The organism is Flavobacterium sp. (assembly GCF_039595935.1).
Taxonomy (GTDB): Bacteria; Bacteroidota; Bacteroidia; order Flavobacteriales; family Flavobacteriaceae; genus Flavobacterium.
In genome coordinates this window covers 531,029-588,699 of the sequence record NZ_JBCNKR010000004.1, presented here as the reverse complement: position 1 = coordinate 588,699, position 57,671 = coordinate 531,029, and the positions used below count along the sequence as shown (strand labels likewise).

43 protein-coding genes (2 of these 43 running past the window's edge) are annotated in these 57,671 nt (G+C 34.6%); 24 read left to right on the top strand and 19 right to left on the bottom strand.

The annotated features are described in order from the left end of the window. The 6 genes from ABDW27_RS02685 to ABDW27_RS02660 form a co-directional block, all read right to left on the bottom strand. On the bottom strand, window positions 1-84 hold the 5' portion of the coding sequence (locus tag ABDW27_RS02685; RefSeq protein ID WP_343694514.1) for a TonB-dependent receptor. It extends 2,919 nt beyond the left edge of the window; 84 of the gene's 3,003 nt are visible here — the first part of the coding sequence; its start codon is at window positions 82-84; the stop codon falls past the left edge of the window. Window positions 85-297: 213 nt separating this feature from the next. Continuing rightward, entirely contained in the window at window positions 298-4,389 is a 4,092-nt protein-coding gene (locus tag ABDW27_RS02680; protein WP_343694513.1) for a two-component regulator propeller domain-containing protein, read from the bottom strand. A 203-nt stretch (window positions 4,390-4,592) separates the two neighbouring features. Then, complete coding sequence (locus ABDW27_RS02675; RefSeq protein WP_343694512.1) at window positions 4,593-6,221, bottom strand: DUF4955 domain-containing protein; 1,629 nt, start codon at window positions 6,219-6,221, stop codon at window positions 4,593-4,595. Window positions 6,222-6,542: 321 nt separating this feature from the next. After that, window positions 6,543-7,730, bottom strand: coding sequence for a mannonate dehydratase (gene uxuA / locus ABDW27_RS02670; RefSeq protein WP_343694511.1), 1,188 nt, complete (start codon window positions 7,728-7,730; stop codon window positions 6,543-6,545). Between the two features lie 30 nt (window positions 7,731-7,760). Then, window positions 7,761-8,573 (bottom strand): SDR family oxidoreductase, encoded by an 813-nt coding sequence (locus ABDW27_RS02665; RefSeq protein ID WP_343694510.1) that lies wholly within the window; start codon window positions 8,571-8,573, stop codon window positions 7,761-7,763. A 51-nt stretch (window positions 8,574-8,624) separates the two neighbouring features. Beyond that, complete coding sequence (locus ABDW27_RS02660; RefSeq protein WP_343694509.1) at window positions 8,625-9,074, bottom strand: YhcH/YjgK/YiaL family protein; 450 nt, start codon at window positions 9,072-9,074, stop codon at window positions 8,625-8,627. A 189-nt stretch (window positions 9,075-9,263) separates the two neighbouring features. Here ABDW27_RS02660 and ABDW27_RS02655 point away from each other — a divergent pair, with 189 nt between their 5' ends. Continuing rightward, window positions 9,264-10,295, top strand: a complete 1,032-nt coding sequence (locus ABDW27_RS02655) for a LacI family DNA-binding transcriptional regulator (RefSeq protein ID WP_343695269.1) — start codon at window positions 9,264-9,266, stop codon at window positions 10,293-10,295. Window positions 10,296-10,473: 178 nt separating this feature from the next. Here the strand turns inward: ABDW27_RS02655 and ABDW27_RS02650 are convergent, their stop codons facing one another. Next, entirely contained in the window at window positions 10,474-11,643 is a 1,170-nt protein-coding gene (locus ABDW27_RS02650; RefSeq protein ID WP_343694508.1) for a DUF4861 family protein, read from the bottom strand. 184 nt (window positions 11,644-11,827) lie between these two features. Here ABDW27_RS02650 and ABDW27_RS02645 point away from each other — a divergent pair, with 184 nt between their 5' ends. The 9 genes from ABDW27_RS02645 (at window position 11,828) to ABDW27_RS02605 (ending at window position 31,711) form a co-directional block, all read left to right on the top strand. Further along, window positions 11,828-12,745, top strand: coding sequence for a nuclear transport factor 2 family protein (locus ABDW27_RS02645; RefSeq protein ID WP_343694507.1), 918 nt, complete (start codon window positions 11,828-11,830; stop codon window positions 12,743-12,745). 48 nt (window positions 12,746-12,793) lie between these two features. Then, entirely contained in the window at window positions 12,794-13,258 is a 465-nt protein-coding gene (locus ABDW27_RS02640) for an NUDIX domain-containing protein (protein ID WP_343694506.1), read from the top strand. Between the two features lie 91 nt (window positions 13,259-13,349). After that, window positions 13,350-13,994: an HAD family hydrolase gene (locus tag ABDW27_RS02635; RefSeq protein WP_343694505.1), complete on the top strand. Its 645-nt coding sequence runs from the start codon at window positions 13,350-13,352 to the stop codon at window positions 13,992-13,994. Window positions 13,995-14,341: 347 nt separating this feature from the next. Then, a complete protein-coding gene (locus tag ABDW27_RS02630) occupies window positions 14,342-17,272 on the top strand; it encodes a triple tyrosine motif-containing protein (protein ID WP_343694504.1) in 2,931 nt (976 codons plus the stop codon). 207 nt (window positions 17,273-17,479) lie between these two features. Further along, a complete protein-coding gene (locus ABDW27_RS02625) occupies window positions 17,480-21,436 on the top strand; it encodes a family 16 glycosylhydrolase (protein WP_343694503.1) in 3,957 nt (1,318 codons plus the stop codon). A 168-nt stretch (window positions 21,437-21,604) separates the two neighbouring features. Beyond that, entirely contained in the window at window positions 21,605-24,256 is a 2,652-nt protein-coding gene (locus ABDW27_RS02620; RefSeq protein ID WP_343694502.1) for a beta-1,3-glucanase family protein, read from the top strand. A 234-nt stretch (window positions 24,257-24,490) separates the two neighbouring features. After that, a complete protein-coding gene (locus tag ABDW27_RS02615) occupies window positions 24,491-26,131 on the top strand; it encodes a glycosyl hydrolase family 18 protein (RefSeq protein WP_343694501.1) in 1,641 nt (546 codons plus the stop codon). Between the two features lie 244 nt (window positions 26,132-26,375). Further along, on the top strand, window positions 26,376-29,243 hold the full coding sequence (locus ABDW27_RS02610) for an RICIN domain-containing protein (protein ID WP_343694500.1): 2,868 nt from the start codon (window positions 26,376-26,378) through the stop codon (window positions 29,241-29,243). A gap of 545 nt (window positions 29,244-29,788) precedes the next feature. After that, entirely contained in the window at window positions 29,789-31,711 is a 1,923-nt protein-coding gene (locus ABDW27_RS02605; RefSeq protein WP_343694499.1) for a metallophosphoesterase, read from the top strand. A 297-nt stretch (window positions 31,712-32,008) separates the two neighbouring features. Here the strand turns inward: ABDW27_RS02605 and ABDW27_RS02600 are convergent, their stop codons facing one another. After that, on the bottom strand, window positions 32,009-33,064 hold the full coding sequence (locus ABDW27_RS02600; protein ID WP_343694498.1) for a phosphatidylinositol-specific phospholipase C1-like protein: 1,056 nt from the start codon (window positions 33,062-33,064) through the stop codon (window positions 32,009-32,011). Window positions 33,065-33,329: 265 nt separating this feature from the next. On the opposite strand from ABDW27_RS02600, the gene ABDW27_RS02595 reads away from it, so the two are divergent. The 5 genes from ABDW27_RS02595 (at window position 33,330) to ABDW27_RS02575 (ending at window position 40,720) form a co-directional block, all read left to right on the top strand. Beyond that, window positions 33,330-33,854 (top strand): RNA polymerase sigma-70 factor, encoded by a 525-nt coding sequence (locus ABDW27_RS02595; protein ID WP_343694497.1) that lies wholly within the window; start codon window positions 33,330-33,332, stop codon window positions 33,852-33,854. 83 nt (window positions 33,855-33,937) lie between these two features. Next, window positions 33,938-34,861, top strand: coding sequence for a FecR family protein (locus tag ABDW27_RS02590; protein WP_343694496.1), 924 nt, complete (start codon window positions 33,938-33,940; stop codon window positions 34,859-34,861). A gap of 73 nt (window positions 34,862-34,934) precedes the next feature. After that, entirely contained in the window at window positions 34,935-38,219 is a 3,285-nt protein-coding gene (locus tag ABDW27_RS02585) for a TonB-dependent receptor (RefSeq protein WP_343694495.1), read from the top strand. Between the two features lie 3 nt (window positions 38,220-38,222). Then, window positions 38,223-39,992 carry a RagB/SusD family nutrient uptake outer membrane protein gene (locus ABDW27_RS02580; RefSeq protein ID WP_343694494.1) on the top strand — a complete coding sequence of 590 codons (1,770 nt, stop codon included), beginning with the start codon at window positions 38,223-38,225 and terminating at the stop codon, window positions 39,990-39,992. Window positions 39,993-40,339: 347 nt separating this feature from the next. Then, the gene (locus tag ABDW27_RS02575) at window positions 40,340-40,720 is read left to right on the top strand and encodes an STAS/SEC14 domain-containing protein (RefSeq protein WP_053471925.1); all 381 of its coding nucleotides are present in this window, start codon (window positions 40,340-40,342) and stop codon (window positions 40,718-40,720) included. Between the two features lie 130 nt (window positions 40,721-40,850). Here the strand turns inward: ABDW27_RS02575 and ABDW27_RS02570 are convergent, their stop codons facing one another. From ABDW27_RS02570 to ABDW27_RS02555, 4 genes are all read right to left on the bottom strand, one after another. Further along, window positions 40,851-41,072: a PrgI family protein gene (locus ABDW27_RS02570; protein WP_343694493.1), complete on the bottom strand. Its 222-nt coding sequence runs from the start codon at window positions 41,070-41,072 to the stop codon at window positions 40,851-40,853. Window positions 41,073-41,101: 29 nt separating this feature from the next. Further along, window positions 41,102-41,503, bottom strand: a complete 402-nt coding sequence (locus tag ABDW27_RS02565) for a hypothetical protein (RefSeq protein ID WP_343694492.1) — start codon at window positions 41,501-41,503, stop codon at window positions 41,102-41,104. A gap of 26 nt (window positions 41,504-41,529) precedes the next feature. Then, entirely contained in the window at window positions 41,530-42,018 is a 489-nt protein-coding gene (locus ABDW27_RS02560; RefSeq protein ID WP_343694491.1) for a hypothetical protein, read from the bottom strand. Window positions 42,019-42,275: 257 nt separating this feature from the next. Continuing rightward, the gene (locus ABDW27_RS02555) at window positions 42,276-43,193 is read right to left on the bottom strand and encodes a DsbA family protein (protein ID WP_343694490.1); all 918 of its coding nucleotides are present in this window, start codon (window positions 43,191-43,193) and stop codon (window positions 42,276-42,278) included. 160 nt (window positions 43,194-43,353) lie between these two features. Here ABDW27_RS02555 and ABDW27_RS02550 point away from each other — a divergent pair, with 160 nt between their 5' ends. From ABDW27_RS02550 to ABDW27_RS02535, 4 genes are all read left to right on the top strand, one after another. Beyond that, window positions 43,354-43,671, top strand: coding sequence for a helix-turn-helix domain-containing protein (locus tag ABDW27_RS02550; RefSeq protein WP_343694489.1), 318 nt, complete (start codon window positions 43,354-43,356; stop codon window positions 43,669-43,671). Between the two features lie 37 nt (window positions 43,672-43,708). Next, window positions 43,709-44,107: a hypothetical protein gene (locus tag ABDW27_RS02545; RefSeq protein WP_343694488.1), complete on the top strand. Its 399-nt coding sequence runs from the start codon at window positions 43,709-43,711 to the stop codon at window positions 44,105-44,107. A 139-nt stretch (window positions 44,108-44,246) separates the two neighbouring features. After that, entirely contained in the window at window positions 44,247-44,723 is a 477-nt protein-coding gene (locus tag ABDW27_RS02540; protein ID WP_343694487.1) for a TlpA disulfide reductase family protein, read from the top strand. 3 nt (window positions 44,724-44,726) lie between these two features. Then, window positions 44,727-45,341 carry a thioredoxin family protein gene (locus ABDW27_RS02535; protein WP_343694486.1) on the top strand — a complete coding sequence of 205 codons (615 nt, stop codon included), beginning with the start codon at window positions 44,727-44,729 and terminating at the stop codon, window positions 45,339-45,341. Window positions 45,342-45,391: 50 nt separating this feature from the next. On the opposite strand, the gene ABDW27_RS02530 is transcribed toward ABDW27_RS02535, so the two are convergent. Further along, window positions 45,392-46,120: an ATP-binding protein gene (locus ABDW27_RS02530; RefSeq protein WP_343694485.1), complete on the bottom strand. Its 729-nt coding sequence runs from the start codon at window positions 46,118-46,120 to the stop codon at window positions 45,392-45,394. A gap of 31 nt (window positions 46,121-46,151) precedes the next feature. Further along, a complete protein-coding gene (locus tag ABDW27_RS02525) occupies window positions 46,152-46,883 on the bottom strand; it encodes a YggS family pyridoxal phosphate-dependent enzyme (RefSeq protein WP_343694484.1) in 732 nt (243 codons plus the stop codon). A 183-nt stretch (window positions 46,884-47,066) separates the two neighbouring features. On the opposite strand from ABDW27_RS02525, the gene ABDW27_RS02520 reads away from it, so the two are divergent. From ABDW27_RS02520 to ABDW27_RS02510, 3 genes are all read left to right on the top strand, one after another. Then, complete coding sequence (locus tag ABDW27_RS02520; RefSeq protein ID WP_343694483.1) at window positions 47,067-47,294, top strand: thioredoxin family protein; 228 nt, start codon at window positions 47,067-47,069, stop codon at window positions 47,292-47,294. Window positions 47,295-47,395: 101 nt separating this feature from the next. Further along, window positions 47,396-47,659: a DUF2024 family protein gene (locus ABDW27_RS02515; protein WP_343694482.1), complete on the top strand. Its 264-nt coding sequence runs from the start codon at window positions 47,396-47,398 to the stop codon at window positions 47,657-47,659. Window positions 47,660-47,732: 73 nt separating this feature from the next. Next, a complete protein-coding gene (locus ABDW27_RS02510) occupies window positions 47,733-48,338 on the top strand; it encodes a MarR family winged helix-turn-helix transcriptional regulator (protein WP_343694481.1) in 606 nt (201 codons plus the stop codon). On the opposite strand, the gene ABDW27_RS02505 is transcribed toward ABDW27_RS02510, so the two are convergent. The 5 genes from ABDW27_RS02505 to ABDW27_RS02485 form a co-directional block, all read right to left on the bottom strand. Next, complete coding sequence (locus ABDW27_RS02505) at window positions 48,333-49,745, bottom strand: PLP-dependent aminotransferase family protein (RefSeq protein ID WP_343694480.1); 1,413 nt, start codon at window positions 49,743-49,745, stop codon at window positions 48,333-48,335. The genes ABDW27_RS02510 and ABDW27_RS02505 overlap by 6 nt on opposite strands. 135 nt (window positions 49,746-49,880) lie before the next feature. Next, window positions 49,881-50,879 (bottom strand): pesticidal protein Cry7Aa, encoded by a 999-nt coding sequence (locus tag ABDW27_RS02500; protein WP_343694479.1) that lies wholly within the window; start codon window positions 50,877-50,879, stop codon window positions 49,881-49,883. Window positions 50,880-50,991: 112 nt separating this feature from the next. Next, window positions 50,992-51,285, bottom strand: a complete 294-nt coding sequence (locus ABDW27_RS02495; RefSeq protein WP_343694478.1) for a DUF3861 domain-containing protein — start codon at window positions 51,283-51,285, stop codon at window positions 50,992-50,994. Window positions 51,286-51,304: 19 nt separating this feature from the next. Further along, a complete protein-coding gene (locus ABDW27_RS02490) occupies window positions 51,305-52,039 on the bottom strand; it encodes a LytTR family DNA-binding domain-containing protein (RefSeq protein WP_343694477.1) in 735 nt (244 codons plus the stop codon). Next, window positions 52,039-53,079 (bottom strand): histidine kinase, encoded by a 1,041-nt coding sequence (locus ABDW27_RS02485; RefSeq protein WP_343694476.1) that lies wholly within the window; start codon window positions 53,077-53,079, stop codon window positions 52,039-52,041. Before ABDW27_RS02485 ends, ABDW27_RS02490 begins: the two co-directional genes overlap by 1 nt. A gap of 267 nt (window positions 53,080-53,346) precedes the next feature. Between ABDW27_RS02485 and ABDW27_RS02480 the strand changes: the two genes are divergently transcribed. Both ABDW27_RS02480 and ABDW27_RS02475 read left to right on the top strand, forming a co-directional pair. Next, window positions 53,347-54,501 carry an efflux RND transporter periplasmic adaptor subunit gene (locus ABDW27_RS02480; protein ID WP_343694475.1) on the top strand — a complete coding sequence of 385 codons (1,155 nt, stop codon included), beginning with the start codon at window positions 53,347-53,349 and terminating at the stop codon, window positions 54,499-54,501. A 6-nt stretch (window positions 54,502-54,507) separates the two neighbouring features. Next, window positions 54,508-57,671, top strand: the 5' portion of a protein-coding gene (locus tag ABDW27_RS02475; protein WP_343694474.1) for an efflux RND transporter permease subunit. It continues 4 nt past the right edge of the window; only the first 3,164 of its 3,168 coding nucleotides appear in the window; its start codon is at window positions 54,508-54,510; the stop codon falls past the right edge of the window.

The window sequence follows — 57,671 nt, the reverse complement described above, 5'->3', positions numbered from 1 at the left end:
CTGTGCATTCATCATGATAGCTGCTAGTAAAAAAAATACAAGCAAATACCATCTAAACGATTTAATTTGTTCGTCTGTAAACATTCATTTTTGGTTTAAAAGGTTAATGTTAGATAAAATAGAAAAGCAATAAACTCATTCCGATTATCACAATGACAAATAAAATTTGCAGTAATAAAAAGTTTGTTTTTCTGATTTTCATATCGCAAATGTAGAAGCCGAAAACGATATAGAAATACAAAAAAGGGTATCTAAAAATACAGATACCCTTTTTTAAGCCTTGAAAACAGTGGTTTTTTAAATTACAACCGAAGATTTGTAAAATTTATCAGAATATTGAGACGGAGTTTCGCCGTATCTTTTTTGAAAGCATTTGCTAAAATATTTTGGATTGTTGAAACCAACTTTATAACTAATTTCTGAAACATTTAATTTGTTTTGTTCCAATAATTGAGCGGCACGTTTTAATCGTATTTCATGAATGAATTCGTTTGGTGTAAAATTCGTCCAGGCTTTTACTTTCAAAAATAACATGGTACGGCTGACGCCCAGTTCTGAACAGAAAAACGGAATATCAAATTGTTCGTTTGAAATATTATCCTCTACAATTTTAAATGCTTTTTTCAATAACTCCTCGTCCAGAGAAGAAACTGTAATTTCAGACGGAATAAAACTGTCTTCGCTTGAAAATTTGAGTTTTAAACGTTCTGTTGTGTTTAAAAGGTTTTTTACACGAAGTTTAAATTCCATTAAATTGAATGGTTTACTGATATAATCATCGGCACCGCTTTCTAAACCTTCAAATTTATATACTAATGATGATCTCGAAGTCAGTAAAATAACCGGAATATGACTTGTTTTGATATTTTCCTTTATTTTAGAACAAAGTTCAGTTCCTACCATTTCGGGCATAATAACATCGCTGATAATCAAATTCGGAACAAATTTTAAAGCCTTTTCCAGCGCCATTTTTCCGTTTTCGGCTTCAATAATATTATAATCTTTTTTGAGCAGATTTTTCATGAATTTTCTCAGAACCTTGTGATCTTCGACAAGTAAGATAGTCTGCTTTTCTTCGTTTACGATTAAATCTTCAATGTCTTCATTTTCGATAGTTTCTGAAGGTTCAAGCTGTGCCGCATATTGTGCAATATCATCGCTTATTTTAAAATCAGGAATAATTTCGCTGTCTGAAAGATGTTCACGCCCAAGCGGAAGCGTCACTTTAAAAATAACCCCGCCCGTTGGTTTATTCGTTACATCGATCGAACCTTTGTGCAGTTTCACGATATTTTTTACAATTGAAAGTCCAATTCCGGTTCCTTTATTATAGTTTTTCTGAACCTGATTGTGCGTTGGAACTTCAAAAAACAAATCAAAAATTTTGTCGATATGTTCCTCCGAAATTCCAACTCCGGAATCTTCAACAGCAATAAAAAGATTTTCGGTGTCGTGGTTTATTTTAATATTGATGCTTCCGCCTTTTGGTGTATAGCGAAATGCATTTGAGATCAAATTATAAAATACACGTTCCAGTTTATAGCGGTCAAAATATACCAGAATTTCTTCGTCAGAAGTTTCAAAAGTATAATCGTAACCGCCGTCTTTGGCATATTCTATAAAAGATAAAAAGATTTCTTTAGTGAATTTTACGATATTTCCGTTTGCAGATTCCAGTGTAACCTGATCATTTTCAAGCTTTCTAAAATCCATTAAACGATTAATTAAACTCAAAAGATGATTGGCGCTTCCTTCAATCACCAAAAGCTTTTTGTACATTTCGTTTGTTCCGTTATAATCAGCCAGAATTTGTTGTAAAGGCCCTAAAATCAAAGTCAAAGGCGTTCTGAATTCGTGCGAGATATTGGTAAAGAAATCTAATTTTAGTTTATTGTTTTCTTCAATACGTTTCGTTTCCAGATATTCCAGTTCCAGTTTTTGTTTCAGTCTCGCTTTCGATTTCATAATCCAGATCAAGCCGTATAAGCCTAAACCAATAATAATTCCATATAGCATAAATGCCCAAATGCTGCGCCATGGAGCCGGATTTACTACAACGGTAAGCGTTGCCGGAGTTTTATTCCAAACGCCGTCGTTGTTTGCGCCGCGAACTTCAAAAACATAAGTTCCCGGATTTTGAATAGCAAAATTAGCTTCAGCATTTTTAGTTGTTGTCCAGTTATTTTCTAAACCAATTAAACGGTAACTGTATTGATTGTTTTTTGATCGAATGTAATTCGGAATCGCAAAGTTTATTGAGAAATTAGCCTTATCATAATCCAGTGTTATAGTTTGGGTAAAACCGATGCTTTTTTCCAGAATTCCGTCTTCGTCATTTGCGTGTACAGTTTCATTTTTGATTTTCAAATCGGTAATTAAAACCTGCGGAGCGTATTGATTTAAGGAAATTTTTGTGGCATCAAAATAAGTAGCGCCAGACGGACTTCCAAAATAAAACTGATTCGAATCTAATTTTAAAGCCGAATTATCGTTGAATTCGTTACTCGCCAATCCGTCTTTTTGGTCATAAATGACAATGCTTTTTTTAGTTGTATTGTATTTAATAATTCCCTGATTTGTACTGATCCACAGATTTTTATCGTCATCTTCTAAAATAGAATGAATAGAAGTTATAACTGTATTTCCTATTTTAAGATTGATATGGTTGAATTTTTTACCATCAAAATAATGAAGTCCTTTTGCTTTTGTTCCTACCCAGATTTTGTTTTGCGAATCCTGAAACAAAGTCAGAATATCATCGCCGGATAAAGCCGAATGATCGTAAAAGAAATGCTGAATAACATATTTCTGCGGATTGAAATTTCTAAGCGGAATTCGGTTCAAACCATTTTGAGTTCCGACCCAAACATAATTTTGTTTGTCAACTAAAATTGTTCGGACAATATTGTTGGTTAGAAAAACAGGTTTTGTATTGTCATTTCCAATAATTTGGAAAGTTTTATTTCCTATATTATAACGAATTAAACCTTTTCCAAAAGTTCCAATCCATAAAATAGAACCTTCCGTTTTTAGAGAATAAACACCGCTTTCTTTTAAAAGAGAAATCAAATCCGGAGCAATTCGATTGTCTTCAATTCTTTTTGAAATCGTATTGTAAGCCGATATACCTTTAGAAAAAGTCCCAATCCACAAAATATGATCGTCAGAAAGGCACATCGATTTGATGTCGTTTTTATTCGCCTGCCCGGTTTTGCTGTTAATATAACTTACGGCTTCGGTGTTTTTATTATAAACCGTGATGCCGCCGCCTTCTGTTCCAAAATAAATATTATGATTTTTATCGGCAATAATAGAACTAACCACATCAAAACTCATCGGAATTTTTTTCGAATTCTGATTGTAATTGGAGAAATTCACATTCGATACATCCCAAAGATTCACGCCTTTGTAATAACAGCCAATCCAGATCGAACCTTTTCGATCCATAAAAATCGATTTTACTTTGTCGATTCCGTTGCTGTTATTGCTGTTATTTATTTTCTGCACACTTTTATCCTGACCTAAAATATAAATTCCGTCGTAAGCGCCAATCCATAAAGAACCTTGTTTATCAATAACTAAAGATCTTATGTCAGTATTGATTTCGCGGTATTTTTCAGCATCCAAAAAAGAAACAAAAGCCTTTTGTTTTTGATCAAATTTTAAAAGTCCTTTATTTTTTGTTCCAACCCATAAAAATCCACTTTTGTCTTCAATAACCGATTGTACAGTTAATAAATCTGTGGCATTTAGCGGATAATTTTTAAACGAAAAATTACCATTTTTTCTATTCGTTAATTGGCACAAACCTTTTGTAGTTCCAATCCAGATTTCGCCTTTTTTGGTTTTTAAAATGCTCAAAATATTATTGCTTGGAAGAGTAGAAGGATCATCATCTGAATGAAAAACCGAGGTAAATAATCCAGTTTTTTTGTTATAAATTGTTAATCCTTTTGAAGTTCCAAACCACATTTCACCGTCAATTTCGCGAATGCTCCAAACAGCATTGTTGCTAATTGTATGATTGGTTTTAGTATGCAGATATCTCGTAAATTTATTCGAAACCGGATCGTAACAGTTTAATCCATTGTAAGTTCCCACCCAGATTTTTCCTGAATTGTCTTCTTCAATTGCCAAAATATCATTGTTGCTAATGGAAGATTTATCATTGACATCGTTCCTAAAAATAGTAAACCTGCTGCCATCGTATTTATTGAGTCCGTCGCGTGTACCAAACCACATCTGTCCAAACTTATCCTGATGAATGGCAATGACAGAACTCTGCGAAAGTCCGTCGGTTGTTGAAATATTTTTAAGGCGGTATTTATTTTGGGAAAATAGATTTCCGAAAACAAGTACAGTTACGAGAAAAGCTATTTTGTATTTCATAGCGTTTATTTTTTTAGGTTCAAAGTTGCAAAGGAGCAGAGGAGCAAAGTTTTTTCTCATTTTTGTCATTTCGACGAAGGAGAAATCTGCACAAGTAACTCTACAAAGATTGGACTCTCGTTGCCGAGCTACTTATGCAGATTTCTCCTTCGTCGAAATGACAAACTATACTTAATTAATGATTAAAATGAACAAATAAAACTTTACTTCAATCGCTTTTTTAATTGATAATCATACAAAGACGGAATCTTCTCTATCGGTGTGTTTAAAAATTCAATATAAGGATCGACGTCGTATTTGATTTCAAATTTTGCATTTCCGTGTACGCCAATTATTCTGGCAAAAGCACCGTCTTTCATTCCGTATAACAAAACCGGTTTTGATGTATCCGGAATTTCAACCTGAATATTTAAATTCCAAAATGTACTGAAAGGCCCATGAGAAGGTTTCCAATACTCTGCACCGCCGCCGCCAAATAAAAAGTAGCTGTTATTTTTATCCGGTGTAATATGAACCGTGATGTTATCAAACAAATTTTGATGATTGGCTCCCGAATGCTGATCTAAAAGTGCATCGGCAAAAATTTCACAATCCTGATATACGTTTTTTGTAGAAAAAGTATTGAAACTCAACGGATGAACTGCTTTATTGTAGATTTTAAGATTCTTGACCAAAACATTATGAACACCGCCAAGCGTTACCGTGTAATGTGATAAATGCGGTCCATCGGTAATAATATTCTGAACCGTAACATTTGAAATTTCTTCGCCTAAAATTCCGCTGTCGGCATTTGTGATTTTGACATCATTAACCCAGCTGTTAAAAAGACGTGTTAAGAAAATGCCATTATTTCCCGGTTCAACGTGATGCGCTACTCTCGGAATATCTGGAAAAGTAAAACGCAAATGTTCGATTCCAACTTCGCTTAAATATTTCCATTCGACCAATTGTGCCTGATAACTTGGTTTGATTGAAATAGTTAAAGGCGTTTTTATAGTAATTTTTGAATTTGAAATCTTCACAATTTCAACCTGTTGTCTCACAATCGGAAGTTTAGCAAACTGCCAGTGATGCGAGCCCGGTTTTACTTTTGCACCTTGATATAAATCTTTAATGATTTCTCCGTTTTCACCATCTTTATTAAACAATTGCAATTCTACAATATCACCAATTTTTAAGTTTTTTACTTCGGAAACATTGATCGTAAATTCGCCCATTTTTCCGGAACTGACTTTTGCCAAAACATTAGGTTCCGGTTCGTATTTATCCAAATAAGATTTTACACGTTCACCCGGAATCTGCGTCCAGATAAAACCACCAGACCACGCATATTGTGAGAAAGGCAAATCGATATTGTTTTCAGATTCTCTCTGTCTTTTATCAAAAGTGGTCAAATATTCACGAAGTTCTGCCAGAGATTCAGGATTTTTAAGATACATCATGGGTCTTGGGCAGTAAATTTCAGTTCCGTTTTCGCCAGAACCTGCACCGCGGAATACAAAATTACTTCTTTCGATATAGAGAATTTCACTCAGAATAATTCTTCCTTCGGGCAATTGTAAAATTACATTTCCGTCAACTGAATTCGCTGCTTTTAAAGCTTTTAGAAGTGCTTTTGAATCGTCTAAATTGTCATTTGCTTTTACACCAAAATCAATAGCATTTATAATTTGTCCGTTAACTTCAGGAATTTGGCTTTCGCCGAAATGATATCCCGCAAAACTAAAATCAGGCAGATAATTGGTTTTTGAAGTAATAATTTTGGGTATTTCCTGCGCCAGTACAGCGTTCATAAAAAGGCTGCAGGATATAAGGAAGGTTTGGCGAATCATGGTTTTGTGGTTTTTGTGGTTAGTTAGTTTTATTGTGGGTTGCCACGAAGGCACTAAGGCGCGAAGGTTTTTTTTCTCTCGCAGATCTCGCAGATTTTGCGGATTTTTTTTCTCATTTTTTTGTCATCCTGACGAAGGAAGGATCTTCGTAAGCAGCTCCGCAATGAAAATCGTCAATCTTTGTCGAGCTGCTTGCGAAGATTCCTCGTTCCTCGGAATGACAATTCTACCTTTAAAACTTTGCGTCTCTGCGACTTTGCGAGACTAAAAACATAAAGCTTAAAAAGAACTTCGCGCCTTAGTGCCTTCGTGGCAAATCCATTATAATATAGATCGCTTAATCCCTAATTCAAGTCCTCGTAATTCTGCCAGACCTCTTAAACGGCCAATTGCAGAATAACCCGGATTTGTTTTTTTCTTTAAATCATCCAGCATTTGGTGCCCATGATCCGGACGCATTGGCAATTTGCTGTTGTTTCTTTTTTCGACTTCCAAAATCGCTTTTACAACTTCGTACATATCAACATCGCCTTCAAGATGATTTGCTTCGTAGAAACTTCCTTCTTCGTCGCGCTGTGTACTTCTTAAGTGAATAAAATTCATTTTATCGCCGTGACGTCTTACGATTCCCGGTAAATCATTATCGGCACGAACACCGTATGAACCCGTACACATTGTAAACCCATTTGATTTTGAAGGCGCAGCGTTCATTAATTCAATTAAATCTTCTTCGGTACTTACAACTCTCGGTAAACCTAAAATCGGGTAGGGAGGATCGTCTGGGTGAATCGCCATCAAAACACCTTTACTTTCGGCAACCGGAATAATTTCTTTTAAAAAATGAAAAAGATTATTCTTTAAAGCCTGTCTGTCAATATGATTATATGCGCTTAATGTTACTAAGAAATCTTCGACTGTATACGCTTCTTCAGCACCCGGAAGTCCAGCCAGAATATTTTGCTGTAATTTGATTTTATCTTCTGGAGTCATGGCTTCAAAATAGCTTTTTGCTTTTTGTTTTTGTTCTGCCGAATATTCGTTTTCAGCACCTGGTCTTTTTAAAATAAACAATTCAAAAGCCGCAAAAGCGTTGATGTCAAAACGTAAAGCTTTTGAACCGTCTTCAACCGTAAACGACAAATCTGTTCTTGACCAGTCTAAAACCGGCATGAAATTATAACACACGCATTTAATGCCACATAAAGCCAGATTGCGAATGCTTTCTTTATAATTTTCAATGTATTGAAGATATTTTCCTGTTTGTTTTTTAATATCCTCATGAACCGGAATACTTTCCACAACCGACCAGGTCAAACCCGAAGCGCCTTTTTTTGGATCGCCGTTTTCGTGTTCGATTTCCACTTTTCGTTTGATGATTTCGTCGATACTCCAAACTTCTCCGTTCGGGATATGGTGTAGAGCTGTAACAATTCCGGTTGCTCCGGTTTGTTTAATATCTTGTAAAGAAACAGGATCATTTGGTCCGAACCATCTTAATGTTTGTTCCATTTTGTAGTATGTTGTTTTGTAAGTTAGTTTTTAAATACTTGTTGCCGCAAATCCGCCGTCAACTTTTAAAATTGTTCCTGTAACAAATTTTGACATATCGCTGCATAAAAATAAAAGTGCGCCGTCGATATCTTCCGGAGTTCCAAATCTTCCCATTGGTGTGTGATCGATGATTTTTTCACCACGCGGAGTTAATTTTCCGTCTGGAGTTAACAATAAAGCACGGTTTTGTTCTCCAATAAAAAATCCTGGTGAAATCGCATTTACACGAATTCCTTCGCCATATTTTTGAGCCAATTCAACCGCCATCCATTGTGTGAAATTGTCGATTGCCGCTTTTGAAGCAGAATAACCTACAACTCTCGTTAAAGGTCTTTGTGCCGATGCTGATGAAATATTAATGATATTTCCTGATTTTTGTTTGGCAAAAAGCTCTGCAAAAACCTGAGTTGGAAGCATTGTTCCGATGATATTTAAATCTACAACTTTTTGTAAATCATCGCTTTTCATATCATAAATGGCCTGATCCGGCTGAATCGTTGCGCCCGGCATATTTCCTCCGGCAGCATTAATTAAGATATCTAAACGACCGTATTTTTCAACGATAAAGTCTTTTGCTTTTTCTAATTCTTCTTTGCTTAAAACATTCGCCTGAATCGCAAATCCTTGTCCGCCATTTGCTTCTATATTTTGAACAGTTTTCTCTGCTTTTTCAAGAGATTGAGAAACGATTCCCACAATAACGCCTTGCTGAGCCAAAACATTTGCAAATCTACTTCCTAGTACTCCGGCGCCGCCTGTTATAAGTGCAATTTTTCCTTTTAGATTAAATACTGAATCCATTCTTATTTTTATATTTATAATTTTTGAACCTGAAACCTGAAAAACAGAAATTTATATTTTAACTTTAAATACCAGTTTTTTCAAAAAGCCTTCGCCAATCATTGCTGCGTGAACATCTTCCGGAAATAAAATCGCAAATTGCTTTTCCTGCAATTCAAAAAACATATCGGGTTTATCATGGAAAAAACGAACATCTCTTTCGTCGCTATAATCTCCGTTTGGGCTAACACATTTTTCTCTTGGTTTCCACGCAAAAGTTTCAGGACCTTGTATAGAAATCTGAATGTCGATGTTTTTGTCATGACATTCAAAACCTTTAATGCTTTCTTCTCTTGTATTTCCGTCGCCGTGAATTACTATTAGCTTTAAGCCTTCATTAATTTCTATAGTTCCCGCTTCAAGGCTGGCAATATCGGTTTGGCTTACATATTCAAAAGCTTTTTGAAAATTAGGATGCAGGCTGTAATATTTCGCTGCATTATGAACTGAATCTATTATCATTTGGTAAGATTTTGTTTTTTTTTTGAAATAAATAATATAAAAAAACTTGTCGTTTTTATATTATGTGTATTTTTACGTGTACGCACACGGTATTTTACAAATGTATGTAAATTGTAATGTAAAACAACTTATTTTTGCTAAAAAAAATAATTTTCACAAAAGAGCTTTTATTATTTTAACTAAAAAAGAATCAATATCATAACAATAAAAAAAATAGCGGAATTAGCCAATGTTTCGCCCGGAACTGTTGACAGGATTATTCATAATCGCGGTCAGGCTGCACAGGAAACTGTAGACAAAGTCAATGCTATAATTGAAGAATTTGGTTATAAACGAAATATTCTGGCAAGTAATCTGGCTTTGAATAAAAAGTTTCGTTTTGCAGTTTTCCTCCCTAAATATGAAAAATTGGAATATTGGCGCAGTCAGGTTGAAGGAATTGAAAAAGCGGCTTTAGAGTTTAGCAAATTCGGAATCGTTCTGGATTATTTCTTTTATGATTTTGATACGGCTTCTTTTAAAGAATCTGTCAAAAAAGTAATGGATTTTGACTGCGACGGATTGTTGTTTGCACCAATATTTTACGAAGATTCGGTTCAGTTTTTAAATGAATATAAAAAGAAAAATATTCCGGTTGTCATGATCGATTCGAATATTTCGAATGAAGATGATCACGCTTATGTTGGTCAGGATGCTTTTCAAAGCGGTTATCTGGCCGGAAGATTAATCAGTTTTGCGGTTAAAAACGAAAGACATGTTTTAATTTTTAAAATTACCCGCGAAATCGAAAGTACGTCGGTTTACTTACAGCGAATTGACGGTTTTTATTCTTATTTTAAAGATCACGATGAACTTACGAATTTCAAGTTTTCAGAAGTTACAATTAAAGATTCTGGAATTGATCAAATGAATTTGGAAATGTTTTCCGGAATCAACAGCATTTTTGTTCCTAATTCAAGAGCCTATATTGTTGCCCGATTTTTGGAACAAAACAATATAAAAGGTATCCGAATAATTGGTTACGATTTATTAAATGATAATATCGAATACTTAAATAAAGGTGTAATTGATTTTTTAATTAACCAAAGACCAGAAAGTCAAGGTTATATGGGAATTAATTATTTGTATAAAAAACTGGTTCTTCAGGAAGATGCAGAACGCACACATTATATTCCGCTGGAAATTATCTTAAAGGAGAATTATTTTCCTGCTAGGAGATGATTTTAATTGCCCACAGGTTTTACGGATTAAACACAATCTTGTCATTTCGAGGAACGAGAAATCTGCGCAAGTAACTCCGTAAAGAAAGGCGCCAATCTTTGTAGAGCTACTTGTGGAGATTTCTCGTTCCTCGAAATAACAAAAATGATAATATATCTTATTGTCTTCGTGGCCAATCTTATTTCTTAACCTTCACAATCAAAGGATTATTGATTTTCTCAGCAAAAGAGCTCAAATAAGTTTCCCATTCTTGTTTGGTTTGAAACGGACTTCCTTTTTTCCACCCAAAACCAACATAATAAATGGCTTTTCCGTTTTTAACAGAAATATCTCCATACAGATTACTTAAATCTTTTTCATCCGTAACATGATTGTCAAAACTCTTCAAAGTGCCTTTTGGAGCGACTAAACCTAAACCAATTTCAGAATCGTCAATTGGTTCCCAGTAACTTAACCAGCCTTGTTTTAAATTAGTTCCAATAGTTCCTTTTTTCTCGTGAAGCGTTATTCCGGCAGAAATGGTTTTAGTTCCCGTAATATTGATTTCAAAACGAGAAAACTGACTTCCATAATCTAAACTGATTAATTTAGATTCAGTTATTTTATTTCCTTTTGCATCCCAATCCGCATACGTTAAAATAAAACTTGTTCTGATTGGTCCGGTTGTAATGGTTTTCCAGCTTACGAAGTTTTTAGAAAAATAATATTTGCCATCAACATTTACAGCAATTCCGCCAATTCCACGGCTGTCACCAACGTGGAAATTATCTAAACCTTCGCCAGTATCTTTGTGATACGTTCCTGTTCCGTTTGTGGCTTTTTCATACCATTTATTAATGATTGGATAATCGACTCTTTTTAGCCAGGCATCAATTCCGCTGGTTAAAGTTCCGCCGGCAATATTGTCTTCGACCATTTTTTGAGCTACAGGGCCGTAAGTTCTAAAAGCTACTTTATTATTTTCCCACGCATAATCATCGGTTCTTTCGGGAACAAATCTGGAATAACAACTAACAATTTTCGAAGCAGAAGGATTTGTTCCAACAAAAACTTCAAAATCCTCTTTTGACGAAGCTTTGATTTTTGGCTGAAATAAAAGCACATCCGCAGTTCCGTCACCGTCGTTGTCTACGGTTTGTGTTTCTAAAAATGAATTATTGCTGAGATCTTTTACAGCATAATTTTCAAGTTTAGAATCTGCTGATAATCCGAGCGATTTTTTAGTTAATTCGACAGTTTCAAATTCTCTGTCAACCTTTAAATTATTGCTGATTGTTATAGTTTTATTTTGAGCCTGAATATTGAAACTTCCAGCCAGAATTGCGGTTAATAAAAGATGTTTTTTCAAAATGAGATAGTTTTTAATTTTTGCTTTTTGTTTCTTATAAAATTACAAATCTAAAAGTATTTATAAATACATAAATAGAGTAATAATGTACAAATGACTGATAATGAATTTTATATGAATATTTTTTTGAATTAGTTAAAAATCTTTTTCTACTTTTAATAAACCATTAAAATATTCTAAAACTATGAAAAAGAGATATTTATCAATAATATTGTTTTCAATTTTTGTGAATCTACAAGGACAAATCATTATAAATGCAGATCAGTTTAAAGAAAAACTAAAAGATATAAACAATCAAATTGCAGATTCTTTTCTCCATAATGACAGCAGCGTCATTATAAAATATTATGACGAAAAAGAACCAGTCTGCATGCCGGAATATCATAAAGCTTTATACACAAAAGAAAACATTAAATCCTATTATCAGCAATGGCTTTCTTCGTTTAAAATAAATGCTTATAAACGAGATATTTATGAAGTTCAGCTGTTGGATAATTATGCAATTGAAATTGGAACTTTCAATATTAATGCAGTTAATGAAAAGAGCCCATTAATGTATGATGGAAAATATTTAAATGTGTGGAAGATTGCAAAAGACGGAAAACCCACTTTAATTTCAGAAATATGGGGAGCCAATAAAGGAATTGACGGAACTAATTTTGCTTCTATAAAAACGAAAGAAAGCGATATCCCAAAACCTGCTGTAAAAAAATCTTTAGAGAACGAAATCAATAAACGAAATCAGCGCATTGCAGAACTTGTAACAAATAGGGAAGGCGAAAAACATGCTGATGAATTCTTTATTAAAGATGCCATTTATCTAACTTACGATTCTCCAATGTTTGTTGGATTAGAAAACATCAAACCTTATTTTGTAGAACACGAAAAGCCAAATGGCGTTTCGATCGATTCTATTTCGATTAAAGCCAGCAGAATGATTCCGATAAATAATTTTGTTATCGAATATGGCTATTATTATGTTGATGTTTCATGGGATAATAAAAAAGGAAAAGCAACTGTTACCGGAAAAAGCACGAATATCTGGAAAAGGGACGAAAACGGAATTTTAATGCTGTATCGTCAAATGGTAAATCATAATTAAATAGCTGTAATTCAAAAAGAATCACGATATTTATGTAAAATAAATTACATGAAGCAGAGCGCCGGAATATTAGCATATAAATTCGTAGACAAAACTATTTTTTTCTTTTTAGTTCATCCTGGCGGGCCGTTTTGGAAAAATAAAGATTTAGAAAGCTGGTCGATTCCAAAAGGAGAATTTACAGAAGATGAAGATCCGCTCGATGCCGCGATACGCGAGTTTAAGGAAGAAACCGGTTTTGAGGTCGACGGTGATTTTATAAAACTCGAATATGTAAAACTAAAATCAGGTAAAATTGTTCATGCCTGGGCTGTCGAGTTTGATGTTGATGAAACTTTGGTAAAAAGCAATGATTTTGAAATTGAATGGCCGCCAAAATCAGGAAAATTTCAAAAATTTCCAGAAATTGACAGAGCCGAATGGTTTCAAACAGCCGAAGCCTTAAAAAAAATAAATCCCGCACAAGCTGATTTTATTGTGCAGATGATTTCTAAAATTTCGGCTTCTTTATAGATAACAATCCGTTTCTGAATTAATTTTTGTAATTTACATTCTTGTCGTCTGATTCTTTTTATCAGATATTTTTAAAATGTAAATAAAGAATATGGAAGTTAAGTGTATTATTTTTGATTGTGATGGAGTTTTGGTTGATACAGAGAAAATTGGAAACGGAATTTTGCTTGAAATGGCAGCAGAACACGGTTTTGAAATGGAAATTGAAGATGCTTACCGTAATTTTAACGGCCGAAATTTAAAAGATTGTTTCCGACATATTGAAGAGGCAATCGATCAAAAACTTCCTGAAACTTTTGAAGCCGAATATCGCCAGAGAAGTTTTAATGCTTTTAGAACGGAAGTAAAACCAATGGAAGGTGTTGTTGAATTTATCGAAAAACTAAAAATTCCGTATTGTGTCGCTTCGAGCGGTCCGGTTGAGAAAATCCGCTTAAACCTTGAAGTTGCTGGTTTACTGGATAAATTCGAAAATAAAATATTCAGTTCCTATCAAATTAACAGTTGGAAACCTGATCCGGGAATTTTTCTGCATGCTGCCAAGGAAATGGGTTTTGAAGTAAAAGACTGCATTGTTCTTGAAGACAGTAAAGCGGGCGTAAAAGCAGGACGAAGCGGCGGTTTCAAAGTTTATGGCTTTGCTAATGGTTTTAATGATAATGATTTAGAAGAAGAAGGAGCAGTTCTTTTTCATAGTTATGAAGAACTGAGCGAGATACTGGATTTTAGATTTTAGAATTCAGATTTTAGATTTAAAGTTGTGTGTTAAACCCGACAGGTTTTAAAACCTGTCGGGTTTAGTTGTACGCAAAGTATATCCGCAAAGATTGTGTCGCAAAGTTTTTTGAAATTTAATCTTACAATTGCTAATTTATTTGATTAAAATGTAATTTGTTGCATTAAAATAAATTTTTATATATTTGAATTTCGACATTCTCTTTTTTGGTTTAACAATGATGAATAATTGTTATTGGTACATTTAAAAGAATGAATGTTTTTTACCTAGAAAATGTCTTTCCCAAAGAGTCATTTTTGAAATTGTGATTCACAAAAGTCACAAAGTAACCTACAGACAGAAACGAAATGACGAAATTTATATTTAGAATTTTATTTTTATCGATATTACTTTTATCTTCAATTTTAAAGGCTCAAATTAAAAAAATTGGAGTTCCTTTTATAACCAATTATAATCCGAAAACTTACAAAGCGGCTTCAGAAAACTGGGACGTGCTGCAGGATTCTAAAGGAATGATGTTTTTTGCCAATCATTTCGGGATCATGCAGTTTGATGGTGTTCGCTGGAGCATCGTAACACAGCCCGAAAACCGTAGTATGGTTCGCTCTCTGGCGATTGATAAAAAAGACAAAATGTATGTGGGCGCTCAGGGCGATTTTGGTTATGTAATTCAGCTGCCAAACGGACAATATCAATATACTTCTTTAGTAAAACTGCTTCCGAAATGGGCTTTGAATTTTGGGGATGTTGTACATACGATTATTAAAAATAATGAGGTGATTTTTTTCTCTTACGAAGAAATTTTTATCTATAAGAATAATAAAATCAAGGTTTTAAAAACGCCTTCAAAGTTTGATGATTTCTTTGAAGTTAATAATGAAATCTATGTTTCGAGTAATGCTAAAGGTTTATTGAAACTAAAAAATGATGTGTTGGTTTCGATTACAAATGCCGAAAAGTTTACCGGAATGAAAATTCGAAAAATCTTTGAAACCCAAAATGGACTTTTATTATTTACCCAAAAAAATGGACTTTTTACTTTTAAAAATAATGAACTAAAACCATTTGTAACAGAAGCAGATTATTTATTAAAGCAAAATCAAATCTCAGTTGCTGTTGAACTTTCTGATGGATATTTCGGAATTGGAACCCGACAATCCGGATTGATAGTTATAGATAGTGCGGGACATTTAATTCAGCATATCAACAAACAAATGGGTTTGCAAAATGATTATGTAACAAATTTAAAAGTTGATAAGGAAAGCAATTTATGGGTTACGCTGAAAGAAGGAATTTCGCTGATCCAGATTTCTTCGCCTTTGTCACGAATTTTGGATACTTCAAGTTCAGAAACAAAAATTTACTGCAGTCAGATTTATCAGAATAAATTATACATCGCTACAGATAATGGTTTGTTCTGGATGGATTGGGAATCTTATAAAAATGGCAAACATGAAAACGCCAACTTTCAGCACATAGCAGAAATGTATGAAAATGTCTGGAACATTGGTGTTTTTGGGAATTCGCTTCTAGCTTTTGAAAAAAACGGCATTTTTGAAGTTTCAGGAAATTCAGCTAAATTATTAGCAAAAGTTGATGGAGCCTGGAAAGGAATTTTAGTTCCTAATCATCCTGATTTATTGATTGTTGGCGGTTATAATGGAATGTATCTTCTTAAAAAAATAAATAACACATGGGTATTTCAAAACAAAATAAAAGGTTTTGAAGAAAGCAGCCGTGTAATTGAAACTGATCAAAATGGCGATTTTTGGATTGCACACGGTTACAAAGGGATTTATAAAATTAAATTTAATAAGACATTCGATGCCGTTTCTGACGTTCAGTTTTACAATCAAAAAAATGGTTTTCCGTCGAGTTTGTTCCTGAATACATTTAAAATCGATAACCAAATTCTTTTTGGAACAACAAAAGGCGTTTACAAACAAGATTCACATTCTAAGAAAATGATTCCCGAACCTGTTTTTAAAAAATATTTGGGTTTGGAAAGTCATATTCGTTTATTAAAATCAGATAATCAAAATAATATCTGGTACGTTTCTGGAGAAAACACCGGAAAAATGACTAAAAATTCAAAAGGAAGTTTTACGGTTGAAGAACTGCCTTTTAGAAAACTTCGCTATTTATATGTTCCGGGTTTTGAAAATATTCAAACCACAACAAGCGGAGATGTATTTTTTGGTACACAGGATGGCTTAATTCATTATAATGCTATTAAAAACAAAAAATATCAAACGAAATATAAAGCGTTAATTTCAGAAGTGAAATGTATTTTTCCGAAAGACAGTTTGATATTTTCAAGCCGTTATGATGTACTTCCTAACAAAACGAAAGAAGCCGGAGAAGAAATCTCCAGAGTTTTATCGTATTCAAATAACGCACTGCATTTTTCTTTTTCTTCTCTTTTTTATGATGAAGCCGATGCTACAAAATATGAATATTGGTTAGAAGGTTTTGAACCCAAATGGTCGGAGTACAGCCTTCAAACAGAAAAAGAATATACAAACCTTCCTGAAAATGAATATGTTTTTCACGTAAGAGCAAAAAATATTTATGATGTTGTAAGCGAAGAAGCTGTTTTTCGTTTTGAAATTCTTCCGCCTTGGTACAGAACTATTTGGGCTTATATTTTGTATTTTATCCTGTATAGTGTTGTGATTTATTTGATTATTAAATATCAGAAATCTGTGGCGGAACGTGATCGACAGCAATTGATTTTAAATCAGGAAAAAGAATTACTTCGCAGCCGTGCTGAACTAAACGAGCAAAGGCTGACTTTGGAACAGGAAAATATGGCAATTGTTCGTGAAAATCTTGAAACAACCATCAATCTCAAAAATGCTAAAGTGGCTTCGAGTACCGTAAACCTTATTCACTTAAATGAAATCCTGCTTTCTATAAAAGAATTGATTAGCCAGATTGATAAGAAAAATGATCCTAATGTGAACTTTAGTTTATTAACGAAAATAAACAAACTGATCGATCATGAATTGCAGGGCGACAAACAATGGAATGAGTTTGAAGAAATCTTTAATCAGCTTCATGATAATTTCATGCAAAGACTTAAACAAAGCTATCCGGAATTGACTCCGAGAGATATGCGTTTGTGTGCTTATCTGCGAATGAACTTTAATACAAAAGAAATTGCGCCGCTTTTAGGAATTTCTGTTCGGGGAGTTGAAGATACCCGATACAGAATTCGAAAAAAATTACAGCTTCCTTCTGACGCAAATATTACAGAATTCATTCTAAATTTTTAATTTTTTATTGTGACGTAAAATCCTAAGTAGTTTTACGTCTTTTTTATGCATTTTTTTACGACCACCGTAGTCAAACCGTACCCAAAAATGTAAGTCTAGCCTGATTTATTTGTTAATATTGTCGGATTATTATTAAAATAATGACCTGTTTACTGCAGAACAGGTTTTATTGTGGTAATAAACTTTACTAACAAAAAACTAAAAAAAATGAATCAAAATGACTCTTTTTTCGGCCGACCACCGAAAGACAATTTCTATTATTTTAAACAATTTTTGGCTGTAGCAATATTTCTTTTGCTGCCATTTATGAAAGTCCAGTCACAATGCAAAACATTGGTTTGGTCTGATGAATTTAATGGTACTACAGTCGACCTAACCAAATGGCAGAGTATTTCAGGAAATGGCTGTCCTTCACTTTGCGGATTCGGAAATGCTGAGGCTCAGCGTTACGATCCAAATCAGGCAACAATTGTAAAAGAAGGAACAAACAGTTACTTAAACATTGAGGCAAAATATCAGCCAAGCGGTTCTTTTCCGGATCAGCCTTATGCTTCTTCAAAATTAACTACAGAAGGAAAGTATTCACTTAAGTATGGTAGAGTAGAAGCCCGTATGAAATTATCAAACGGACAAGGCGCATGGCCGGCTTTCTGGATGCTTCCGGTTAACGGAAACTGGCCGTATACAGGTGAAATTGATATCATGGAAGCCAAACACAGAAACCCACAATCTGTAGACGGAACGATCCATTATGACGGTAACGGATATCATTTTACAGGCAGAAGTTATAGCTCTCCAACCGATTTATCTTCTGATTTTCACGTTTACGCGGTAGAATGGGGACCAAATTTCATTAAATGGTATGTTGATGATCTTTTATTTCACACCGCAACTCCAAATACTACAGTAAACGGCGGATGGCCTTTTAATGATAGTCAGTTTTATATTATTTTAAATTTGGCTGTTGGTAGTGCAGGAACGCCTTATACGAGTGTAAATGGAGCAGGAGTAGCACCAGTTCCGGGAGATTTTCCGGCTAAATTACAGGTAGATTACGTTCGTGTTTATGACGGAAGTTATAAATATGCCGTTGCAGGCGATGCAAAAGTGTACCAAAACGAAACAGGTAAAACTTATTCTATAAGCGCAATTGCAGGAGCGACTTATAACTGGACAGTTCCTTCGGGAGCGACAATTACGGCTGGACAAGGAACAAATGCTGTAACAGTAAATTGGGGAACTACAGGCGGAGATGTTTCGGTAACGGCAACAACTTCTGGCTGTACGGCAAATACTTATAAATTGGCTGTAGCGACAGAAGCTGCAATTCCTGTTGAGAAAATTCAGGAAGATTTTCAAACAAACAGAAATGTTGTTTACGGAAATAAAACAGGAGTTTTAACAGAAGCGATTGCAAATCCATCTGCAACTGGAATTAATACTTCGGCTTTGGTTGGAAGATACGTTCGTAATTCTTCTGAATTATATGATGTTTTCAATATCAAAAATATCGTAATCAGTAATGCAAATGATTATGTGTCAGGAAGAAAAAGAATCTCTTTTGATTTGTATACTTCGGCACCGGTTGGAACAAAAATTTCTATGCAGTTAGAAAATAGCAATGTTACAACGGCAACTAATTATCCGTCAGGAAGACATAGTGGTTACAAAGCGACTACAACAGTTCAAAATAAATGGGAAACGATTGAATTTGAATTTGAGAAAATAATCGATCCAAACACAAGTGCTTTGACAATCAATAATGTGGTTTTACTTTTTGAATCAAATTCAAATTCGGGAGCAACATATTATTATGATAATTTGTTAACAAGAGCTACACCAGAAAAACCAATTGTTGCCACAGATGTATTGCAGAACTACGATGGCATCAATAAAATTATAAAAGGAACTACAACTGGAACTTATACAGTTGTAGCAAATCCGGGTTCAAATTCCGTTAACTCGTCTGCAAATGTGGCGAGATACGTTAGAAATGTAACCGAACAATACGACGTACTTTTCTTTAACACACAAACTTCAATCGAAGATGCAGGTTTATTCAAAAACCAAACTAATAAAATTATGATTGATGTTTATACAACGGCGCCTGTTGGAACGGTTGTAAGTATGAATTTTGAAAATAGTGCGACTTCGCTTCCTGCAAATTATCCAACGGGAAGAAATAGTAATTATGTAGCGATTACAACGAAACAAAATCAATGGGAAACGCTGACATTTTACTATAATTCAAGTCCAGATGCCGGAACTTCAAACCTGGCAATTAACCAAATGGTTCTTTTGTTTAATTCTGGTTCTTACACAAGTGATACGTATTATATTGATAACATCAGAATTGGTGCAACTAAACTTCCGGATACTTACACACCTGGAGTAGTTTACGAAGATTATCAAAACACACATAATATTACATTTAGAGACGCTATCGGAACTTATACAGCAAACGTAGCCAATCCAAGTGCGACAGGAATTAACACATCTTCAAACGTTGGAAGATACGTTCGTAAGTCAACAGAATTGTATGATAATTTCTCATTCAATACAACTTTAACAAACATTGGAGATTTTAAAGCGGGAACTAAAAAATTCGCTATGGATGTGTATACATCAGCTCCGGTTGGATCAATTATTTCATGGCAGGCAGAAAGCAGTGCTTCGGTTCCGTCAAACTACCCAGTTGGAAGACACAGTATTTATCAGGGAGTTGTAAAACAAACGAATACCTGGCATACGGTAACATTTACATACGTAAGTACGCCAGATGCATCTACTGCAGATAATGAAGTAAATCGTTTTGTTTTCTTATACGAGCCGGGAACAAATTCTGGAAACACATATTATTTTGATAATTTAAGAGCTTTAAATTTAGTTTCTACAGAAACTCCGGCAGGATTACCTTCGCCATGGGTTAGTACAGATTTAGGAGCGGTAACGCCAGCAGGAGAAGCTGCACATTCTAGCGGAACTTTTACTATTAAAGGTTCAGGAACTGATATTTGGGAAACAAGTGATCAGTTTCAATTTGTAAATCAATCCATTACTGGCGATGCTGAAATTATTGCTAAAGTAAATTCGCTTACAAATACCAATACGTACGCAAAAGCGGGAGTTATGTTTAGAGAAACGCTTACGCCAACTTCGAAACACGCTATGACAGATGTTACGCCAGCTGCAGGAGTTGAATTTTTATCAAGAAATACTACTTCGGGAGTAACGGTTGCAGATGTTGCTGCGGGAACTGCACCAAAATGGGTTCGTGTAGTACGTTCTGGAAATGTATTTACTTCTTATATATCTGATAATGGTACAACGTGGACACAGCTTGGAACTCCAAAAACAATTACAATGGCCAATACCATTTATGTTGGAATGGCAGTTACATCTCACGCAAACGGAACTTTAGGAACGGGAGTTTTCAGCGATGTTATTGTTAGAAATATTACACCAAATCCGAATGTGAATTTAGCTTTATCGAAAACAGCAACAGCTTCTACAGAAGAAAATGCAACGCTTTCTGCTAATAAAGCAACAGATGGAGACGGAACAGTTTCAAGATGGGCAAGTTCTTTTGCAAATGCTACAGAATGGATTTATGTTGATTTAGGAAGTAATTACAACTTAAACCGTGTCGTACTGAAATGGGAAGCAGCTTATGCAACGCAATATAAAGTACAGCTTTCTACAGATAATGTTTTCACAGAAAGTGAAACAATCAATACACAAACAGCCAGCGACGGAGGAACAGATGATTTAACCGTAAGCGGAACAGGTAGATATCTTAGAATCTTGTGTACAGCAAAAGCTTTGGCTCCTTACGGATATTCATTGTATGAAATCGAAGCTTATGGATCTGCATCAGCAGCTAAAAAAGCCAATGTTATAGTGGAAGAAAGTAAACCGGAAACTGCTGTTTTTGCAATCTATCCAAATCCGGCAAGCGACTATATTCAAGTTTCAATTCCAGAAAATTTAGACAACAAGATCATTACGATTTATGACAATTCTGGATCGTTGATTCTTCAGAATAATTTGGAAAAAGAAGCTAATGAAAGTGTGATTGATTTGAGCAGACTGAGAAAAGGAATTTATATTCTGAATTTTAAATCAGATCAAAAAAGCTGGACTAAAAAGTTAATTAAGAAATAATTAAAAATCCGTTGGGTGTAATTCGTTTTAAAAATAACCCCCTTATCAAAAGCCGGAATTAAATTTAATAGGATAGCACCGAGAATTACGCCTGACGGATAATAAAACCATTGTTTGAAAATGACTTTGGTTTAGAATCTATTTATGTAACCCCACAATTATTTAAATATGAAAAGCAATAAACTTCAAAGATTTTCAATTTTGACAACACTTTTTCTGGTGTTTTCAACTTTAATGTATGGGCAGGGACCTGTTCCTTTTACCATTAGTAATAATTCAACTTTTGCCGACAGCGATTTATATGTTGCCATTGTTGGTATCGATTATACAACTGGAAACCATGTTTGGGTAAATGCCAAAACGAGTCAGGTTTTACCAATGAGTGCTTCTTACAACACGGTTACAGGACCAACTTATGGTGGAAATACAGGACCGGGACAAAACTCAAAATATGCGGCGTGTTTTACAAAGCTGAGTGAAATTCCAAATAAAACTTTCACTTTGCCATTAATTGCAGGCTGTCGAGTTTTTATTTCTAAAGGTTCGCAGTTGTATTTTTACTTTTTTGGCGCAAGCGGAGCACCGTCAGGATATGCTTCTCCAAATCCGCAAAACGCAACAGATCCGAATCAGGGAATTTTATATGAAATGATCGAATTGACTAATAATCAATATGGTTTCTTCGGAAATCCAACACGTGTAGATTCATATAAATATCCAATGGGATTGGAATTATTTGGAGCAAATGGTTACCAAAAAAGAGTTGGAGATTTAAAAAAACATGCTGATATCGTTGCGGCTTTTAAAGCGAATGTTCCGGCAGAATTTCAAGGTTGTGTAAACGATGCAACGGGCGAAATTACAGCTCCGTCTAAAACTCCCGCTTATGCAGCAGGAGGACCATACGAAAACTACTTAAAATCATATATCGATGCGATTTGGAATAAATACAAAAACGAAGATTTAATATTTTATGCTGGAGATGCCGGAGTTTTTAAAGGAAGAGTTATTGGAGAGCAACTAGAAATGGTAGGACAATCTGGAGGATTTGTTGGCCGTACTGGAAGAGTTCAAAACAGACCAAGTACTCAGGAAGCTCTTGAAGGAAAAGGCGTTCTGGACAGAAGATTAGTCGATGGAGATTTAGATCTTGTAATTCAGGCGCAATTGACAGCGGCAATTAACCGACATGTTGTAAATGTTACAACAGCCAATCCTGGACAGCAAAACTGGTACGACGCATCAAAATATTATCAGGTAAACCCAACTAACCATTATTCTAAATTCTGGCATTTACCGGGAATTAACGTTGATAATCTGGCTTATGGATTTGCTTATGATGATGTTGCAGATCAGTCGCCATCTTTACATTCGCCTCAGCCAACTAAAGTTATAGCTACTTTTGGAGGTTATGCAGGATTAGTTCCTTCAGTTCCGGCTTCAACAGATGTAATTACGGTTTATAAAGATTGTAACTACACAGGTTTCTCTGGCGGATTAACAATTGGAGATTACAATTTAGCACGTTTAAATTCTTTAGGAGTTCTTAATGATGATATTTCTTCATTAAAAGTTGCGCAAGGTTATAAAGCAATTTTATACATGGATGATAATTTTACAGGAACTTCAACCGTAATTACTTCAGATACTTCTTGTTTAAATGCAACGTGGAATGACAAAGTAACTTCTATAAAAATTCTTCCTAACGGTGTTACCACTTTAGGTAACCAGACTTTCTTCCTCCAAAACAGAAACAGTAATTTGTACATGGATGTTTGGACTGCAAGTATGGCAAACGGTGCCGGAATTAATCAAGGTGCTTTAACTTCTGGAAACAACCAGAAATTTACTTTCACGCATTTAGGTGACGGAATGTACAAAATCATAGTCAACCACAGTGGTATGTCTATGGATATTAATAATTTCAATAAAGCAAATGGTGCACGTGTAGAGCAATATCCGTACAATGCGACAACCAATCAGCAGTTTATTTTGGTAGATGCAGGAAGCGGATTTTATAAAATTGTTGCCCGTCACAGCGGAAGAATTGTTGAGGTAGCAGGAGCAAGTACAGCTTCGGGAGCAATTGTGCAGCAATGGGATAACAATAATCAAACTTGCGGACAATGGAAATTAGTTCCGGCAACAACTTCTCAAACTTCAGTTTTAATTCAGGCAGAAGATTATTCAGCAATGAGCGGCATTCAGGTTGAAGCAACTACAGATACTGGCGGAGGATCAAACGTAGGTTACACAGAAACTGGTGACTGGTTAGCATACAACAGTATCAATTTCCCAACAACAGGTTCTTATTTAATTGAATACAGAGTGGCAAGTGCAGTTACCGGAGGAAGATTATCTTCTGATTTAAATGCAGGAGCTATTGTTTTAGGAAATGTTGATATTCCAAATACCGGAGGCTGGCAAAACTGGCAGACCGTTTCTCAGACTGTAAATGTAAATGCCGGAACATACAATTTCGGAATCTACATTCAAAATACAGGAATGAATATCAACTGGATTAAAATTACTAAAGTTGGTGCGGGTGCTGCTGCAAAAACGGCTTCAGTTCAGCCAGCAGAAGAACCAGCAGAAATTGCTTTAAATGTTTATCCAAGTCCGGTTGAAAACACACTTTATGTAACTACAGATCTTTCTGGCGGAAGCGTAAAAATTGTCGATTCACAAACGGGATCTACTGTAGCCTCTCAAAAAATCAGCAATAATAGTTTTGATGTTTCGCATTTGAGACAAGGAATCTATTTTATTGTTTTTGAAAAAGATGGCAAACAAACGATCAAGCGTTTCATAAAGAAATAATTTTAGATTTCAGATTTTAGAGTTTAGATTAAAATGAACCATAACTTCAAGTAAATCTGCAATTTCAGGCTTTAGATTTTAGATAATAATTTAGGCAGTGTTAGTTCTGCAAAATTAGATTGCATAGACAGTCAAATCTAAAATCTAAAGTCTGAAATCTAAAGTCAAAAAAAAATATAACTCAAGAACCGTCCCCAATATTTACGAGTTTATTAATCTATTAAAACAATTATTATGAAAAACAATTACCGAAGAATGCTGCAGAAATGCATGATTATTTTAGTGTTGGGTCTTTTTAATTTTGCTGCAGCTCAGCAGAAAAAAGTGATAGCCTACATTCCAAACTGGATAGACTTGAATGCTTTTTCGAGTACCATTCAGTACAGTAAATTAACGCACATCAATATTGCGTTCGAAAATCCTGATGCCAACGGATATTTGAGTTTTAATTCCGGAAGCAATTCTATTATCAATGCTGCACACGCTCAAAACATTAAAGTTTTTGTTTCCCTTGGTGGAGGTGCGATTTCAGAAGGCGGAGCCATTCGCGACAATTATTTTAATTTAATTACACCTGCAAACAGAACAGCTTTTATTCAAAAACTTTACGACTACGTTGTGGCGCACAACTTTGACGGAATCGACGTAGATTTAGAAGGACCTGCAATCAATGGCGATTACGGAGGATTTGTTATCGCTCTGGCTAATAAATTACATGCCAATGGTAAACTGATCTCAGCAGCGCTTTCAGAAGGATATGGTGGTGCAAATGTACCTGCATCTACTTTTGCGGCTTACGACTGGATCAATATCATGGCATACGATGCAACTGGACCATGGCAGCCAAATAACCCTGGACAACATTCTCCATACAGCATGGCTGTAAATCAATTTAATTACTGGACAGGAAGAGGTTTACCGGCAAGCAAAGCCATTATCGGATTACCATTTTACGGATACGGTTTTGGAGCTTCTGCTAATCAGGGAATTTCTTATGCTAATATTGTAGCGCAATATCCGGGAGCAGAAAATCAGGATCAGGTTGGAAACACAATTTATTATAACGGAATTCCAACCATCAAAGCAAAAACAACTTTTGCGATTCAAAACGCAGGCGGAGTTATGATTTGGGAATTATCTCAGGATGCAACAGGTTCTAAATCTTTACTTACAGCCATTAATCAGGTTATTACAGGAAGCAATCCTCCGGGAACGGGAACTTTAATTCAGGCTGAAAGTTACAACACAATGAGCGGTGTTCAGACAGAAGCGACTACTGATACAGGCGGAGGATTAAATGTTGGATATTGTGATACAGGAGACTGGATGGCCTATTACAACGTAAATTTTCCAACTTCAGGAAATTATGTTATTGAATACAGAGTAGCAAGTGCTGTGAACGGAGCAAGAATTTCTTCTGATTTAAATGCAGGAAGCATCCAGCTTGGAGCGATTAATGTACCGAATACAGGAGGTTGGCAAAACTGGCAGACTATTTCTCAAACCGTAAATGTAAATGCAGGAACGTATAACTTCGGAATTTACATTCAGGCTTCAGGACCAAACATTAACTGGTTTAGAATCACTAAATCGGCTTCAGGTTTAGCAGCAAAATCAGCAGCTCCGGCGGCAGAAACCCCTGCAGATATTGCAAGTGTTACTATTTATCCAAACCCAACAGAAGAAACGCTTTTCTTTAGTTCAGAAGTTTCTGGAGCAAATGTAAGCGTTATCAATTCTGAAGGCGGCGCAACAGTTTCTTCTCAAACTGTAAACAACAACAGCATCGACGTTTCTAGTCTGAAAAAAGGAATTTACCTAATTTCATTAGAAAAAGATGGAATCAAAACGGTAAGACGTTTTATTAAAAAATAAGATCTTAAAAGCACTGTTTCTTCTTTGTTACGACAGAGAAGAAAGTGCTTTTATTTTTAAACACATAGAAACATAGTTCATCTTACTGAAAGAAGACGTTTCACTTGCATGAGTAAACATAGCAAGTGATGCTTTGCTATGTTTAAAAACGAGTTTTCTGAATAATCTTTTTTAGAAATTAAATCTATGTTTCTATGTGTTAAAAAAAACATTTTCAATTTGTAACCCCCTTTAACCCCAAAATATGAAAAATAATTACAGATTTCGGTTAAGTTTACTCTTGATTTTAGCTTTTGGATATTTTGCCACGGCGCAGACTTCTTTAGGTTCAAGTAAAACATTTTTAAATAAAATAAAAAATGAATTAACTTCTTCCGCCACAGCAAAAGGAACAGAAAAAACAATTTTACTTCAGGCAGCCAATTCCAAAAGTTTTAACGGAAAAATTAATTACAAGGAATCAAATGCATCAAGCGAATTTTTGATTGGAGAAATTAAAAATATTGCAGAATCATCTTTTTATATAAAAGTAAAAGACCAATCTCTTGAAGGTCATATTATTTTAAAGAAAACCAGAGAAGCCTATAAATATTATTCTGATGCAAAAGGAAATGCTTTTGTTTCAAAAGTTGATATTAACAGCTTGGTTTGTATTGATTATAAAAACGTTCCTTCAAACACAAATACTGCTGGAAAAACAGCTGCTGCGGCAGAAATTGCTCCGGCATTATTGAATCTGCAAAGTTTGCCGGGCGCTGCTGGCTGTGTTTTATTAGATTTTGACGGATATTATATGCCGGCAGGAAATCTTTGGAACAACGGAAATGCCATTAATGCAGCTCCTTCAGGAATGAGCGATGCAGCCGTACAACAACATTGGGAAGTAGTTTCAGAAGATTATCGTCCGTTTAATTTGAATGTAACCACAAGCGAATCCGTTTTTAATTCTTATCCAAAAAACAGAAGAATGCGTGTTGTAGTTACGCCAACAAATACTGCAGCTCCAGGCGCAGGAGGTGTTGCGTATATTGGTTCTTTTAACTGGGATAATGACGTTCCTTGCTGGGTATTTATCACTTCTGGAAAATCGGGTGGAGATGCTTCTTCTCACGAAGTTGGACATACTTTTGATTTGGGTCACGACGGACGTACAAATCCTGCTGAAGATTATTTCTTAGGATTAGACGGAACTTCGTATGCGCCAATTATGGGGGCGGGTTATTACAGACCTGTTGTTCAATGGAGTAAAGGAGAATATAATTATGCTAATAATTTACAAGATGATGTTGCGATAATTGCAAGTTCTAAATTTGGAGTTGGATATCGTGGAGACGATTATGGAAATAACATTGCTTCTGCAGCAACTTTAGATTATAATGGAAGTGGTCAGATCAATCAAAAAAATGGAATTATTTCTAGTGAAGCCGATTATGATTTCTTCAGTTTTACAACCGGAGGCGGAAATGTGGTTATTAATGCGAATACGGTTTCAAGAGATGGAAACCTGCATCTTTTAATGAGATTGTACAATTCATCAGGAACAGAAATAGGAACATTTTGGAACTCTGATCCGTTTGCTTTAAATGCTACCTTAAATGCAAATCTTTCAGCAGGAAGATATTATGTAGGTGTTGACGGAACCGGAGCAGGAAATGTAGGAAGCGGCGGTTATTCGGCTTATGGTTCTATCGGAAGTTATTCGATTACAGGAACAATTCCGCCGGGAGGAAACATTAGTCCATCTACAGATGTAATTACAGTTTACAAAGATTGTAACTATACAGGTTTCTCTGGCGGATTAACAATTGGAGATTATAACTTAGCGCGTTTAAATTCTTTAGGAGTTTTAAATGATGATATTTCTTCGCTTCGAATTACTCAGGGATATCAGGCAATTTTATATCAGGATGATAATTTTACAGGAGCTTCAACAGTAATTAATTCTGATAATTCATGTTTAAATACAACATGGAATGATAAAGTAAGTTCAATCAGAGTTATTGCAAACGGTGTTACAACTTTAGGAAATCAGACTTTCTTTTTGCAAAACAGAAACAGCGGTTTATATATGGATGTTTGGAATGCAAGCATGACAAACGGAGCAGGAATTAATCAAGGCGCTCTTAATTCAGGAAACAATCAGAAATTTACATTGACTCACTTAGGAGACGGAATGTATAAGATTATTGCCAACCATAGCGGACAGTCTATGGATGTTAATAATTTTAATAAAGCGAATGGTGCGCGTGTAGAACAATATCCGTATAATGGTACTACAAATCAACAGTTTATCTTGGTTTCTACAGGAGACGGATTCTATAAAATTGTGGCCCGTCACAGCGGAAGAATTGTTGAAGTTGCCGGAGCAAGCACAGCTACCGGAGCTATTGTACAGCAATGGGACAATAACAACCAAACTTGCGGACAATGGAAATTAATTGCAACAACAACTTCACAAACATCTACTTTAATTCAGGCAGAAGATTACTCAGCAATGAGCGGAATTCAGGTTGAAGCAACAACAGATACAGGTGGAGGTTCAAACGTGGGTTACACAGAAACTGGAGATTGGCTAGCATACAATAATATTAATTTCCCAACAACAGGTTCTTATTTAATTGAATATAGAGTTGCAAGTGCCGTTACTGGCGGAAAATTATCTTCTGATTTAAACGCGGGAGCTATTTTGTTAGGAAATGTTGATATTCCAAATACGGGAGGCTGGCAAAACTGGCAGACGGTTACACAAACGGTAAACGTAAACGCAGGAACGTATAACTTCGGAATTTATATTCAAAATACAGGAATGAACATCAACTGGATTCGTATTACAAAAGTTGGAGCAGGAGCGCCAGCTGCAGTAATTGCCGAAGAAAAAATAGAAGATTCTGTTTTAAATGTATATCCAAATCCGGTTTCAGAAACGTTGTTTTTTACAAATGATGTTTCGGGAGGAAATATAAAAGTTGTAGATTCTCAAACAGGTAATGTAGTTTCATCACAAAAAATCAATGATAATAGTTTAAATGTTTCGCAATTGAGACAAGGAATTTATTTTGTTGTTTTTGAAAAAGATGGAAAACAAACAATCAAACGTTTTATAAAAAAATAACCCATTTGCCATAATGGTTTTAAATACATTAAATTTTAGGTTTTAATGTAATGGAAGGCTGTCAGAAATGACAGCCTTTTTGATATAAATTGGTTTTTGAGATTTGATTCCATTTATTATGTGTAGTCCCTACGGGACAATTATATTTGGTGATCATATTTTTTTCTACCGATATTTAACTCCTAACGGAGTTTTTAACCTTCGTTATTTAATGTTTCAGAATAACCTCGTTAGAGGTTAAATATCGGTAGAAAATAATATTCACACGACCAACAAATTGTCCCGTAGGGACTATACATTTTTTTAATCAATCAAAAAACACCGCAAAGCACGCAAAGCTTTGTGAACTTTAGTTTTATTTAAAACTCACTTAAAAAACTTAGCGCGCTTTGCGAAAAACCTTTGCGAACTCTGCGGTTAAAAATAACCTCAATAAAAATATTATCATTCCATAACAATAACATAAACACATTTCATCATTAAATCAATAAAATTGCGGTTAATTACTTTTAATAAATTCCCCATTTTGCAAAGCTTCAAAACCTATGAATTTAAAATTTACTTCCCCAATAATTATACTCTTTATAATCCTTTTCAATCATACAATTTTACCCCAGAATTCAAAGAATTTAAACGGAGTTCAGGTCGCTTTTTTATCAGATGTTCACCTTCAGGATTTGTTTGGTACGTTTTCTGATAATGATTTTAAAGGTGTTTTGAATACCAAAACAGGAAAATATACGTTAATAAGAACGATGGCCTCGCAGTTACATTCGACGAGAATTTTCAATGAAAATTATTTTGCCTTCATCGCCGCTCTTGAAGATATTGCAAAAAGAAAGATAAAATACGTAGCACTTCCGGGTGATTACACCGATGACGGACAGCCGATACACGTACGCGGATTGAAGAAAATTTTAGATCAGTACCAAAAAAAATATGGTATTGAATTTTTTATAACCACCGGAAATCATGATCCGGTTGGACCATTTGCTCAGGAATCGGGAAAAGAAGATTTTTTAGGAAAAGAAGGAAAAAGCCAACCCATTTTTAGCAAAGACGGCATGTATAAGCCAAACATGAATATCGAACAGCCAGTTGTCATAACAGCCGATATTGCTAAAATGGGTTATTTAGGCATTACAAATAATCTGCAAAACTTCGGGTTTTATCCGAACAAAAAATACAAATTCTGGGCAACACCTTTTTCGACTTATAATTCTCAGAACTACAATTATAAAAAAGCAGTCGAAGCTTCTCAATTAAATAAAAGAGTTTATAATGTTGCACCCGGATTTGAAGTTCCGGATGTGAGTTATGTCGTAGAGCCAATCGACGGACTTTGGCTTATGGCAATTGACGGAAATGTTTATATTCCGAAGAAAATTGATGGCGATCCAAAAGATCCTAAAAATTATTCGGAAGCAAGCACAGGTTATAATAATGTACTTTCAAATAAAAAGCATCTCATTAAATGGGTTCAGGATATTTCGGCAGAAGCCAAACTTCGCGGAAAAACTTTAGTTGCTTTCAGCCATTTTCCAATGATCGATTTTAATGATGACGCTTCTGCAGAAATAAAAGAATTATTAGGTCCGAATAAATGGCAGTTAAACAGAGTTCCGGTTGAAGAAGTAGCGCAGGTTTTTGCCGATGCGGGTTTGAAAATTCATTTTGGAGGACACATGCACATTAATGATACAGGATTACGCACGACAGCAAAAGGCAATACTTTGGTTAATATTCAAACGCCGTCGCTTGCGGCTTATATTCCGGCTTATAAATTATTGACGATTAAAAAAGATAATCTGGTAGATATTCAAACTATTACAATTGATGAGGTTAAAGGATTTGATGAACTTTTTGATTTGTATAAAATGGAATATCAGTTTTTACAAAGTCAAAATGCAAAAGACATTTGGAATATCGATATTCTTAAAACCAAAAATTACCACGATTTTACCGATTTCCATTTGAAAGAATTAGTCCGTTTGAGATTTTTATCAGACGATTGGCCTTCTGCTTTTAAGGATTTTATTCTGAATGTTTCTGCTCAGGATTTATTGGTTTTAGCTAATATTCAATCGGATAAAGATTTTGATTTTATTCTGAAAAACAAATCTCAATTTCAAAAAGAATGGAACGAAGCCGAAACGAAATCGGAGCAAACTTTAACCCAAAATAATCTCAAAAAAGAAGATTTTAACTGGACAGGAAATGATCTTTTAATTGACTTTTACCGTTTTAGAAGTGCTGATGAACTGGCTCTTGCCGATGTTGGAGAAAAGCGTGTTGCGGCTTATAAAATTGTATCAAAACTATTTTTAGATTCTAAAGAAGAAGCTTCAAAACCTTTGCAAAATCAGATGAAGTTATTTGTTACAATCTTTAATAAATTCATGCATGAAGTTCCCGCAGATCATTTTACTGTTGATTTGAAAACGGGTGCAGTTAAGAGTTTAAAGTAATTTTTAACCGTAAAGTTAAACCCGACAGGTTTTAAAAACCTGTCGGGTTTGCTATTGTGTGTGTATTTTTTTTACGCAAAGGACGCAAAGTTTTTTTCGCAAAGTTTGCCAAGGTTTTTGTTAGCATTTATTAATAAACGTAAAGTTCACAAAGCTTTATCAATACAGCTTTGTGAACTTTGATTTTTATAAAATCTTCTTTAAAAACTTCGCATTCTTTGCGAAAAACCTTTGCGCCCTTTGCGTTAAAAAAATCACAGCCACAACAAAATTGTGACTGTGACTGTAAACTAAAATTTAATTACCATTAACTGGATCAACTCTCACATAAGTTCCGTCATCATATTTAATTTGATAAGGAGAATTAAAGAAAGTACTCGGAAGATAATAATCTGTAGTGATGATTTGTGCTCCAGAAGTTTTGGCTGCGTTGAAATGCGTATAATCATTAGCTCTCGCTTCTTTAGTATCAGCATCGGCTCTGGTTCTTATGATGTAGCCTTTTTTAACTAAATCAGTAATAGAAGCATCTTCAGGATTATTTCTAAAAATCGTTGAAGCTTCCGGTTTTCCAGGTTCGGCGTTGATGAAAACGGCACGTCCTTTTAAAGATGGATGGTTTAAGGCATATAAATCTCTTTTTGCACCATTATTATCCAGAATAAACAAGAATTTTCCTTTTGCTTTTTTCAGCGTTGGCCAGTTGTTGTTTAGCACAGCTTCTTCAAGCGTTTTGTATTTGCCGCGAACCATGTCTGGCGTAATTAGTTTATTTCCTAAACCTTTACGAAGTTCTTTGTCTAAAGCATCAAAAAGTTCAGTTGTAAATTTCTCAGCTTTTGTACCTAAAAAACTATCATCGTCTTTTGGCTCTAATGTAATAAAAACCGGAACGTGGTCAGCATTTGCGTCAGACCATTTTTTTAGTTCTGCAAGACAGTTTTGGAGTGTGTAACAAGAAGTTCTAAAATCAATATCAATCATATGAAAAACTTTAAATCCCGGTTTTTTCATTTCTCCATTCGGGTCGTAAGCTTCCTGCGGTTTTACAAGATCAAGCCCTTTTGGATGTGTAAATTTTCCACCTTTTACATCGCCCTGAACATCAATTTCTAATTGGCGCAAACCCATATTTAATTGATCTGTAATAGAAATGTGTGTGTATTGTAAACCTTTTAAAGAACGCGTAGTATCTTTTGCCTGAATAAAATTGTATAAATCCGGCTCGATATTGTGACGGTAACTGTTATGCGAGCCAATAACTTGAATTTGGTTGATTTTTAAGTCGTCATTTTGCGCCTGACTCAATTGTATTGTCCCCGCAAAAAGCAATGCAAACAAAATTTGTTTCATGATTTTTAGATGAAATTAAGATTAAAAAGTATGGAGACGCAGCAATAGAGAATTGCATTTTAGAGAATACTAAAGTAGACTTGGAATTTAATTTTTGTGTTAGCTAAACGAAAAGAAATCGCAAACCAACTGTCATTTTTGCCTGAAAATAGTAGTATTATTAAAACAAAAACATTTGAAATTTAATTTAAAGATAACTTTCAGGCAAAAAGTATTGGTATAACATTTCCTTATTTTACATCAATTAATGTTACCAAAATTACCAATGAAGAATCCTGAAATTTTTGAAAAAACGTATACTGATTACTGGCAGAAACTCAATGCCTTTTCTTATGCAATGACTCAGGATAAAGATTTGGCACAGAACATTGTTCAGGATGTTTTTATTGATTTATGGGAACGAAAAGACGATTTAAATATCAATGCAATTGAACCTTATTTATTTCGTGCTGTAAAAAATCAGATTTTTAAACATTACCAAAATAATCGTTTTGATAAGACGATTATGGAAGACAAATTTGAGGACTACATTATCGACAATTTTCAGTCGATCGATCCTGAAGTAATGGATTTACTTTATTCCTTATTAGACAAACTTCCGGAAAAAAGAAAAGAAGTTTTATTAATGTATAAATTTCAGGATATGTCAATTGAGCAAATTGCAGATGAACTTGGAATTTCAAAACAAACGGTGAAAAACCAAATTTCATCGGCATTAAAACAATTGCGTGAAGGCTTGAAAGACTTGGCCTGGCTGGCTCCAATCATCTTTTTTAAACAAAATTTTTAAGATAACTTTCTGTTAATGGTTTCATAATATTTCCGGATAGTACGATTTTAAACTTTCGGTACTTATAGGTAACAATAAGTATTATGATAAAAAGAATCAAGCATAGTTTAGAATATCTAATAGATAAAAGTTCTCGAAATAAAACTTCAGAAGCAGAAGAAAATCTGCTGACTAATTTCGCTTTAAGCGAATATCAAAAATCAAATTGGGATGAAACTTCAATGGGAAATTCTGATGAAGTTTCTAAAAATATATACGATGGAATTCAGCTTCGAATGGTAAAGAAGAAAACCATCAATCCTTATATAAAATATATGGCCGCTGCCAGTATTCTTTTTCTTGCTGGTTTAGGTTTTTTCTTTAAAACTGAAATTACTGCAGAAAAACAATTAGCATTTAAAACGTCATCGATTCCCAAATCTATCCAATTAAGTGACGGCTCGAAAATTTATCTGGCAGCAAACTCATCATTTCAGTATCCTGAAAAATTCGAAGGCAGCGAAAGAAAAGTGACTTTATTAAAAGGGAATGCTTTTTTTGAAGTTGCCAAAGACAAAAAACATCCTTTTATCATTACATCGGGCGAAGTAAAAACAAGAGTTGTAGGAACTTCTTTCCACATCCAAATGTCAAAATCTAAATGCGAAGTAATTGTCGTTACCGGAAAAGTAAATGTTACTTCAAAAGGACAGAGCGTTGATTTGGTTCCGAATGAAGAAGCCGTTTTTGAATCACAAAAACTGATAAAACAAATGGCAGATAAATCATTTTTGGTCAATTGGTACAATACCGATATAACGCTGGATCAAACGACATTGAAAAATGTTATCACGATTTTACAATATAAATACGGAGTTTCATTTCAGTACGATAATGAGCAGGTATTAGCAACGCCGTTAACGGTTTTCATTAAAAAAGACGCAGCATTAGAGAATGTTTTAGATCAAATAAATTATATCACAAACCTAAAATTTAAAGTTTATGGCGAAATAGTAAAAGTGGATTAAAAACAAAAAAGCAGCTGCTGAGAACAACTGCCATTAATAATTAAGTATCGTAAAAAAACCAATAACTTAAATCATGTATTTTAAACCTTCTTATTTAAATCTAAAGAGTTTTATCTTTTTAGTACTAGCGTTACTGACCATTGAGAGTGGTTTTAGTAAAACTATTTTAAAAAAATCAAAAGTAGAAAATAAAATAGAAAAAGCAACTCTGGTTTCTATTTTTTCAAAATTAAGCCAGCAGACAGATTATAAATTCAGCTACGGACAAGCTGTAATTGCTGATAATACGACATATACCGTAAATTATTCGGGAGAATCAGTTACTTCAATTTTAAGTGACCTTTCTAAAAAAGCTAGTTTCAATTATAATATTAATGGAAAATTAGTTTTAATTCAAAAAACAGCTGCGCCAAAAGCTGTAAATACTAAAGCAGTTGAAAGAATTAAAGTTAAAGGAAAAATTGTTGACGAAAACAAAGTGCCAATTCCGGGAGCAACTGTAATGGAATCAGGAAGTTCTAACGCAACAGTTACAAATTTTGATGGAGAATTTGAGCTTACAGTTGGAGAAGGAAAAAACATCGAGGTTTCGTACATGGGGTATAAAACTAAAACTATTGCAGCGCAAAGTGGTTTTATGACAATCCAATTAGAACCAAATGCAGCAGAATTAAATGAGGTTTTGGTTGTAGGTTATGGAAAACAATCAAAAAAAGACGTTACCGGAGCAGTTACACAATTAGAAGCTGCCAATTTCAAACAAGGTGTAAACGTTTCTGTAGATAATTTAATTCAGGGTAAAGTTGCCGGTGTACGTGTGGTAAACACAAGTGGAGAGCCTGGAGCTGGAGTAAACGTAACCATTCGTGGAGTTGGATCTATCAGAAGTGGTAGTACACCTTTATTTGTTGTAGACGGAATGCCATTGACAAATGATGACGTAAGCCCTTCAGGAAGTAATGTTGGATTTGGAAATTCAACAGCAAAAAATCCATTAAACTTTTTAAATACAAGTGATATCGAATCGATCACAGTTCTTAAAGATGCTTCGGCTGCAGCGATTTACGGTGCAAGAGGATCAAACGGAGTGGTTTTGGTTACAACTAAAAAAGGTTCAAAAGGTGAAGGAACATTAACTGTTGATTCTTATATGGGAGTTTCTTCTGTTGCACATAAATTAGATGTTTTAAATGCAAGCCAATATAGAAGTGCTATTAAAGATCCGGCTTTTGATCATGGAGGAAACACAGACTGGCAAGATGTAATTTACAGAAGTGCCGTTACTACAAACAATGCGATTTCTTTTGCAAAACAAACAGAATCAGGAAATTATTATGCATCTGTTGCACAAATGGATCAGGAAGGAATTATTCGTAACAGTAATTTCAAACGTCTTTCGGGTAGAATTAATGCTGCTGAATCGTTTTTAGACAACAAACGTTTAAAATTAAAAATGAACCTTACGGCGAGCCAGACTACAGATGATGGAATTCCTACAAGTGACGACGGAGGATCAAACGGTCAGCTTATCGTTCATACTTTAATGGCAAACCCAACAAGATCAGTTTTTGATGCTAACGGAAACTATACAAACTTTAACATGAATGCGCATTATAACCCAGCTTATTTATTGAGTATTTATGAAGATCAAACACGTACGTTGAGAGTTTTAGGAAATTTTGAAGCGTCTTTAAGAATCATCGACGGTTTAGAATATAAATTAAACGTGGGTATTGACCGTTCTGCAGCTGAGCGTAATAGTACGATTTATCCAAACTTAACAGATTTAAATCCAAAAGGAAAATATGTACAGCAGAATTTAGATTCTAAAAACTCTTTAGTTGAGCACTATTTGACTTACAATGTAGCACTTGACAAACATAAAATCGAAGCTCTTGGAGGTTTCTCTTATCAAAAATTTGAAAGATCAGGAACAAGTTTCAGTATCGACGGAATCTCTGCTCAGGGAGTTGGTGTAAAACCATCAATTAATCCAGGTTTTGCAGGAACACAATCAGGAACAACTGGTTATGCTCAGGAAAATGAATTACAATCTTATTTTGGAAGATTAAATTATTCTTTTAATGAAAAATATCTTTTAACAGCTTCGATGAGAGCCGATGGTTCTACACGTTTTGGTGAAAACAATAAATACGGTTACTTTCCTTCATTTGCTTTAGGATGGAATATTTCTAAAGAAAATTTCTTAGAAAATGCCACTGCAATCAATAACTTAAAACTTAGAGCGAGCTGGGGACAAACTGGAAATCAGGAAGTTCAAAATAAATTGACTAAAGCAAGTTATTCTTTATCTGGACCAGACGGATATTATTTATATGATGATTTGAATTTGGTTAACGGAGTTTCTGTAACCAGAACTGCAAATCCTGATTTAAAATGGGAGGTTGTTACGCAATATAATTTTGGTTTAGATTTCAATTTATGGAATGATAAATTGTACGGAACTCTTGATTATTTCAACAAAACAACTACAGATGCAATCTTAAACATTCCGTCTCAGCCATTAAGCCAAACAACAACAATCTGGACAAATATTGATCAGGGAAAAATTATCAACAAGGGTATTGAGATCATGTTAGGTTCAAAAATTGTTGACACTAAAGATTTTAGCTGGAATGTAGATGTGAACGGAGCAACATTAAACAATAAAATTGAAGATTTACCGGTTTCAGAAATTTTAACAGGAACAATTTCAGGACCTGGACAATCTGGAGTAAATGCTAATATTTACAAAAGCGGTTATGCTGCTGGTTCATTTTATTTGTTAGAGCATACCGGATTTGACAGTAAAGGCGGAAATATCTTTAAAGATCAAAATGGAGACGGAAAAATTGATAACAGCGACAGAATTATTATCGAAGGAGCTTTACCAACTTTTTACTACGGACTTAACAGTGACATGAGATACAAAAACATTAGTTTTTCATTCTCAATCATTGGACAAACAGGTGGTTATTTGTTGAATAATACTGGATTAAATGCCTTAAATATCAACAACCTTGCATCAGACAGAAACGTTGCTACAGGATATTATGAGTCTGGTGCAAACCCAACAAACTCACCAATTTTATCTACACTTTTCTTAGAAAAGTCTGATTTTATCAGATTGAATACGGCACGTATTGGTTACAATTTTGATTTAAAAGGTCTAAACTGGATCAACGGATTAACACTTTATGTAACGGGTAATAACTTAATTACAATTACAAATTATACAGGATATGATCCGTTAGTTAATACTCCTAAATCAAACGCAGGAAACCAATCTATCGGTATTGATTATGCGGCTTACCCAACTTCGAGAACGTTCAGTTTTGGAGCAACTTTAAAATTATAAATCATGAAGACAAAGACATTTTTTAGCATAAAAACTTTAACATTATTCTCTTTCATTTTTCTTCTAAACAGCTGTACAGATTTAGATGAAGTTTTTTTGGATGAAATACCAGGAAATAGCGTTTCAGACCCTGCAGGTTCTCTTGCAGCTGCTTACGACAGACTTGGAGACGGAACTTTTACAGATCACGGAGCAGTTTTTGCCATGCAGGAATATACTACAGATGAAGCTATTTTACCAACTCGCGGAAGTGACTGGGGAGACGGTGGAAAATGGAGAGATATGCATGAATTTACATGGAGTTCAAGCAATGCTATCATAGTAAGCAACTGGGATTTATTAACAAACGGTATTACACGTAGTTTAACAGCTATTCAGTCAGCAGAGCAAAGTACGATTCCTGAAAAACAATTGTTTCTTGCAGAAGCAAAAGCGCTTTTAGCTTATTATACGTACACAACTTTAGATTTATACGGACAAGCTCCTTACAGAGATCCAATGGATTCTAAAGCTCCTTTGCAAATTTTAAAAGCAGATACTCAAATTGATCAGTTAATTAAAGATGTGGAAGCTATATTGCCTGATTTGGCTGATATTGGTTCTCAAAGAACGTATCACGGAAGATTCACTAAACAAGCAGGTTATGCTTTTTTAGCTACCATGTATTTGAATCGTGCGACATTTAAAGACCGTTACAATGCTTCATCAAATTTCAATTTTAATGAACCAGCGGTATCAGGCACAGGAACAGATATGGATCGCGTTATCTATTATACTTCATTATTGATTGATTCCGGGAAATTTAGTTTAGAAAGCGATTTCTTTAAAAACTTTGCAAGAGATAATAACAACGGAAAAGAATTAATTTTCGCCATTTCTCAAAAAATAGATTACATCAGAAACGGATCTAACAGTTTTGCTTATGTATGTATGGAGCGTAACCAGAGAACTTCTGCTTTAAACAGAGGGACAAATGCAGCATGTACAACTCCTGAATTTTACGCAAGCTGGGACGGAAACCACGATGATCCAAGATTTGAACAGCATTATCAATATGCTGATGGTACATGGTTTATGAATGATGGTACAGACGTAAGTGTTCCTGCAACAGATATCGTTCCTAAAAGCAGCCCGGCACAACCATGGTTCCATTTTAACAGAGGAATTCAGGCTGGACTTCAGTACGGACCTATATTGTTACCGTCTGGATCTCTTGAAATGGTAGGAAACCGTATTAAAGTTTCTCCATTATATATGGAAAAAAGTACAGCAACAAGAATGAATTTCACACCATCATTAACGTTTGCAGATCCTACAAAATCTGTTTTTGCTCAAAACGAAATCAATCAGGGAGCTCGTGTATTTAAATATGAGTTTGATCCGGAAGGAGGAAATGGAAACAGTAATGTTGATATTCCATTATTCCGTTTAGGAGGAATGTACGCTATGAGAGCAGAGGCACTTTTCAGAAAAGGAAACGTAGGTCCGGCAATGGATGATTTAAATAAATTACGTACCAGCAGAAAAAGAGAATCTTTATATGGAAATGCTCCGGGAAAAGCACTTACTTCATTAGATGCAGCGCAATTATATAAAGAATTAGGTTTCGAATTATATTGGGAATTACAAAGAAGACCAGAAAGCATTCGTTTCGGAAAATTTGATTTAGCCGGAACTGCAAAAGCAGCCACTCTGCCGTTCAGAAGATATTTTCCAATTCCACAAACCGTAATCGACCAAAAATTCTTTAAACAAAACCAAGGATACAACTAAGAATTTGTGTTAGTTTATTTTTTATTTTTTTTTGAAAAAAGCCTGTTTCGGAAGAAGCAGGTTTTTTCTTTTTAAGGGACTAAGAGTCTAAGATGCTAAGGTTCTAAGGCTTTTTTATATAGGCTTACTCAGGGCGTTTTTCTTTGTAGATTTTGTTATTATCATCTAATAGAAAAAAAGCTCAGAACCTTAGCATCTTAGAGCCTTAGAATCTTAAAAAAATATAATAAACATTTAAGAAAAATGTAAGATTTAACTATCATAAAATCAGTAAATTTGAGTAACATTTGATATTCTACATCAAAATGAAACAATCTATTTAAATAACTCAAAAAGTGTAAAAAATCATGATACATCAAATTGACACTACCGATAATATTGTTGCCTTTAGAGCATTGGCAGAAGTAACAAAAGAAGACTTTTTAACCGCTGTAGTTCCGGCTGTTGAGCATCTGGTAAAACAAACTAACGAAATCAATTTTTTATTGGTTCTGGATACTGATATTAAAAACTTTACCGCCGGCGCATGGCTGCAAGATGCACTTTTAGGATTGAAACATTTAGGAAAATGGAACAGAGCCGCCATAGTAACTGATTCTGAAGATATTATTTCTTTTACAAATGGATTTAGTTATGTCGTTCCGGGAGAATTTCACGGTTTCAAAAAAGAAGCATTTAATAAAGCTTTGAATTGGGTAGAAGGAAATATTAACCTTCCCGCCAATTAACAATTATAAATTATCAATTATCAATTGTAAATTATCAATTGTAAATTATAAAACATGACATTAATAGAAAATGCCCGTTAGGTTTAAAACCATAACGGGCATTTTCGCAATTAGCAAACGTTACTTTTAATTACTTTGCTAGTTTTTTATAAACGGCTGCTGATAATAAAGGCAGTGCAAGCCCTCCAACAACAGCGGCAGCTTTATTATGTCCTGTTCTCTTTAAAACGGCACCAACTAAAAGAGAGCCAATTCCGGCCATAGTCAGTTGTTTTACAGAAAGATTATTAGTACTGTTTTCGAGAGGCTTGATTCCGTGCAAAAGTGGGTCTATGAATTGTAAATTTTCCATGATTGTTATTTATTTAGTTAAACGTATTTTTATTTGTTGATCGTTTTTTCATTATCAGTTTCGTTTTCGATTTTTTCAATCTCTACTTTTTCTTTCTTTATTGCCTGTCTTAAAAGAGCAAAAAGACTCATGTAAACATTCGCCATAAACACCAGCGAAAATCCGGCCAAAATATAACCGCGCCAGTCGTTTAACAAAAGTTTATAATCTGTAAAAATCAAAAAAGCAATTGTGACATAATGACTAAAGCAATATTCACAAGTAAGCAGATAAAAGAACTTTCTTGACAAAATATATCTGTCATTTTGTGAACGTTTTACACACCATTCGTGAGGTTCTCTAAAAATCTCTTCATGCGTAACAGTCCAGCTTATACAGGCTATTGGAACTGCTAATACAAAAAGCCAGATAATTTGAGTTGCTATAGTCATAAACTAATTTTGTTTGAACTTTTTAATTATTCTCTCGGATGATTTTCAGGATAATGTTCGGCGTCAAAATCATCTAATTCCTCATCATTATCAAGATCACCGTCTTTTTCAAGATCATTTTCATAATCCAGTTGAGGGTCATAATCTTCATCAAAATCATCTTTTTCGCCATCATTTGTAATGGCATCATCTTCGTTGATAATTCTTTCCTCATTCGGAATATTCTCTGATCTCACATTCGTGTTTTTTTCGAAATCCTGTTCAGGATGTTTCAAGTCCTCAATAAATTCTTCCTGATATTGATACGGATCTTCATCTCTGGCGTAATTGTCATTATCAACCAGCGTGTTTTGTTCGTTATAGTCAGGATCGCTTTCGCCAAATTCCTGATTATTTTCTTTCTTTAAATCCTTTTTGTATTGATCTTCATTAGAATACGTTCCGTCTACAAGCGTATTTTGATCTATAAAATCAGGGTCTGTGTGTCCATATTCGAAGTTGCTTTGCTTTTCCATAACGTTGTTCTTTAGATAGATTAATAATTACTTTCTGTCGATTCGTTTCTTTTGGCTTTTAAATATTTTTATGGCTTATAATTTATTTGTTTTACAAATTTAATATCCAGACAGTCGGAATATCTTACAGGAAAATAAATTATAGTTCTATAATTAACAGTTACTTATAATGTGAAAATTGCATGATTGCGTGGAAAACAGCCAGAAAATAAGTCAATCAAATGTCTCTGCAGTACAAATCTTAAATAATATTTTTTCTATTGAACATAATAGATAGAACCATTTTTTATCGTCACTTTTTTTAATTTTCCCTGACCGAACAATTCTTCCAAAATAATTTTTGCATCATCAACGGAAATATTATGAATAACAGCATATTCCTTTGTTGTCAATGTTGGATAAATTTGAAAAATGGATAATGTATTTTCGTTTAAAAATGGTTTCTTTTTAGCTTCGGGATACAAAGCCAGTAAAGCATTTTCATAATTCGAATAAGGTTTAGAACCATAAACGGTTAATTGATTATTGTTTTCATCAGAAAAAAAGAAAGTCGGAAAACCTCTTACGCCAAGTTTTTTAGCAAGACTCAAATCATCCTGAAACAATTTTTTAGCATCACCTTCATAATCAGTTTTTAATTTCTCAATATTGAGATTTGCCAGTTTTGCCGCCTCGGCAATGTTTTCCCATTTTGCAATGTTTTTCTTTTCCAGATATAATTTCTCACGAAGAATGCGCATAAATAGTATCGCTTTTTCTTTGTTCTGAATTTGAGCCGCTTTCATAGCAATACATGAAGGATAAGAAGAATCCAGCGGATCTTCAAGCCAGACATTTCCATCAATTGGCATTTCATAATATAAACTAGCTTCATCCCAATGATGTGCAACGTCAGATGGTTTACTAATTCCGCCGCTGTTATAACTCCAGTCTGGCAGTAAACCGCCCATACGATAATCAATTTCGAAATACTCACCATATTCCAGTTTTAATTTTCTTAATTGAGGCTCAATTCCCCAGCAGGAAGAACAAATAGGATCTGTATAATAAATAATTTTCAAAGGTTTGTTTTTAGCAGCTATAGAAATTTTTTCATTTGATTTTTCGCGGAAAGGCATTTCGCATGTTCCGCTTACAGGATCGCACAATAACGGATTTGTTTTATTTTCGTTCATTTTAGAATTTGTTTGTGATCGACAGCATGTACTGAAAATCAGGGTTAACAACAGTAATAGTATTTTCATATAACTGTTTTAGTTTACGCTTTAGGTTAAAATTTATACTTTTACACAAAGTTCGTTTGTAATTAATCACAAGTCAATTAGTCTAAAAAACATGACTACCGAAAACCAATCAGAAAAAGAAAATGAATGTCCGGCAGAAGGACTTTTAAAACTGCTTTCGGGCAAATGGAAACCTCAAATTTTTTTATTGGCTGTTGAAGGCCCAATTCGCTTCAACGGACTTTTACGAGATTTAAAAGGTTCTAATAAACAATCTGTTTCTGTGGCACTTCGCGAACTGGAAGATTTTAAACTTTTAGATAAAAATGTCATTAAGTTAAAACCACTTCACATTGAATATACTCTATCTGAAAAAGGAAAATCTTTGATTCCTGTTTTCAGGCAATTGGAGTTTTTCTCTGAGAAATAAGATTAAAATTTATAAATCTAATTTTAAAATTAAAAATATGAAAAAGCTACTTTTAATTTTACTTTTATTAATAAAAGCACCGGCAGTTTTTGCACAAAACCAGACTGAAGAACCTTCATCAAAAAAAATTATTGGTGCCTGGTATTCTGATGCTAACCGAAGTATAAAATGGGTATTTAATCCAGACGGAAAAGTATATAATTATAACAATGATGCTTTTAAAGTAATGTATCGATATACAATTTCACACAGCTGCCAGAATAATTCAGATGATGATGCTGAATTTATAACCTTAATGGACAAAGACGGAGATGAATTTTGTTTTAAAATAAATGCAGTAAACGAAAATAAAAGCGGAATTTTATCTTTAATAAACATGAACACCATGCAGCCTCTGCTGTTTGTAAACAACCTAAACATACAGATTCTGAAGTAGGAAGCTATAAAACCTCTGTACCTTTGTTACTCTGCATCTTTGCACCTAAAAATAAACCATTAAACTTTCATTAACAAAAAGTAAGATTTCATTCCTTTATATTTGTAAGGCACAAACTAATCCTAAAGCGTTGTACCTTATGAAAATTAAGCCTTTTTTCTATTTATTTCTATTTGGTTTTTTCTCGTTTTCGGCTTACAGTCAGAATGTAAAGCTGTTAAATATTAATCAGCTTAATGAAAGAATCAAAAATGGAAAAGACAGTACTTATGTAGTTAATTTTTGGGCAACCTGGTGCGCACCATGCATAAAAGAATTACCTCATTTTGAAAAACTTAGTGCTGAACATAAATCAGAGAAACTGGCTGTTTTATTGGTAAGTCTTGATTTTAAGTCAAAACTGACTTCTAATGTAGTTCCGTTTGTAAAAAGAAAAAACCTGAAAAACGAAGTATTTCTTTTAAACGAAAGCAGTCCGCAGGAATTTATCGACCGAATCGATCCAAACTGGTCAGGAAGTATTCCCGCAACGCTTTTTATAAAAGACGATAAACGAAAGTTTGTCGAAAGCGAATTTACCTATGAACAATTATTAACTGAATATAAAAAACTGTAAACCATGAAAAAAATAATCTTATTACTGATGCTGGCATTTTCTGCCTTTTTATCTCAGGCACAATCAGGCGCAACTCTTAAAGCCGGAGATACTGCACCGGATTTTAAATTGAAAAATGTAGACAATAAAGAAGTTTCTTTTGGAAGTTTTCCAAATGCCAAAGGATATATTGTTGTTTTTACCTGCAATACGTGTCCTTACGCTGTCGGTTATGAGCAGAGAATTATCGATTTAGATAAAAAATTCAGACCGCAGGGATATCCTGTAATTGCCATTAATCCAAATGATCCAGAAGCTTCTACGGCGGATACTTTTAATAAAATGCAGGATTTGGCAAAAGAAAAAAGTTACCCTTTCCCATATTTATTTGATGCAGGACAAAAAATTACAGACGAATACGGAGCAAAACGTACACCGCATGTTTTCATCGTTTCTAAATCTGCAAAAGGAAACGTAGTAGAATATGTTGGAGCAATCGATAACGATCCGGAAGGAACTAAAGCGGATAAAGTAAAATATGCCGAAGATGTAATCGCATCATTACAAAGAGGTCAAAAACCAGCCATAACGCAGACTAAAGAAATTGGCTGTACCGTAAAAAGAAAAGCGAAAGCTTAATTACCAGAATTTAATTTGTTAAAAACGCCTCATAATGAGGCGTTTTTTATTTATATATCGGCATTTATTTTCTGTTCGTTAAACTCTAATTCGGCAATGATTTGTCTTTTCATCGTGGTATAAATGTAATCTTTCGCCTCAGCATACGAAATATCATATTTACGAGGCATATCTTGTAAATGAACAGGAAATTCAGCCAGCAGTTTATCGTAATACATATTTAATTGTATTTCGTCGGGCATTTCAAATTTTAATTTAATTTGAAATCTTCTCAGTAAAGCGGTGTCTATACTGTTGTAAAAATTGGTAGCGCAAATCAATAAACTATCCGTTGGGAAATAATCAATTAACTGAATAATAGTATTTACCAGGCGTCGCATTTCGGCAACATCTTTATCATCGCTTTCGCGGCTTTTTCCGATTTGATCAAATTCATCCAGAAATAAAACTGCTTTTTCGCGAATCGCCTTGTCAAAAATGGTTTTTATATTTTTAGAAGTTTCGCCAATTTTGGCATTGATTAAAGTGCTGAGATTGATAATAACAATACATTTATTTAAAGCCGTTGCAATCGCTTTTGCTGTTGTAGTTTTCCCGCAGCCCGAATGTCCGTGAAGCAGAATTTTATTATCAACTTTAAGATTGTACTTTTTTAATTCCTCAATGTATTTGTGCTCTTTTATGGTCTGAATCAGAGCCGTTTTATTTTCTTCGCTGAAAAGCAGATCATCCAGCGCAATTTTTTCAGTATCATTAACAACCAGTTCGTACAGATTCATTTGAGATTTATTTGCTTTGCAAAATTAAGTTTTATTCTGCAATATTTTCATTCCAGATTTCTTTGCCTAAAAAACGGTTTCCAAAAATTGAAGTTCCTATTCTAACAATATTAGAACCTTCGGCTATAGCCAGTTCTAAATCCTGAGACATTCCCATTGATAGTTTTAAATCAGTTAAATTTTCAATTTTAGCGTCGTAAATTTCATCTCTAACTTTTCGAAGTAATTGAAGCGACGGACGCATTTTTTCTTTCTCAACATCTAACAAACCAATTGTCATTAACCCTTTGATTTTTAAAGTATCATATTTCCTGATTTCTTTAATAAACGGAATAACTTTAGTTGGAGAAAGGCCAAATTTACTTTCTTCAAAAGAAGTATTAACCTGAATAAAAACATCAATAGTCCGGTTTTCTTTTTGAAGCTGTTTGTGCAGTTCTTCTGCCAGACTTAATCGGTCTAAAGATTGAATGCAGCTCACATATTTTAAAACATCTTTGACTTTATTGGTCTGCAGATGGCCAATAAAATGCCTTTCGATATTCAAATCTTTTAATTCTGAATCCTTATCCCGAAATTCCTGCATTTTATTTTCGCCTATAAGCGTTTCTCCGGCTTCAATTGCAATTCGTATGCTGCCGGCAGGAACTGTTTTGGTTGCTAATAATAACTGAACATCAGAAACTTCTCTGCCTGAATTTTTACAAGCTTGTTCGATACGATCGTGAACCTGTTTTAAATTAAAAATAATATCCTCTTTCATATTACAAAGATATTGCTGATTTGGAACGTGTAAAAGATCCAGTTTTTTATATCTAAAGTAGTCCAGATATAGAATACAAACAGACCAGAAAATGCCCTAAAAAGACAAAACTGGATCAGTTGATGGTTAGGTATCCTGCCTAATTTTGTCTCGGCAATGAAGTCAAATTAAAATCAAATCAAGATGAGCAAATCAATTTTTTATCACGCAGGTTGTCCAGTTTGCGTAAGCGCAGAACATGACATTTTAAATTTAGTAAAAGATGTTGAAGTAGTACATCTTGGAGAAGACAGATCCCGAATTGCTGAAGCGCAAAAGGCTGGTTTAAAATCGGTTCCGGCTTTAGTAACTCCAAACGGAAATGTATTGCACATTAATTTTGGTGCTTCTATGGAAGAAGTGATTGGGTAAATGTATGTAGAATTCAAACTTTGTCAAAGTTTTAAACTTTGACAAAGTTGAATCATCAGAGAAAACAATAAACTAAAAACAATAAACTAATAATAATAAAAATGAAAGTAGCAGTATGGGATACTTATGTAACCCGAAAAGACGGTAAAATAATGCATTTTGATATTTTGGTCGATGAAAATACAGTCGACGCTAATCAGGTTTTTGAATACGGAAAAGAAGATCTTAAAACAGTTTTGCAGGAAGGTCAGCCTTTGACTTCTAAAGAATGTAGATTTTGTCATATTGATAAAGCTCCGGCTGATATTGAAAATCAAATTCTTAAAAACGGATTTTCGATTATTGAAATGGAAAATTGTTATTAATTTTTCGCATAGAATTATTAATTCGATAGGCTGAAAGTGTGGGGACTTTCAGTCTATTTTATTTATTTGAATCATGAAAAACATATTCGATTTAGAAACACAGAATAATAATCTGGACGGAAAAATCACGGCAGGTTTTGAACGCTTATCACAAGTTTTCAGGGTTTTGTTATGGGAAAAGGCTAAAAAATATGATTTGAGTCCGATACAGATTCAGCTTTTGATTTTTATAAAGCATCACACCAAAAACAGAGCAACCGTAAGTTATATGGCAAAAGAATTTAATTTAACCAAAGCCACGATTAGCGATACGATTAAAATTTTGGAACAAAAAAAATATATTTCAAAAACTGTAAATACTGCCGATTCCAGAAGTTATACAATGGAGTTGACAACAAAAGGATTGGAAATGGTTTTGTTGATTGAAGATTTTACAGATCCGCTGTTTGATTTAATATCGGTTAAATCTCAAAATGAGAAAACTATTTTGTGGAATACTGTTAGCTCACTAATTCAGCAGCTGCATGATTTACATGTTATAAATGTTCAGAGCACTTGCCATAATTGCGGTTATTTTGTACAGCAAAACGGAAATAATCATTGTAAATTATTAGCTGTAAAACTTGAAAACAGCGATATTAGACTGGATTGTCAGGATCATAAACCTGCCCGTTTATAAATATTTTGAAAGTGCCAAAATGCCTTCTTCCATTTGTTTTTCATTTAATGAAGCATAACCTAAACGCAGTCCTGAAACCGGATTTTCAAAACTAAATTTCTCAGGACTCATAATCTGAATTCCTTTTTTTAGTAATTCATTACAAACTTTTTGAAGATCAATTTCATTTTTTGGAACAATCCAAAATGCCAGACCGCCTTCTGGTTTTGTCAACATGATTTTATCTTTAAGATAGAGTTTGCAGAGACTTTCAAAATAATCTCTTTTAGCCTTATAAATAAGACTCGTTTTTTTGAGGTGTCGTTTTATTTTTCCTTCGTTAATAAGATTCAAAATAGCTTCTTCCATAATGTTGTCGCCCTGAACGTCGATTATTTTTCTGTGTCGGGCAATTTTCTCTATATTTTCAATAGAAGTTGCTAAATAACCTATACGCAAAGCCGGAGCCACAATTTTGCTCAAAGTACCAATGTAAACAAAGTTTTTGGCCTTACTGTAACTCGAAATAGGTAAAATAGGTCTTTGTCCAAAGTGGAATTCGTTATCGTAATCATCTTCAATAATCGTAAATCCGTATTGATTGGAAAGTTCAATAAGTTTCAATCTTTTCTTTAAACTCATAGTAACCGTAGTAGGAAACTGGTGGTGAGGCGTTACGTAAATTGCTTTTATATTCGAATGTTTTTTCAGATAAGATTCGACTTCGCCCAAATCTAAACCATCCGATTTTACATTTATCGGGAGTAATTTTGCTCCCGCATTTTCAAAAGCTTCCCAGGCTGGTTTATAACCCGGATTTTCAATCATAATAAAATCATCTTTAGAAAGCAGGCAATGCGCGGCTAAATACATCGCCATCTGGCTTCCGCGTGTAATGCAGATTTGGTCAGGAGAAACATTCATACCTCTTTTAAAATTCAGCATTTGAACAATAGCTTTTCTAAATTCAATATCACCAAGTTCTGAGCTGTAACCCATAATTTGCCTGCGGGATTTTCTGTTGAAGATTTCTCTGTAAGCACGTGCGAGATCATTCATAGGAGCAAGACTGCTGTCCGGAAGCCCGTCATCAAAAATAAGATGTGGTTTTATTTCTTTTGAAATAGTGTTTGTCTGCGGTTCGTTTTTCTTATCAGTAAACATTTCCGGCGAAACATCCGCCACAAAAGTTCCTTTTCGATCAATTGTAATCAGCCAGCCTTCAGCAATTAAAACATCGAGTGCTTCGATTACCGTATTTCGGTTTACCTGAAATAAACCTGCCAGTTGTCTGCTTCCGGGCAAAGCATTTCCACTGGATAATTTACCGGATTTAACTGCCTGAATAATAGCATCGGCAATTTGCAGATAAAGAGGTTTATCGCAATTTTTATCTAGCTGAATTTCGAACTGCCAAGGTCGTAACATCTGGACTATCTTGTTTTATTTAAAAGAAAATAATTTGATAGTCCAATTTTACAATATTTATGCTAAGTAAAAAGTAAAAAGTTAGATGTAAAAAGTTGTAAATTGATATTTATAACTATCTGATTTGACTGAAAACTAAACCTTATTAGCCAGAAGTTCTGTCAAAAGAATGTTTATATTAATCGAAGCACAGGCAATTCCTTCATCGGCGGCACCGTAATAAATATAAAGTTCTTCGTCGTCTAAAACTGTTCCGGTTGGAAAACAAACATAATTGACATAACCTTTTAATTCCCAAGGCTGATCCGGAATAAATAAAGGATAAGGCAGTCTGGCGATTTCTTTTGTTGGATCGTCAATATCCAGAAGCGCTGCACAAGCCACATACATATAACCGTTTATAGTGTCGTGAACGCCATGATAAATTAAAAGCCAGCCATGTTCAGTTTCTATTGGAGGAGCACCATTTCCGAGATAACTCAATTCGTGTGTGAATTTTGGATCGAGTACAATATGATTTTTAAAATCGAGCATATAATTTTTCCAATAATCCGAATTTAATTCTGCAAGATGATGAACTGAAGCAATCTGAATTCCGGGACGAATTCTATGCAGAAAATGAAGTTTTCCGTTTATTTTTCTTGGAAAGAAAACAACATTTTTGTCCCAAACATAACTACTTCCGGTACTTGGCTGAAAGTATTTTATATTTAAATCCTGCTGATTTTTTATAAGCGAACGCAATTCATCACCAGATAATTGCGGAACGACAATACCGTGTTTCGTGAAAGTTTTTAGATCAGATGAAGTAGCCACACATCCAAATGCATTTTCGCCGTCATAACCGCAGTAAGAGAGATAATACAGATCGTCTATTTTTACAATTCTGGGATCTTCAACTCCGTATTTTTCATTGGGAGTTTCGGGAACTATAACTGGATATTGGTATCGCTCTTCGATAGTTAACGGATCAGAAAGCCTGCAATAACCAATTGTAGAATGATTTCCTAAAGCAACGGCTCTGTAAAAAATATGAATTTTTCCGTCTTCGGCAATAACGGCCGGATTTAGAACGCCTTCAAATTCAAAATCCAATTCCGTTTTAGTGATAATTAGTCCATGTTTATGTATCATAAGGCAATTTTTTTTAGATCATTCTTATAAAATTAATGAAATCGATAATCACCTCATTTACATAACATTTTGATTTTCTTTCATAATTAAAATAAAAAAAGCCTGTAAAGAATTACAAGCTTTTTAGTTTTTTCATGAAGATAGGAAAAACTTCGTTTAACTCCTCAAATAAAGGATTATTTCGGTGTTTAAGTTTGATCTCGCTGAACAATTTTAAGCCTATGGCAAATTGTGTAGCTTCAGATGCATTTTCAAATATGTTTTTGTCTTTTATTCTCTGGATAATTCCAAAAATTTCGTCGTGATTATCAAATTCAATTCCCAGTTCTTTTGCTGGCTGGGTGTCGCCGTTTGCGTATTCTTTTAAACTTAGGGTTAAATAATATTTGTTGGATCTTTTTTGCATGATACTAAAATTTTCAATTCTACTTTAACCATTTGTCCACAATGGTTTTAAACGTTTCTTTATATTGTTCGCCAACCGTAATTTCTGTTTTTCCTATAAAAATAGAGTTCTTGGTAATGGCATTTATTTTTTCCAGCGAAACAATAAACGAGCGGTGTATTCTCATAAATTTTGATGACGGCATTTTTTCTTCAAGCGCTTTTAAAGAAATCAAAGAAAGAAGTGCCTTTTGCGAATCATCTAAATGAACTTTTACATAATCTTTTAAACTTTCTATGTATAAAATATCTTTAAAAGAAATTCTAACCCATTGATATTCTACTTTTAAAAAGATAAATTCATCGTCTGCACTAACAGAATGATGGTTGTTGTTTGAAGCTTCTTCTGTTAACTGCATTACTTTATTGGCAGCACGCAAAAACTCTTCGTAGCTAAAAGGTTTTAAAAGATAATCTACGGCATTAACCTTATAACCTTCAATTGCATAATGATTGTAAGCGGTCGTAAAAACAATTTTTGGAACCTGTCCCGGCTGTTCCTGCAAAAGCCTTGCAAGTTCCATTCCGGTTAAATTGGGCATATTGATATCCAGAAAAACCAAATCAGGCTGTTTTTCCCTAATTAAACTCATAGCTTCAACCGCATTGTCGCAGCTTGCCGTGAGCTGTAAAAAAGGCGTCTGCTCAATAAAGGTTTCGACCAGTTTTAATGCGAGAGGTTCATCGTCTACTGCTATACATCTTAATTGTGTCATTATTCTAAGTTTATTTGCAGTTTTACATTGTACATTCCATTTTCGGCAATTCCGGCTTTTAGCGAATGTTTATTCGGATAAATTAAATGCAGTCTGCGTTTGGTATTTGTTAATCCAATGCCGCCTTCATCTGTATTTGATGTTTTTTCGAAATAGGTATTTTCAACTTCAAATTCGAGATTGCTTCCGTCTTGTCTCAGTTTAATATGAATTTCGCTTTTGTCTGTAGCGTGAATTCCGTGTTTAAAAGCATTTTCTACTAAAGGTAGTAATAACATCGGAACAATTGGATAATCGTGTATTTTTTCTGGAATATCAGTTGTAATGGTCAGTTTTTTATTGGCACGAAGTTTCATCAAAGCGATAAAATCTCTCATAAATTCGGCCTCTTTCAGCAAGGTTGTTTCTTCTGTGCTGTAAAGTAAATAACGCATCATTCTGCTCAGCGTATGAAGTGCATTTCTTGAATCTTCAATATCGGTATACGTTAAAGAATAAATACTGTTTAAAGAATTAAAGAAAAAATGCGGATTAATCTGCGCCTTTAGCATTGCTAATTCTGCAACGGTTTTATCCTGTTCCAGTTTCTGTTTGTGCTGTGCGGCTTTCTGCCAATATTGTAACATCGCCCAGCTCGTACTGATTCCTAAAACCAGTAAAGTGAGCATTAAAACATAATTGTCAAAATACGGATTTCGATATTTTTTAAATCCTAAAACCAAGCTGACTTTTGTATGAAGATCAGTTTGCGAAGTATAGAAATACGCAATAAGCTGCATCACAAAAGCGATTATAAATACCCACATTAAAAACGGAGAAGTATTGTCTTTAAAAATGGTTTTTGGAACTATAATTTTAGCATTAGAATAAAAAATAATAATAAGCAGAAACAAAATAATCATCTGCCAAAGCCAGAACACGCCCGGAAGCACGACGTTCCATGTTATTGGTATGTAAAACAGCATAATAAAGCCTAATAATAACCAGCTTAAAATGTGCAGTCCGGTAAATAAATAAGGTCTGTTTAAGTAAGATGCCATTGATTTTTGTAGTTTTTAAAAGGCAATATTACAGTTTATTTGCATGTAATTTTGAAGCAATCGCTAAAAATAGATTTACACTCCCTAAAAACCATTTTAGAGCCGATGAGTTAGTAATTAAACACTTGTTTAATTTTTATATAAAGCCCATCGTGTCTGAGATTATATTTGTCGATTCTCTTTTGGTCTTCGTCTATTTGAAAATTTTTGCTTGCGATATTTTATTTCTTTTGTCTGCATATAATCGATAATTACATATTATTTCAAATGAATAAGCAATCATTTTTAAGCATTCTCGCAGCATCAGTTATTATCGCATCTTGCGGTAAAAATGATAAATCGGCTCAGGCCGGAGGTGCACCGCAGGTTAAAGAATATAAAACACTGACTTTACAGCCAGAATCGGCTACTTTAAACAGCGATTATCCGGCGAGTATTCAGGGACAGCAAAACATAGAAATCCGACCAAGAGTCGAAGGATATATCGATAAAATTTTTGTAGATGAAGGAGCGGTTGTAAAAGCCGGACAGCCTTTATTTAAAATCAGCGCTCCGGAATACGAGCAGCAAGTAAGAACAGCAACAGCAAGCATTAAAAGTGCACAGGCAGATGTAAGTTCAGCAAAACTGGCAGTGAATAAAGTAAAACCTTTGGTTGAAAAAGGAATTATCAGCAAATACGATTTAGAATCGGCACAATATACTTATGAATCTGCTTTAGCTTCTCTAGCTCAGGCAAATGCAGCTTTGGTAAATGCTAAAACTAATTTGGGTTATACAACCGTTACAAGTCCGGTTAGCGGAGTTGTGGGATCGATTCCGTTTCGTTTAGGAAGTTTGGTAAGTTCGAATACAGCCGAACCTTTAACAACCGTTTCGAGTATAGGTAATGTATATGCTTATTTTGCTTTAAATGAAAAAGCACTTTTGAATTTTACAAAAGATGCTGGAGCTTCATTAAACCAAAAAGTTAAGAGTATGCCGGCAGTTTCTTTGGTACTTTCTGATGGTACAACGTATGACGAAAAAGGGCATATCGAAACCGTAAATGGATTAATTAACACTGAAACCGGTACGGTAAATGTGAGAGCCCGTTTCCCAAATTCAAAAGGAATTATCAGAAGCGGAAGCAGTACTACAGTTCGTATTCCAAAAGAAGTTAAAGACGGAATAATTATTCCTCAAAGTGCCACATTCGAACTTCAGGATAAAATTTTTGCTGTAGTTATAGGGAAAGACGGCAAAACGAAAAATGTTAACATCACAGTACTTGAAAATACTACTAATAATTTTTATGTGGTAACAAGCGGTTTAAATGCTGGAGATGAAATAGTATTAGAAGGTGTTGCTTCTTTAAAAGAAGGAAGTGAGATTAAGGCTAAAAATCAAAATGCAGAAACTATATACGCCGATTTAAAATAAAAGCCAATGTTTAAAAAATTTATACAAAGACCTGTACTCTCAACGGTAATATCTGTTATTATCGTTATTTTAGGTGTTTTAGGCCTAATTGAGTTACCGATTTCTCAATATCCGGATATTGCGCCGCCAACGGTAAACGTTTCGGCAAGTTATACGGGAGCCAATGCGGATGTGGTACTTAAAAGTATCGTAATTCCGCTTGAAGAACAAATCAACGGTGTAGAAAACATGACTTACATGACTTCTACAGCAACCAATGACGGAAATGCTTCAATCAAAATTTTCTTTAAAGTAGGGACAAATCCTGATTTAGCAGCCGTAAACGTTCAGAACAGGGTTTCGAGAGCAACAAGTTTACTACCGGTAGAGGTAACTCAGGCCGGGGTTACAGTTACGAAAAGCCAAAGTAGTAACTTATTGATTTTCTCTTTATATAGTGAAGATAAAGCCTACGATCAGACATTTCTTCAAAATTATGCGAAGATTAACCTTGTACCGCAAATTCAGCGTGTAGTTGGGGTAGGAGATGTAACCGTTTTTGGTGCCAAAGATTATTCGATGAGAATCTGGCTGAAACCGGACGTTATGCAGCAATACAAACTGATTCCGAGTGATATTTCGGCTGCTTTGGCAGAGCAGAATATCGAAGCAGCGCCGGGTAAATTTGGTGAAAACGGAAATCAGGCATTTCAATATGTAATTAAATATAAAGGACGTTTAACAAGCGCTCAGGAATTTGAAAATATTGTTATAAAATCAGTTGGAAACGGGCAGATGCTCCGCCTTAAAGATGTGGCTAAAGTTGAGTTAGGATCTTTAAGTTATGCTTCAACCATTAAAACAAACGGTGTAGAATCTGCAGCTATGGCTATTAGCCAGACTCCGGGATCAAATGCACGTGATGTAATTATCAATTCTAAAAAACTGGTTGAAGAAGCTGCAAAAAGTTTTCCAAAAGGAGTAAAATATACGATTCTGGTTGACGTTAACGAAAACTTAGATGCCTCAATTGAAAAAGTAATTCATACTTTGATCGAAGCTTTTATCTTAGTTTTCATCGTAGTATTTATTTTTCTTCAGGATTTTAGATCTACTTTAATTCCGGCTATTGCGGTTCCGGTTGCGATTGTGGGAACATTTTTCTTTCTGAGTTTATTTGGGTTTACGATTAACTTATTGACGCTTTTTGCAATGGTACTCGCCATTGGTATTGTGGTCGATGATGCGATTGTAGTTGTTGAGGCCGTTCACGCTAAACTCGATCACGGATATAAATCGGCCAAGAAAGCCACAATTCATGCCATGGATGAAATTTCGGGAGCGATTATTTCGATTACTTTGGTAATGGCCGCGGTATTTATTCCAGTAACATTTATTAACGGTTCGACTGGGGTTTTCTACAAGCAATTTGGAATTACACTCGCTGTTGCGATTATTCTTTCGGCAGTAAACGCCTTGACATTGAGTCCGGCTTTATGTGCCCTTTTATTGAAACCACATGCAGACGATCATAAACATAAAAGTTATTTACAGCGTTTTTACACATCATTTAACGTTGCATTTGATAATGTAACTGAAAGGTACAAACGTTCGGTTAAGTTTCTTTCTGTAAAAAAATGGATTGCTTTAGCTTCAATCATAATTGCTGGAACAGCTTTAGTTTATATGATGAAAACAACGCCTTCAGCTTTCGTACCTGCGGAAGATCAGGGAACTGTTTTTGCCAATATAAGTTTACCGCCATCAGCTTCTATGGAGCGTTCTGATATAATTGCAAAACGAGTAGACAGTATTGCGAAAACCATTCCGGGAGTTAAAAATACACTTCGTATCGTTGGACAAAACTTTACAGCAGGTGCGGGAAGTGCATATAGTATGGTTATTGTAAAATTAAAACCTTGGGATGAACGTGATTTAAGTGTTGATGATGTAATAGGCCAGCTTTTTGCTAAAACTAGCGGCATTCGCGAAGCAAGTATTTTCTTTATTTCACCTCCAACCATTCAGGGATTTGGGCAAAGTGGTGGATTCGAATTCCAATTGCAGGATAAAGGTGGACATACAACTGCTGAATTCTATAAAGTAAATAATGAATTCCTTGCAAAACTGGCAGAACGTCCGGAAATTCAATACGCGACAACGCCGTTTAATCCCGGATTCCCTCAGTATATGATGGATATTAATTTAGCGAAAGCGAAAGATGCAGGAGTTTCTGTAAATACGATTTTATCAACGATGCAGGGATATTACGGCGGATTGTACGCATCAAATTTCAACAAATTTGGAAAACAATATCGTGTTATGGTTCAGGCTTCTCCGGAGTTTAGAGCAAATACTGAAGGATTGAACAAAATTTTCGTTCGTAATAGCGCAGGAAATATGGCACCGATTACAGAGTTTGTAAAAATGACAAGAGTTTTTGGACCAGAATCTATTTCGAGATTTAACTTATTTACGTCAATTTCGATTACAGGAGCACCAAAACCGGGTTATAGTTCAGGAGATGCTATTAAAGCGATTCAGGAAGTGGCGGCAGAAAATCTACCTGCTGGTTATGGCTATGAATTTTCAGGTTTAACACGTGAGGAATTAGCATCGGGAAGTGAGACAATTTTCATTTTTATCTTGTGTTTGGTATTCGTTTATTTCTTGTTAAGTGCGCAGTACGAAAGTTATATTTTGCCATTCGCAGTATTATTATCAATTCCGTTTGGATTAGCCGGAGCGTATTTATTCTCGATTATTTTCAAACTGAACAGTAATATTTATCTGCAGATTTCTCTAATTATGCTTATCGGACTTTTGGCGAAGAACGGTATTTTGATTGTCGAATTTGCTTTGGACAGAAGACGAAAAGGGCTGCCGGTTGTACAAGCTGCAATTGAAGGAGCAGTAGCACGTTTACGACCAATTTTGATGACTTCGTTTGCTTTTATTCTGGGATTGGTTCCGCTGATGTTCGCGTCTGGAGCCGGTGCAGTTGGTAACAAATCGATTGGTACAGGAGCTGTAGGAGGTATGTTAATCGGAACTATTTTAGGAGTATTTGTAATTCCGATTCTGTTTATCATCTTCCAGAATTTACAGGAAAAAATCAGCGGTCCGGCAAAAGATGGTTATGATGACGAAGACGATGATGATGAAATTCAGTTAATAGAAGCTCACAAAGA

Coding starts and splice junctions, on each gene's coding strand:
- ABDW27_RS02680 (WP_343694513.1), bottom strand. CDS start 4,389: ATGAAATACAAAATAGCTTTTCTCGTAACTGTACTTGTTTTCGGAAAT.
- ABDW27_RS02675 (WP_343694512.1), bottom strand. CDS start 6,221: ATGATTCGCCAAACCTTCCTTATATCCTGCAGCCTTTTTATGAACGCT.
- uxuA (WP_343694511.1), bottom strand. CDS start 7,730: ATGGAACAAACATTAAGATGGTTCGGACCAAATGATCCTGTTTCTTTA.
- ABDW27_RS02665 (WP_343694510.1), bottom strand. CDS start 8,573: ATGGATTCAGTATTTAATCTAAAAGGAAAAATTGCACTTATAACAGGC.
- ABDW27_RS02660 (WP_343694509.1), bottom strand. CDS start 9,074: ATGATAATAGATTCAGTTCATAATGCAGCGAAATATTACAGCCTGCAT.
- ABDW27_RS02645 (WP_343694507.1), top strand. CDS start 11,828: ATGAAAAAGAGATATTTATCAATAATATTGTTTTCAATTTTTGTGAAT.
- ABDW27_RS02640 (WP_343694506.1), top strand. CDS start 12,794: ATGAAGCAGAGCGCCGGAATATTAGCATATAAATTCGTAGACAAAACT.
- ABDW27_RS02635 (WP_343694505.1), top strand. CDS start 13,350: ATGGAAGTTAAGTGTATTATTTTTGATTGTGATGGAGTTTTGGTTGAT.
- ABDW27_RS02630 (WP_343694504.1), top strand. CDS start 14,342: ATGACGAAATTTATATTTAGAATTTTATTTTTATCGATATTACTTTTA.
- ABDW27_RS02625 (WP_343694503.1), top strand. CDS start 17,480: ATGAATCAAAATGACTCTTTTTTCGGCCGACCACCGAAAGACAATTTC.
- ABDW27_RS02620 (WP_343694502.1), top strand. CDS start 21,605: ATGAAAAGCAATAAACTTCAAAGATTTTCAATTTTGACAACACTTTTT.
- ABDW27_RS02615 (WP_343694501.1), top strand. CDS start 24,491: ATGAAAAACAATTACCGAAGAATGCTGCAGAAATGCATGATTATTTTA.
- ABDW27_RS02610 (WP_343694500.1), top strand. CDS start 26,376: ATGAAAAATAATTACAGATTTCGGTTAAGTTTACTCTTGATTTTAGCT.
- ABDW27_RS02605 (WP_343694499.1), top strand. CDS start 29,789: ATGAATTTAAAATTTACTTCCCCAATAATTATACTCTTTATAATCCTT.
- ABDW27_RS02600 (WP_343694498.1), bottom strand. CDS start 33,064: ATGAAACAAATTTTGTTTGCATTGCTTTTTGCGGGGACAATACAATTG.
- ABDW27_RS02595 (WP_343694497.1), top strand. CDS start 33,330: ATGAAGAATCCTGAAATTTTTGAAAAAACGTATACTGATTACTGGCAG.
- ABDW27_RS02590 (WP_343694496.1), top strand. CDS start 33,938: ATGATAAAAAGAATCAAGCATAGTTTAGAATATCTAATAGATAAAAGT.
- ABDW27_RS02585 (WP_343694495.1), top strand. CDS start 34,935: ATGTATTTTAAACCTTCTTATTTAAATCTAAAGAGTTTTATCTTTTTA.
- ABDW27_RS02580 (WP_343694494.1), top strand. CDS start 38,223: ATGAAGACAAAGACATTTTTTAGCATAAAAACTTTAACATTATTCTCT.
- ABDW27_RS02575 (WP_053471925.1), top strand. CDS start 40,340: ATGATACATCAAATTGACACTACCGATAATATTGTTGCCTTTAGAGCA.
- ABDW27_RS02570 (WP_343694493.1), bottom strand. CDS start 41,072: ATGGAAAATTTACAATTCATAGACCCACTTTTGCACGGAATCAAGCCT.
- ABDW27_RS02565 (WP_343694492.1), bottom strand. CDS start 41,503: ATGACTATAGCAACTCAAATTATCTGGCTTTTTGTATTAGCAGTTCCA.
- ABDW27_RS02560 (WP_343694491.1), bottom strand. CDS start 42,018: ATGGAAAAGCAAAGCAACTTCGAATATGGACACACAGACCCTGATTTT.
- ABDW27_RS02555 (WP_343694490.1), bottom strand. CDS start 43,193: ATGAACGAAAATAAAACAAATCCGTTATTGTGCGATCCTGTAAGCGGA.
- ABDW27_RS02550 (WP_343694489.1), top strand. CDS start 43,354: ATGACTACCGAAAACCAATCAGAAAAAGAAAATGAATGTCCGGCAGAA.
- ABDW27_RS02545 (WP_343694488.1), top strand. CDS start 43,709: ATGAAAAAGCTACTTTTAATTTTACTTTTATTAATAAAAGCACCGGCA.
- ABDW27_RS02540 (WP_343694487.1), top strand. CDS start 44,247: ATGAAAATTAAGCCTTTTTTCTATTTATTTCTATTTGGTTTTTTCTCG.
- ABDW27_RS02535 (WP_343694486.1), top strand. CDS start 44,727: ATGAAAAAAATAATCTTATTACTGATGCTGGCATTTTCTGCCTTTTTA.
- ABDW27_RS02530 (WP_343694485.1), bottom strand. CDS start 46,120: ATGAATCTGTACGAACTGGTTGTTAATGATACTGAAAAAATTGCGCTG.
- ABDW27_RS02525 (WP_343694484.1), bottom strand. CDS start 46,883: ATGAAAGAGGATATTATTTTTAATTTAAAACAGGTTCACGATCGTATC.
- ABDW27_RS02520 (WP_343694483.1), top strand. CDS start 47,067: ATGAGCAAATCAATTTTTTATCACGCAGGTTGTCCAGTTTGCGTAAGC.
- ABDW27_RS02515 (WP_343694482.1), top strand. CDS start 47,396: ATGAAAGTAGCAGTATGGGATACTTATGTAACCCGAAAAGACGGTAAA.
- ABDW27_RS02510 (WP_343694481.1), top strand. CDS start 47,733: ATGAAAAACATATTCGATTTAGAAACACAGAATAATAATCTGGACGGA.
- ABDW27_RS02505 (WP_343694480.1), bottom strand. CDS start 49,745: ATGTTACGACCTTGGCAGTTCGAAATTCAGCTAGATAAAAATTGCGAT.
- ABDW27_RS02500 (WP_343694479.1), bottom strand. CDS start 50,879: ATGATACATAAACATGGACTAATTATCACTAAAACGGAATTGGATTTT.
- ABDW27_RS02495 (WP_343694478.1), bottom strand. CDS start 51,285: ATGCAAAAAAGATCCAACAAATATTATTTAACCCTAAGTTTAAAAGAA.
- ABDW27_RS02490 (WP_343694477.1), bottom strand. CDS start 52,039: ATGACACAATTAAGATGTATAGCAGTAGACGATGAACCTCTCGCATTA.
- ABDW27_RS02485 (WP_343694476.1), bottom strand. CDS start 53,079: ATGGCATCTTACTTAAACAGACCTTATTTATTTACCGGACTGCACATT.
- ABDW27_RS02480 (WP_343694475.1), top strand. CDS start 53,347: ATGAATAAGCAATCATTTTTAAGCATTCTCGCAGCATCAGTTATTATC.